Raw genomic sequence first — 56,046 nt, forward strand, 5'->3', positions numbered from 1 at the left:
CAACCTGAAGTTCGACGTCGAACTGATCGCCCCGATCGCCATGGAAGAAAAACTGCGCTTCGCCATCCGCGAAGGCGGACGCACCGTCGGTTCCGGCGTCGTCTCCAAAATCCACGAGTAATTCTTACCGATACTCAAAAGAAAGGCCGCTCGATTGAGCGGCCTTTTTTGCGTTCAGTGTTTGTAACTGTCCGGGATTAGATAGGCCCTGACACGCTGACGCGCTTCCCCTTCACCATCGCTGCTGCTGATCAATTGCAAGATGACCAGTTTCTGCTGAACAGACAGTTGAGAAACGTCAACAGAGTCAGAAACGTATCTTTGAATGCGTTTGGTGCTGGATGGCGTATCCACGGGTGAAGCCGCAGCAATACTGCCGATGGCAATCAACAGAGCAGAACTTGTGGCAATAGCTTTCTTCATGTCTCACCTGTCCGGCATGAAAAAGGGGGCCGAGGCCCCCTGATCCCTTCTGCGTTATTTTTCGTCGTTGACGGTGCCGGTGTATTCACCACCAACATTAACGCCGGCATCCAGATAGGCAGCGACGCGGCCTTTCACGCCATTGTCATCACCATGGATGATGCTCAACAAGGTGCTGATCTGGCCATCGCTCAGGCTGTGCACGTCAACACCGGGGGCGACACGTTCGATCTTGGTGGTGTTAACACTGTTGTCCAGGGTCATGGCAGAAGCAGCGCCAGAGAAAGCTGCCAGGGAAATTGCGGTCAATGCGATAAAGCGTTTCATAATATTTATCCTTTCAGAGAGAGATTGAGGAAATGGCAGGGGGACGTGTCCCCCTTGTTGCCTTATTTTTCGTCGTTGACGGTGCCGGTGTATTCACCACCAACATTAACGCCGGCATCCAGATAGGCAGCGACGCGGCCTTTCACGCCATTGTCATCGCCGTGGATGATGTTCAGCAGCGTGTTGATTTGGCCATCGCTCAGGCTGTGCACGTCAACACCGGGGGCGACACGTTCGATCTTGGCTGTGTTCACGGCTGTGTCTTGTGTCATGGCCGATGCGGCACCTGTCAAGGCTGCCAGGGAAATTGCGGTCAGTGCGATAAAGCGTTTCATAATGTTTGTCCTTTCGGTTCGCGTTTGCGTTTGTTGCGTTTGCGCCAGGGAGAGTGGCGCTGTCTTGCTGACACCAAACCAATTGGGGACGATCTGTTCGGGTTTAAATTCACAAATTTGCACACCCGTTTTCACATGGATTTGCCCTTGACGTGAGCAAATCGCACCCTACCCGTCGCGTCGTTCACACGATCGTTGGTTATCTCATTGATTTAGCTTTACTAAAACTTCCCCGCGGTTGTTACATCAGCCTCATTCAGGCGTGAGAATTGTCGGATTTTTCCCGTAGTAAGAGCCCGTTACGCCCCCAACACGAATTTGTGTCGTCACGCCCCTGTGAAGATAAAACCTTGAATGTAACAAACCCGCCCACACACCGGGCAATCGGGCGCGCAAAATCCGCACCCCAATCGCAAAACCGCACTTGAATTCGCCTCGCAGGTGGCGTAATCGGACACCCGGCCTTAGGGGTATAGCTCAGCTGGTAGAGCGACGGTCTCCAAAACCGTAGGTCGCGGGTTCGAACCCTGCTGCCCCTGCCATTTTCCACCACTGCCGGCCCATGGGACTTTCCCACAATTCCTTTTGGCAAAAATACTCCCGCCGGAGGCCACCAGAGGAGGCGCCCGGCAGGGCAACGACGAGATCAGGGAAATGCGCCGCAGGCGCTCCGCCAGGAAACAGCGCGGCTCAAAACCACTGACCCGGCTCCATCAGACCTAAATCCAGCAATTGCCGGGAATGCCATTCAAAGGGCACCGAATTGTGCCATCTGAATGTATCGATCTCAAACCGCGACTCGGGGTTGGACCTAAGCGCCTTGGCGGCGCGAAAGGAACAGATCGTGGCGGTCAGATTGTGATGCCATGGGCAGGCATAGGTATTGTATTCCTCATCCGAAAACCGGTGATCAGGTAACAACGTCAAATCCGGCTTGGCCCGGAACAGCGCCACCCGGTCGATCCGGCGCTTGGCCTGAGGCACATGTTCCTCAAACCGCCAGCGCAGCCCGCCAAAGAAATCCAGCTGCCGATCCTTGGGGTGGTTGTGCCTATCCGGGTCCGGGCGCGCCAGCGCATAATACCCCGCCCGATCCAGATGTGCGGTGTCGCGCGACACGGCATTGGGGTGATCGGTCAGATCGCTGGCATAGAGGTCAACAATATAAGTCAGCATCGCCTCGCGCCGTTCCTCCGTATGAAAAGCCAGCAACTCTCCCACTGTCCGGCTCTCCATAAACGGATAGAACAGGTATTCGGCGTTATAGCAGTAGAAACACCACTGCCCGCCCACCATGGCACCAATTCGGTTCACCGCGTCCACGACAGCATTGTCAGCAAAGACATCGTAGTGGATCGGGATCACCTGCTGTGGCCAGTCAGGATCAAAACGGAACCCCTTTGGCGCCAACACCAGCACCGCGTCAAATCCCAGATCGCAATGATGGCGAATGGTACTGTCGACCTCGACCCGGTCCTCGACAAAGATCATCGCCACCGGCCCCTCGGGCAAGGTGGCCACACCCTTTGCCAAAAACTGATCCAGACTGTCGTACACTGCCCGCCCCTCAAGCCATTTCCCGCAAACTCGGCTAAATCCCGACCCATTGCAAGCGTTGCAGATCGGGCTCAAACCCTGTAGGACGCCGCCTTGAACTGATCAACCGGAACCGCGCGCCATGACCGACCCCAAAAAGCTTTATATCAAGACATATGGCTGTCAGATGAACGTCTACGATTCTGAACGGATGGCAGAGGCGTTGGGCGGTGAGGGTTACGTGCAGACGGAAACCCCCGATGACGCGGATATGATCCTGCTCAATACCTGCCACATCCGCGAAAAGGCGGCAGAGAAGATCTATTCCGAACTGGGCCGGTATAAAGGGCTGAAATCCGACAATCCCGACTTGAAGATCGGCGTTGCAGGCTGCGTGGCACAGGCAGAGGGCGAGGAGATCATGCGCCGCCAGCCGATGGTCGATCTGGTCGTCGGCCCGCAAACTTATCATCGCCTGCCCGATCTGATGGCCAAGGTGAAATTGGGTGAAAAGGCGCTCGATACCGATTTCCCTGAGGAAGACAAATTCGACCACCTGAAATCGCGGCCAAAGGCCAAGCGCGGCCCAACGGCATTTCTGACGGTGCAGGAAGGTTGCGATAAATTCTGCGCCTTCTGCGTCGTGCCCTATACTCGGGGGGCAGAGGTATCCCGCCCTGTCGATCGTATCCTGACCGAGGCCCGCGATCTGGTCGAACGTGGCGTGCGCGAAATCACTCTGTTGGGTCAGAACGTCAACGCCTATCACGGTGCCGGGCCGGATGGCGACTGGTCACTGGCCCGCCTGATCTGGGGGCTGAATGAGATTGACGGGCTTGCGCGCATCCGCTTCACCACCTCTCACCCCAATGACATGAGCGATGATCTGATCGCCGCCCATGGCGAATGCGAAAAACTGATGCCCTACCTGCACCTGCCGGTGCAATCCGGGTCGGACAAGATCCTGAAACGGATGAACCGCAGCCACACGGCAGAAAGCTACATCCGCATTATCGAACGCATCCGCGCGGCACGGCCCGATATCCTGATCTCTGGCGATTTCATCGTCGGCTTCCCGGAAGAAACAGAAGAGGACTTTCAGGACACGATGAACCTGATCCGCGAGGTCCGCTATGGTCAGGCCTTCAGCTTCAAATACTCCACCCGCCCCGGCACCCCGGCGGCAGAACGCCCACTGGTCGATGAGGCAGAGGCGTCAGATCGGCTCTACCGCCTGCAAGCCCTGATCACCCAGCAACAGCGCGAGATTCAGGACGAAATGGTCGGTCGAGAACTGCCCGTGCTGTTTGAAAAACCCGGCCGTGATCCGGGCCAGATGTCCGGCAAATCCGGCTACCTGCACGCCGTGCATGTTTCAGATGCCGACGTGGCCGTGGGGGATATCCGGCAGGTGCGGGTGACCGAGAGCCTGGCGAATTCGCTGATGGGGGTTTTGGTTTAGGGGCTTAGCGGCTGGTGACTACTTAGAACTCATTGCACATCAATGAGAGTGTTTGTTTTACTATTTCAACGCGCGAATCCGATAATCAGATAGTACGCCCTTATGTTCTGCCGTCCACTGTGGTGAGATATATTCACCAGAAGCCGCCAGAGTTAAAATCCGCAAACGTTGCCTATAGCCAAACCGCATCTCGCCGCTAGAAATTTCATAAGCACTATCAAATTCATGGTTTCGACCGCAAATCGAAAGCATCCCAGAACCACTATCGATTCTAAACTCTTCTATAGTTTGAAAAGTATCTGAGCTTCCTGCGGGGCGTTTCTCCCAAAAACCTCGAATATCTCCTGCACATGCCGTGGCAGTGCTGGCAGACCCGATCGCCAACAATATAGTTAAAAGCAGCTTTCCCTTAAATTTTAACATATCGAAACTCCGCAAACATGCGTTGACGATTGCCTTAGATTCACATGATTCCGAGGCTAAAGAATTCGCAATTGGTTACTCTCTGAGTGCCACCAGACGATAGGAAAATCCACGGGATGTATCCACCCACTCTTTGATGTTATATTTGGTCAACCGATACTTGACCCACCACCCCTCTGAAGTGCTGAGATATGTGAAGATATTCCCTCTGCGCGTCAATTCAGTTGTAATCATCCGCTGCCCTTGCCCCTCGTTGATTACATCGAATTCGCAAGAACCAATCACTCGCTCACAGCGGTATGGATCAAAATGCCTCGTTGGCGTGTTGTCTAGGTAGTTTCGCCGTGTCAGAAGGCCTTGGCTGTTATGAAATTCGGTCCAAGCCTTTTCTGCCTTTCCGTCGACAACATTCCAGCGTTCCCACACATGTTCAGTCCCTCTTGAGCCACGGTACACGTAGATGAACGATGACCCGTCGTTTGCGCGGTACTGCGCTTGAAGGCCGATGGGCATTTGATCGAAGCGTTTACCGACTGTTTCTGACAAGGCCGCACTGGATTGAAGGTACAATATGGCAATAGCAATACAGGATATCTTTGACAGTTTTGAATTCATGTCTAACCTCTACAAAAATCTAACAAATTGCCATCCCCGTTTTTTTATCGGAGCCGGGTGAGCACAGATCGTATCTCCACCCCTCGTTCTGATGTTACCTCTTCATACACAGTCAATCCCAAGTCAGGAGACCAGAAACTTACACTTTCACCATCATACTTGTGCCCGTTGATCCCATCCACTTTGGAATAGATCACGATCACCTCCAATTCACCAAACTGCGTGTTCATCCGAGCTTTTCCACGCACCGTCATTCTGTGACGCCAATGGGCAGAGCCATCAGCCCGCCGACGATTGAACGTCACCTGGTTTCCAGAACGAAGTGGAAACATGCGATTGTACTTAGCTTCTTCTATCGGGTGAGTGGTGCGATTGCAGTGAGAAAGACATCCCGGAAAGATTGTCCGGGTGTCGTTTGAAAGTACAATTTCATCGCCGCGCACACGTCCTTGCCAAGTCGAAACATTACCTTCGAAAAATTCACGCTGATATGAGATGCGCTTGCCCTCAGATGGCCCGGCAGTTGCTACTCCTGCAGAGGTAACACAAAGCGAAATCGCAACTACTACCCCCAAATTTAAAAACTTCTTTTTCAATCTAGCCTCCAAAATATTATCTTGGGTCATTCTTTTTCACTTGTCCAATCGTAGCGCCATGAACAGTGAATTGTATAGAAAGAGCATAGTGTGCCAAACGGACAATCACATTATGCCCTCTCCGCTTGCACCGAATTCATTCATATAATTCTAGCCAACACTTAAAAGCACACCGAGCAAATCCAGCCCTTCCCCACCCCATCTAGTCACAAAATCCGCTCATCCCACAAAGTCTGCTTGCGCCCGGCCCATTCCCTTGGCACCATCACCCTACACCTGATTGTTGGAGTCATTTTTGGGTAACAACGCATCGACCCCCGTATTGCAACCGGATGAATTGCCGGAAACGCATCTTGAATTTCCTGACAACCGCCTTCTGATCGACCTCTGTGGGGAGTTCGACAAGAACCTCGCCCATATCGAATCGACCCTTGGCGTGCAGATCATCCGGCGCGGCAATCAGCTCGCCGTGATTGGCGAGGATGGCGCGCGGGATAAGGCCGCCGATGTGTTACAGGCGCTCTACACCCGTCTGGAATCGGGCCGTCAGATAGAGGCCGGCGATATTGACGGCGAAATTCGCATGGGCGCATCCGCAACTGACACCGGCACCCGCGCCGGCGATCAGCTGGAAATGTTCCAGGGCGGCCGGGTCGAGGTCCGCACCCGCAAGAAAACCGTCGAACCCCGAACAGAGGCGCAGAAAGCCTATGTGCGGTCCCTGATGAACCACGAACTGGCCTTTGGCATCGGCCCCGCAGGCACCGGCAAGACCTATCTGGCCGTGGCCGTCGGCGTCAGCATGTTTATCGAGGGCCACGTGGACAAGATCATCCTGTCGCGCCCAGCGGTGGAGGCGGGCGAACGTTTGGGGTTCCTGCCCGGGGATATGAAGGACAAGGTCGATCCCTATATGCAGCCCTTGTATGACGCGCTCAGCGATTTTCTGCCCGGTAAGCAGGTCGCAAAACTGATCGAAGAAAAACGGATCGAGATCGCGCCCTTGGCCTTCATGCGCGGGCGCACGCTGGCCAATGCCTTTGTGGTGCTGGATGAGGCCCAAAACGCCACAACCATGCAGATGAAAATGTTCCTGACCCGTCTGGGCGAGGGATCGCGGATGGTGATCACCGGCGACCGAACCCAGGTCGACCTGCCCCGTGGCGTCCAATCCGGCCTGCGCGACGCTGAACGCCTGCTGGCCCATATCGACAATATCTCGTTCAACTATTTCACGTCCAAAGATGTCGTCCGGCATCCGCTGGTGGCGAAGATTATCGAGGCCTATGACGCAGACAGCGAAAAGGCGCAGGCGGAGAGGTAGCTGGGCCGGGCACTTCCACCCCGATGGGCGGGGCAGCCCGGGCAGTCTCCTTCTTTCCCTTGTGGCGCCCCCCTGCTAAACCCGCGCCATGACAGTTGACACACTCATCGAAGACCCCCGCTGGGACGATCTTGACCTCGACACCCTTGCGGATCGGGCAGCGCAGGCGGCTTTGGCCGAATTGGGCCTAAACCCCGAGGTGTTCGAACTGTGCCTGATGGGCTGTTATGACGCGCGGATTGCTGAACTAAACGCCGATTTCCGGGGCAAACCGCAGCCCACAAATGTGCTGTCGTGGCCGTCAGAGGAACGCGCAGCGGAAACGCCGGGACAAACCCCGCCCCTGCCAGAGCCAGACTCAACCGGTCTGCCCGTAGAACTCGGTGATATTGCCATTGCCTATGAAACCTGCGCCCGTGAGGCCAAGGAAGCCGGCAAGCCCATGGCCGATCACGTGACCCATCTGATCGTCCACGGCACCCTGCATTTACTGGGTTATGATCACATAGAGGACACAGATGCCGCCTTAATGGAGGGGTTAGAGGTAAAAATACTTGGCAAACTGGGCATTTCGGACCCATATGGAGGATGATCGGCGGTAGCCCTGCCGATTTATTTGATTTGGAAAGGACCAATGGGCGACACAACCGACGGATCGTCTGGCGCAGCGCAACGCGCGCAGGAAGACGACGACAGTTTTGAACAGGGATTTTTCAGCCGGATTTTTGGTGCCCTGACTTCAAATGATACTGGCAGCTCTGATGAAGAGGCGGACACCGCCCCCTCCCCCCGGAAAATTCAGGCCCATGGCATTCTGAACCTGCGCCGTATGCGCGTGGGCGACGTGGCCGTGCCGAATGTTGAAATCGTCTCGGTTGCCGATGACATCGACCGCGATGAACTGGTGCGGGTTTTCCGCGACAGCGGCCTGACGCGGCTGCCGGTCTATACGGGAACACTCGATGACCCGATCGGGCTGATCCACCTAAAGGATTTTGCCCTGAAACACGGGTTCAACGGAAACGGCAATGGCGGGTTTTCTGTGGCCGATATGATTCGCCCTCTGCTCTACGCCCCCCCATCAATGCAGGTCGGCGTTCTGCTGCAAAAAATGCAGAGCGAACGCATCCATATGGCCCTCGTCATTGATGAATATGGCGGGGTAGAGGGCCTGGTGACGCTCGAAGATCTGATCGAAACCGTGATCGGAGAGATCGAGGACGAACACGATCTGGACGAGGGTCAGTATTGGACACTGGAAAAGACCGGCAGCTATCTGGCAGAAGCCAAAACCCCGCTGGAGGATTTCGAGGAAGAAACCGGCCTGAACCTGTCAGAGGATCTGGATGATGACGAGATCGACACCTTGGGCGGTCTGGTCTTTGTTCTGGTCGGACGGGTCCCCGCCCGTGGCGAAATGATCCGACACCCTTCGGGCGCTGATTTCGAGGTTGTCGATGCCGATGCCCGCCGGATCAAACGCCTGCGGGTGTATCTGGGCGCCTAGCAGATGGGTCAGGCCCGGGCCTATCTGACCGCGCTTGGCGTTCGGGCGCAGATACTTTTTGCGTTGATGTTGGGGGTCCTTTGTGCATTTGGTCAGGCCCCGTTTTCACTGTGGTGGCTGACCGTGATCGCATTGGTCGCGCTGGCTACGCTTTTGGACACCGCCCAATCAATCCGACGCGCCGCATTGATCGGCTGGGCAGCTGGCGTTGGCTATTTCGGCCTGACACTGCATTGGATTGTCGAACCCTTCATGGTCGATGCCGCACGCCACGGCTGGATGGCGCCCTTTGCCCTGATGGCGATTTCTGGGGGGCTCGCGTTGTTTTGGGCGTTGGGTTTCGGTCTGGCACGCTGGTTGGGCGGGGCACGCTGGTCGGCACTGGCGCTGGTCGTGACACTGACCTTCGCCGAGCTGCTGCGCAGCACCATCCTGACAGGCTTTCCCTGGGGTTTGATCGCCTATGTTTGGACGGATACCGCGCCAATGCAGATTGCCAGCCTGATCGGCCCGCACGGGCTGGGCGCGCTGACGCTGCTGCTGACCAGTGGTGTTTACGGGGTCACGGCCCTACCGCGCCCCCGCTCTATCGTCGCTGCCGGGGCAATCGTTGCCCTAATTACGGGCCTGACACTGATCACTCGTCCCGGCGAAGTTACCATGGGTGCCGAACCCGGGCCCGTGATCCGTGTCGTCCAACCCAACGCGCCCCAGCTCCAGAAATGGGATCCCGACTGGATGCCCGTCTTTTTTGGTCGCGCGCTGCAGGCCACTGCCGCCCCCGGCGCACCCGATCTGATCATCTGGCCCGAAACCTCTATCCCTGCCGTCCTGCGCAATGCCGAGTTTCGACTGGCAGAAATGGCAAATGCCGCCCAAGGCACCCCGATCATCGCGGGGATCCAACGTTGGGGGAGCGCAGGATATCACAACAGTCTGGTCCTGATCGGCGAAGACGGCACCGTGGATCAGACCTATGACAAACATCATCTGGTGCCTTTTGGCGAATATATCCCCTTTGGCAACCTGGCCGCGCGTCTGGGTATATCGGCCTTTGCCGCGCAAGAGGGGTTTGGCTATGCCTCGGGTCCCGGGCCACAGCTGCTGACCTTACCCGGTGCTTTGGGCCGGGCCCTGCCCCTGATCTGTTACGAGGCGATCTTTCCACAGGATGTGGCCGCCACACCCGCACGCCCCAATTGGCTCCTGCAGATCACCAATGACGCCTGGTTCGGCGAATTTGCCGGGCCGCAACAGCATCTGGCGCAGGCACAGTTTCGCGCGGTCGAACAGGGGCTGCCCCTGATCCGTGCTGCCAATACCGGCATATCCGCCGTGATTGATCCCATCGGCCGCATTCGGGCCAGCCTGCCGATGGGACAGGCCGGACATATCGACGCAATGCTGCCCCCGGCCCTGCCCCCGACGCTTTACAGTCGCACCAATGATGCGCCAATTTGGGTGTTGCTGATCCTCTGCATGGGGGGAATGGCCGCATTGCGGACCCGATTTAGCGATTGACGCAACCCGCGCGTGCAAGTAACCCGGGCCTGCAGACCTGGCACAACGGCTTCCTGGCGTGGCAGGGTTAATCTTAATGGAGCACCCCCATGGCGCGACAGCACTACACATTTACCTCTGAATCGGTCTCAGAGGGCCACCCTGACAAGGTTTGTGACCGCATTTCCGATGCCGTTCTTGATGCGTTGTTGACAGAAGAGCCCAACGCCCGCGTCGCCTGTGAAACCTTTGCCACAACAAATCGCGTGGTTATCGGGGGGGAGGTCGGCCTGAGCGATCAGGACAAGCTGCACGATTACATGGGCCGGATCGACGACATCGTCCGCGATTGCGTCCGCGACATTGGTTACGAGCAAGACAAGTTCCACTGGCAAACGCTTGAGGTGTTGAACTATCTGCACGAACAATCCGCCCATATCGCCCAGGGCGTAACGAGCGAGGGCAACCGGGACGAGGGTGCCGGCGATCAGGGCATCATGTTTGGCTATGCGGTGAATGAAACCCCCGAATTGATGCCTGCCCCGATCCTGTATTCCCACGCCATCCTGCGCCGCCTGGCAGAGGTACGCAAATCCGGCCAGGAACCGGCGCTGGGCCCGGATGCGAAATCGCAGCTGTCGGTGGACTACGCCAATGGTAAACCCGTAGGCGTCAGTTCGATCGTGCTGTCGACCCAGCACCTGGATGAAAGCCTGACATCCGATGACGTGCGCGCCATTGTTGAACCTTACATCCGCGAAACCCTGCCCGATGGCTGGCTGTCCGCGGCAACCGAATGGCACGTCAACCCCACCGGCAAATTCGTCATCGGTGGGCCCGATGGCGACGCGGGCCTGACCGGACGCAAAATCATCGTGGATACCTATGGCGGGGCTGCCCCCCATGGCGGCGGTGCCTTTTCCGGCAAAGACCCCAGCAAGGTCGACCGGTCAGCCGCCTATGCCGCGCGCTATCTGGCGAAAAACATCGTCGCTGCCGGGCTGGCAGAGCGTTGCACATTGCAATTGTCCTACGCCATCGGCGTGGCGCACCCGCTGTCCATCTATGTCGATACCCACGGCACCGGACAGGTGCACGAAGCCGCGATAGAGGCCGCCGTCGCCACCTGCATGGATCTGACCCCCCGCGGCATCCGCGAACATCTGAGCCTGAACCGACCCGTCTATCAACGCACCGCCGCCTACGGCCATTTCGGCCGTGCACCAGAGGCAGATGGCGGCTTCAGTTGGGAGCGCACGGATCTGGCAGAGGCGTTGAAGCAAGCGGTGTGACGGAAACCTCTGGCACCCGTGTCCTGATTGCCACGGCGCTGGTTTGCGCCGTTCTTGGCTCCATCCACGCGTTTTCAGTGTTCCTTGTCCCGCTAGAAACGGCGTTGGGGCAAAGCCGCGCAGCGATCAGCCTGACCTATTCCTTTGCGCTTGTATCCATAACCCTGATGGTCCTGTTTGGGCCTAAGCTCTATGCGGCCATGCAGCCGGGTCGAATTCTTGTTCTGGCCGGGGTCTTCGGTGCAGCCGGGACCGTAATCGCAGGGTTTGCCGACGGAATGTTCGGTATTTGGTTCGGCTACAGCATCTGTTTCGGTCTGGCTAACGGATTGGGATATGGGTTTTCCCTGCAATATGCGGCCCATGCCAATCCCACCCGCCCTGGGGCTGCCATGGGGGTGGTGACTGCGGCCTACGCCTCGGGTGCTGCTGTGGCCCCTGCCATATTCACCCGCGCATTAGATCATTCCGGTTTTCTTGCCGCCATGGTCATTTTGGCAATCGCATTGCTGGTGGCAACACTTGTGGCTGGATGGATCATCGCGCGCGCTGGCGTTGCGTATGCCAAATCCTCAGCCACCGGCACATCGAAATTTTTATCCACCGCATCAATCGCCAAAATCTGGGTCGCCTATGGGGCGGGCGTAGCTGCGGGGTTGATGGCCATCGGCCACGCGGCGGGCATCGCCAATGCCGCGCTGATCACCCCCTGGCACGCCCCGGCGGTTTTGGCGATCTGCAATCTGTTCGGAAGCCTGGCCAGCGGACACATGGTGGACCGTCATTCACACCGGGCGATCCTGACCACGCTTCCCCTGCTCTCCGTTGTCGGGCTCGTGGCACTTGCACTGGCGCCGCCACTGACCCTGCCAGCCCTTGGTCTGATCGGGTTTGCCTATGGCGGCACCATCGCTGCCTATCCGGCGGTAATCAGCAACTGGTTTCCCGGAGCGACCGGCGCGCTGATCTATGGCCGCGTCTTTACCGCTTGGGGCAGTGCTGGGCTGATCGCGCCATGGCTGGCCGGGTATCTCTATGACCAATCGCAAAGCTACGCCGCTGCCTTGTGGATCGCAACGGCCCTTGCTGCCGGATCAGCGGGACTAGCGGTGCGAGTATTGCGGTTCACGGGTGACTGACCTGTCTGCAGCGCACGACCTGACATCGCCAATTTGGTCTCCGGTTCGGATCACCTAAAATAGTTTTGCCGACCAAGAGCACATAATCTCTTAACCTATCCACCCCTGCAATACAGTCGCAATACCGACGTAATACCGACAGTGATTTTTACCCTTCCCGGTTGCCCTGATCGCCCCCCTTCGATAAATGCGCGCCATGACTGACAGTAAGCATCCCTCTGGCGCCCCGTGGCGCAATTTCTATGGCCGGTTCAAGGGCAAGGGCCTGCGCGACAGCCAGCAGGTCTATCTGGATCAGGATCTCGCCGCCCTGTCCCCGGGGGCGGTGGATTGGGATGCGAACCCGGATCGCAATCCAATTGATCTGAAAACTTTTTTTGAAAACAAAGAGGTGTGGCTGGAGATCGGCTTTGGCGGTGGGGAACATATGGTCCATCAGGCCGCCCAGAACCCGGATATCGGGATTATTGGATGCGAGCCCTATATCAACGGCGTCGCCATGCTGTTGGGCAAGATCCGGCAGGCCGAGGTCGATAACATTCGCATCCATCCAGGCGACGTGCGCGATATGTTCGATGTTCTGCCTGATGAATCGATTTCAAGGGCCTTCCTCCTCTACCCCGATCCCTGGCCCAAGAAACGCCACCACCGCCGCAGATTCGTCACGCCCGAACATCTGGAGCCCTTGCATAAAGCCTTGAAACCGGGCGCTATTTTCCGGGTCGCGACGGATATACCGGACTATGTGCGCCAAACCATGGAGGAAGTCCCGCGTCACGGATTTGAATGGCTGGCCAACGGCCCGGCAGACTGGCGCCAACCTTGGGGTGATTGGATTTCCACCCGTTACGAAGAAAAGGCCCTGCGCGAAGGCCGCACGCCGCATTACCTGACCTTTCGCAAGGTCTAGGGGCGCCGCCCCTCGCGATCCTTTCGGATCGCTCAACCCGAGGTATTTTTGGCGAATGGGAGAGGCGGTTTTTCGCGAGGATACGGACGGGTGAAAAACCCGGCCACAAGAGATGGACGCGGCCCGTGTCTTGCGCTAACAGCGTTCCCGAGACCACCGAAGGATAGATATATGTCCGGCCACGGCACCCCAATTCCCATGACCTCCCGCAAATGCGGCCCCCTGTCCGGCGAGGCAGAGGTGCCGGGCGACAAATCGATCAGCCACCGGTCCCTGATCCTGGGCGCGATGGCGATAGGGGAAACCAAAATCACCGGATTGCTGGAAGGCGAGGACGTACTCGACACCGCCAAGGCGATGCGTGCCTTTGGTGCCGAGGTTACCCAGCATGGGCCGGGCGCATGGTCGGTGCATGGCGTGGGTGTTGGTGGCTTTGCCGAGCCTGACACCGTCATCGATTGCGGCAATTCCGGCACCGGCGTGCGCCTGATCATGGGGGCCATGGCCACCTGCCCGATCTCGGTCACGTTCACTGGCGACGCCAGCCTGAACAAACGGCCCATGGGCCGCGTGACGGATCCGATCGCACTTTTCGGGGCGCGGTCGGTGGGGCGCTCTGGCGGACGCTTGCCAATGACAATTGTAGGGGCAGAGGCCCCGGTTCCAGTGACCTACACCGTACCGATGCCATCGGCGCAGGTGAAATCGGCGGTGTTGTTGGCCGGGTTGAATGCGCCCGGACAAACCGTGGTGATCGAAAAGGAACCAACCCGCGATCACACCGAACGGATGCTGGCCGGATTTGGCGCCGAGATTATCACAGAGAATACCGATGAGGGCCTGGTTATCACCCTGACCGGACAGCCGGAGCTGACCCCGCAGACCATCGCCGTGCCTCGTGATCCCAGCTCTGCCGCCTTTCCCGTTTGTGCGGCGGCGATTGTCGAGGGGTCCGAGATCACCGTTCCCGGTGTCAGCCTGAACCCAACCCGCAATGGGCTCTACACCACGCTGATCGACATGGGCGCGGATATCACCTTTGAAAACCAGCGCGAAGAAGGCGGCGAGCCAGTCGCAGACCTTCGGGTGCGCCACGCAGCGCTGCACGGGATCGAGGTCCCGCCAGAGCGCGCTGCAAGCATGATTGATGAATACCCGATCCTGTCCGTCGTTGCGGCCTATGCAAATGGCACCACCGTGATGCGCGGGGTCAAGGAATTGCGGGTCAAGGAATCCGACCGGATCGACGCCATGGCCCGGGGGCTGGAGGCGTGCGGTGTCACCATCGAAGAGGACGAGGACACGCTGATCGTCCATGGGATGGGCCCCGGCGGCGTGCCTGGTGGCGGCACCTGTGCCAGCCACCTGGATCACCGGATCGCCATGTCATTCATGGTGCTGGGCATGGCCGCGAAAAACCCGGTATCGGTTGACGACGGATCACCAATCGCCACATCTTTCCCGATTTTTGAGGGGCTGATGGGTGGGCTGGGTGCACATATCAGCCGCGATAATCGGTAGCCGCAAACCGTTCGCGCAGCCATTCGGTGAATACCGTAACCTCTGGCCGCGTTTCGGCCTGCGTGGGCCGACGCACCAGGTAATGCGATTGCGAAAACGGCAGGGCCCGACCCACCCGTTTGATCCTGCGACCTGCGGCAATGGCCCCGTCGGCATAACGCGCGATCACAGTGGCCACGCCGCCGCCGCTTTCGACCATTTCAAACGCTGCCGCGCTCATGTCGACTGAAATTCCGAAATGATGCGGCTCAAGCTCTACACCATGGTCGGCGAAATAAAGCGCCCACATGTCATCGAAACCCAAAATATGGATCAGTGGATGGTTTAACAGATCACGCGGCGTTCGGATCTGATCGGCAATTTCAGTCGAACAAATCGGAACGATATGTTCATCTGACAGCTTTTCTGCGGCGGTGCCGGGCCAGTTGCCATGGCCCAAGCGCAAATCCACATCCACATCCTGCGTGGGTTCGGAATCACCCCAGTTAATCGAAATCAGGCGAATAGGGATATTTGGGTAGAGGCTGCGAAAGTCTGAAATTTGCGCAGCAAGCCACAGGATGGTTGTGGAAACCGGCACGCGCACAGTTACGGCGCGGGTCATTTCGGGGCCGAACAGGCCCAGCGTGGCATAGTTCAGATCATCCAGCGCTGTGCGCACCGGCAAAAGATAGGCGCGCCCCAGATCGGTCATTTGTAGATTGCGCGGCTTGCGAATGAAAAGCGCTGCCCCCAAACGGGTTTCCAACGCCTTGATATGCTGGCTGACCGCGGTTTGCGTCAGCCCCAGCTCAGACGCGGCCGTGGTGAAGTTTAGATGCCGGGCAGCCGCCTCAAACGTACGAAGCCAGATCAAATTGGGAAGCCGTTGAACCATCCCAGAATCCCCAAATAATTTTGGTCATTAAGGCCAAATTATATTATTTTTCTTTTTGCTCGCAATAGCCGATCATCCGCATATCACCAATACGGGGCCAACTGTTTTTTAGTCCGAACAGCGGGAGGAACTGATGAAAGATGCCACAACCCACGCGCTGAGCGATGACCAGATCAATACCTTCAACCAAACTGGCTTTCTGGCCATTCCAGAGCTTATTGATCCTGCCGATCTGAAAGAGATCGAAGATGAATACGCGGCCCTATTGGATGATCTGGCGGATCGGCTTTATGCCGACGGGAAAATTGCCGACCCGCTAAAGGGTACGCCATTTGGTCAGCGCTACTCTCGTCTGATCGCCGAATATTCTGATCTGCACCGATTCTTCAACGTCTCGCTGCCCTTGCTAAACGACGGGATCGATCCTGACACCTTTCATATGCATGCAGGGCCTGCGGTGTTTCACCTGATGCGCCATCCCAAAATTCTGGATGTGGTGGAATCCATCCTCGGGCCAGAGATCTATTCAAACCCGGTGCAACAGATGCGGATGAAGCCACCGGAACGGCAGGTGCACGGGGATTTGAAAGATCATTCCAATGTCGGGGCCACGACCTGGCATCAGGATATCGTTGCTTTGTTGCCAGAGGCAGATGACACCCAGGTTCTGACGGTTTGGGTCGCGATCACTGAGGCGACAGAGGAAAACGGCTGCCTGACATCTGTACCCGCCTCCCATAGCGAGGGGCCAAAGGTCCATTGCTCAAACCTCGCCCTGGCATCAGAACCACAGGCGCCACACAAGATCATGGCGGATCGCGCCGCTGTTGCCTTGCCCGTCCGGAAGGGCGGCGTGGTGCTGTTTCACAAGATGAATGTGCACCGCGCCCTGCCCAACTTGTCAGACGATCTGCGCTGGAGCGTTGATCTGCGCTACAACCCCACTGGTCAGCCCACCGGGCGCCCGGCCTTTCCGGGTTTTGTCGCCCGCAGCCGCGCCAATCCTGCATCTGAACTGCGCGATGCAGGCCAATGGGCCGCAAACTGGGCGCAGGCCCGAGAAGACATTTTATCCGGTCACTATCAGGGCCGGATTTTCGAAGACACACGGTGGAATGACGCCGCCGTTTGCTAACTTGACCAAAACACCCGGCACACAGCCGGATTATCAGGAGAATACACGTCAATGAAAGTTGGATTTATCGGCCTCGGCAATGTCGGGGGCAAACTGTCAGGATCGCTCTTGCGCAATGGGATCGACCTGACGGTTCATGATCTGAATGCCGATCTGGTTGCAAATTTCGTCGCCCGCGGCGCCAAGGCTGCCGAAAGCCCTGCACAGCTGATGCGCGATTGCGATGCGGTCATCACCTGCCTGCCCTCACCCGCTGCATCAGATGCAGTCATGCAGGAAATGCTGCCAGAAGTGCGCGACGGCAAAATCTGGATGGAAATGTCCACGACCGATGAGGCAGAGGTCAAGCGCCTGGGCGCCATGGTCATCGAACGGGGCGGAGCCGCCGTGGATTGCCCGGTTTCGGGCGGTTGTCACCGCGCTGACACTGGCAATATCGCCATTTTTGCTGGCTGTGATCGGGCGACCTTTGAACGGATTTTGCCATTCTTGAAAACCATGGGCCGGCGCATTCTACACACCGGCGAACTGGGCAGCGCCTCGATCCTGAAAGTCGCAACCAACTATTTGGCAACAGCCAACCTGATTACCTGCTGCGAGGCCCTCGTGACCATGAAAGCCGCAGGCATGGATCTGAACACCACCTATGAGGCGTTCAAGATCAGCTCGGGCACCTCGTTCGTACACGAAACCGAAAGTCAGGTGATCCTGAACGGGTCGCGCGATATCTCTTTCACCATGGATCTGGTGAAAAAAGATATCGGCCTCTTCCAGGAGGTTGCCGATCGCGCTGGCGTGCCCGTGGAAATGAACCCACTGATGATCAAGATCTTTGAAGACGGGATCGCACGTTACGGCGAACGCGAACTGTCACCCAACATCATTCGCAGGCTGGAGGACACAACCGGGCTCAGCATCACCGCCCCCGGCTTCCCCCCGGAAATGGTTGATGATGAACCGGAAGAGCCCGGTTATGAGGTTATCCCGCAGGGACGGGGATAATTTCGCTGCGCCATCTTTGCGCTTTCGAAGCATTTGACATTTCTTGCCCTCCTGCCTAGCGATGATCGCAGGCAGGAGGCAGTATTTTGGCATTCACCATCGCGATTGACGGCCCGGCAGCAGCGGGCAAAGGCACGATATCAAAAGCCGTTGCCGCCCATTTCGGTTATGCCCATCTGGATACCGGGCTTTTGTACCGCGCCGTGGGTCGCAAGGTATTGGATGGCGTCGACCCGGTCGCGGCTGCAAAATCCCTGACGGCCGAGGATCTGGACGCAGGCGACCTACGCACACCTGCCGTTGCCCAGGCAGCCTCCAAAGTTGCAGTGATCTCGGATGTTCGCACGGCACTGGTGGATTTTCAGCGCGCCTTTGCCCGTCGTAACGGTGGCGCAGTGCTGGATGGGCGCGATATTGGCACCGTGATCTGCCCGGAGGCCGAGGCTAAGCTTTTCATCACCGCCAGCGCCGAAGTGCGCGCCGAACGGCGTTACCTGGAACTGTCAGACAAGGGGATGACCATTACCCGTGCAGAGGTCCAGGCCGATGTACGCGAACGCGACGCGCGCGACATGAATCGGGCAGAGGCCCCTTTGAGACCCGCACAGGATGCAACTGTGATTGATACGTCCGATATGTCGACCGGGGCAGCCATTCGGGCGGCAATTCAGGCCGTGAATGCCCAGAAATAGGCCGACCCAACGTGGATTAAATCTCGTGTCCCGGGGCCCGCTTGGATGGCGCGATATAGGGCCGTGTCACATCCTTTAGCGTGACATTCAGGCATTCAACATCCACACCGATCGCCCCGTCACCCGCCAAGGTAAGGATCAGGCGGCCTGTGCCATCTTCGCCCGCCTCAAATTCCAGCGACAGCAGGGACAAAACCGTGTCAGGATCACCCTTTTCAACGCCTTGCGATTGAACCCGCAGCGCATCGTCAAGCACCAACACGGACTGCACCCGCTCATAGGGTCGGCCACGGCGTTCGGCGGCGGTCTGATCTTCCCAACGGAACCGGTTCAGCAGAATGGCAAACCGACGCGCCCCGCGCTGCCATGTCATTTCCGATGCTGGGAACACCGCGTCCTGGATCAGGGTCGAAATGACCGACAAATCCACGACATCCTCGGCTTTCAGCCGCAGCGGGGCGTCACCGCCATCCTCAAAAGTTGCATCTACCATGATCAGTCCTTTACCCGCTCAATATCAGCACCAATCCCGCGCAACTTTGCAACGACATGTTCGTAACCACGATCCAGATGATAGACCCGGCTGACGGTGGTTTCCCCCTCTGCCGCCAGCCCAGCCAATATCAACGATACGGAAGCCCGCAAGTCTGTCGCCATCACCGGCGCGCCTTTGAGTTTCTTCACACCGGTCACTTGGGCGGTGCCGCCATGCACCTCAATCTCGGCCCCCATGCGCACCAGTTCCGGGGCGTGCATGAACCGGTTCTCGAAAATGGTTTCGTGCAGGGTGCTTGTCCCCTCTGCCGTGCACATCAATGCCATGAACTGCGCCTGCAAATCGGTGGGGAAGCCCGGGAAGGGGTCGGTGGTCACATCCACCGCCTTGATCGGCCCGGACATGCGCGACACTTTCAGGCCAGCTTTGGTTTCTTCGATCTCGACACCGGCGGCCTCGACCTTTTGGCAGAAAGTTTCCAACAGATCGCGCCGTCCGCCTATCAATTCGACTTCACCACCCGCGATCGCCGGGGCCAGCATATAAGTGCCCAGTTCGATCCGGTCGGTGACCACCTGATGCGTGGCCCCATGCAGACGATCAACGCCCTGAATCGTTATTGTCGGGGTGCCGTCGCCCTCGATCTGTGCACCCATCGCCCGCAGGCAATCGGCCAGATCAACGATCTCCGGCTCGCGCGCGGCGTTTTTCAAAACCGTTGTGCCCTTGGCGAGCGTTGCCGCCATCAGGATGTTTTCCGTGGCCCCGACAGAGGCAAAAGCCATTTCATAGGTGGCGCCTTTCAGGCCAGAGGCGGCCTTTGCGTGCAGATAGCCATCTTTCAGCTCGATCTTTGCACCCATCGCTTCCAGCCCATGAATATGCAAATCCATCGGTCGCGCCCCGATCGCACAACCACCGGGCAAGGACACAACCGCATGGCCATGGCGGGCCAGCATCGGCCCCAGCACCAGGTTGGACGCCCGCATCTTGCGCACGATATCGTAATCGGCAACGTGATTGTCAGCATTATGGCTGGACAGCGCCAGAACCTTACCATCCTGAAGCGACGACACCTCCGCCCCCAACGATTGCAAGAGCGTCGTCATGGTTTTGATGTCCGACAGGCGCGGTGCGTTTGTCAGGGTCAGGGGCTCCTCGCTCAAAAGCGTTGCAGGCATCAATGTCAGGCAGGCGTTCTTCGCCCCGGCAATCGGCATCTGCCCTGAAAGCGGCCCATTGCCCCGTACACGAATCGAATCCATCAGTTGTCCTGTTCCCGGCTGTCCTCAGCCGCTGCCTGTTGCCGTGCGCGCGACTGTGCCTTGCGCTTGGCCATGTTTGCCTTCAACGCCGCTTTCAACCGGTCTTCGCGGCTTGCGGCGGTCTTCCCGGTCTTTTGGTTTGCGGATTTGTCTTTCATCCGGCCTGTGTAGCGCAGGCCGCAAAAAGGGTCCAGATTGCGCTTGCGTCATCTGAAATTTAAAGCTAATGACCCGCCACGCGACGGGGCCTGCCCCAGACGCACCTGGCCGCAGTAGCTCAGTGGTAGAGCGCACCCTTGGTAAGGGTGAGGTCGGGAGTTCAATCCTCCCCTGCGGCACCATCCCCCCAGATTCGGCGCTAGAGTTGTGAAAACTTCACAGCCAGTTTTTGTCAACTTTGTGGCAGGGTTTCCAACTTGGGAAACAGTTTCGTATTTTGCACCACGACTGTTCCGTGCCATTCGGGCAGGAATGTGATCATTTCAGGCCCGGCATAGGTCAGGTTGATGGCAAACTTGTTTTAACATTTTGATTTTATTTACTAAATTTTGATTAACATCTCCCCTCACCTTCAGGACATGGCGAAAAGGACAAGTCACCACCCAATGCGTGTCGGGGGCATAAAGTTTGCAATTCAAGTTTATTAACGAGTGAGAAAGTTATGAAAATCAAGCTGACATCATCTCGGGGGCATAAATCTAAATTCGGTCGTCTTGGCACCGGTTCCGCACACGTCATTGGTGCGGGCCTCGTTGCGGTTCTTATTGGCGTCGTTGCACCGTCGTCGGCGCAAGCGGCGCAAACCTTCACACTCTTTTCAGGGCCAAATGACCTATGTGGTGTGGGCACGCCCAGCCGTGGATTGGCGGCAAAACTGCGCAACCACTCAAAATTCGCAGCAATTGTGGGTTACACGCAGGCAGAATGCCCCGAACTGGCGGCCCTTTTGACTGATATCCCCGTCAACGACGCCTCTAATAATACGCGCAGGGCTGAACGCGACGGTCGGGGTTCAAGCAACCTTGCCCAGGCATCAAACGGTTCCAGAAACGCCCAGCGCTCTGACGAGGGTCAATCCGGCGGGTCTGATTCCCAGTCCGAAAACAACCAGGGTTCATCGCAAGGTGGTGATCAATCTGGCCAATCCGGCACATCCGGCGGCACCAGCAATACTGGTGACAATGGAAACACCGGCAGCGGCTCGGGTGGATCAGGCACGTCAAACAATAACGGCTCTAATGGCAACAACGGCAATAACAGCTCCAACGGTTCCAACGGTTCCAACGGTTCCAACGGTTCCAACGGTTCCAACGGTTCCAACGGGAACAATGGCTCTAATGGGAACAATGGCAATAGCGGCAACAATGGTTCGAATGGAAATAACGGGAATAATGGTTCCAATGGCAACAACGGGAGCAACACCGGCGGCTCCAACGGCAATAATGGCAGCAACGGCACCGATCGCGGAAATAACGGCGGCGGCGACGGCAGCGAAGGAGGCAACAGCCCGGCGCAAAGCGGCAATGCCAACAACGATGAGTAATGAAATTACGGCGAGCCAGACTCTCCGGGCCGCCCCAAGACATTGATATGTGATATTTAAGAACCAAACCATTGGATAAAACCGGCCTCTCCGTCTCAAAATATTGAAACGGAGGGGCCATTTCCCTAGCGGCAACCGCAGCATCTAGGTGGTTGATCAAATTGAACAACCAATCCTTGAGTGGTGTTGCGAGTTATCCACAAAAAAGATCATAGTGGCTGGCTTGATTGTTGCAAAAATCCGCCGGTTGCTTCATCTTTCATTAAAAATGGCGGACAATTGCTACATCTTAACGTGATCACAGAGAGGCAGGGTCACATGTTATATAAAAACGTATTCAAGGCAGCCCTTTTAGGACTAGCCGTAATTTTTGCGTCACCTCCCCAGGTGAATGCAGAAACGCTTCAGGTGATGCGGGGCGAGCCCTCTTCATCGTTGAAGGTTTCTATGAATCGCGCGGTTGTCGTTGAAAGCGACACGCCCTTTGGTGAACTTTCGATCGCCAACCCGGGTATCGCTGATATTTCAACCCTTTCCGACCGGACTATATATGTTCTGGGCAAAACCCCGGGGCGTACGACATTGACACTTTTGACGCCCGAGGGGCGCCTGATCACCAATGTCGACGTGCAGGTCACGCCCGATGTTGCAGAATTCAAAGAACGCCTGCAGCAAATCCTCCCCGGTGAACGCATAGAAGTGCGCACCGCGAATGACGGGATCGTTCTGTCCGGTATCGTTTCCAGCCTGGTCCGCCTGGACCGCGCCCTGGATCTGGCCGAACGCTACGCCCCCGGTCGTGTGTCCAACCTGATGAATGTCGGTGGCAACCACCAGGTGATGCTGGAGGTTAAGTTTGCTGAGGTGAGCCGCAGAGTTTCAAAGAATTTGGGAATGAATTTCTCTCTCACAGATAGTGGACAACCGAACCTTGAAGCATCTTCCAACTTTGTTGGCGAAAATGCCGAAGGGGGAATTCTATCCGGCATCTTAAGTATCGGCAGCCTCGAACTGGATCTTCTCCTGAATGCTTTGGAAGACAAAGGGCTATCCAGAACATTGGCTGAGCCGAATCTCACTGCATTGTCTGGACAAACGGCTAGCTTCCTCGCAGGTGACGAATTCCCTGTCCCCGTTGTTGAGGATGACGGGATTACGATTGAATTCAAGCCAGTCGGTGTTGGATTGAGCTTTATCCCCGTTGTCGTAGGCGGCGATCAGATCAATCTCGAGATCAGTGCTGAGGTCAGTTCCCCAAGCGATCAATCATTTTCAATTAGCGGATCGACATTCTTCGCGTTCAACACGAACCGCGTGGAAACCACAGTTGAACTGAGAGATGGCGAAAGCTTTGCTGTGGCGGGCCTGTTGCGGGATAACTTCTCTGATGGCATTACTCAAGTTCCTTGGTTAGGCGACATACCAATATTGGGCGCCTTGTTCCGCAGCACCAGCTATCAGCGCGAACAGTCCGAACTGGTGATTATCATCACGGCACATCTTGTGACACCAACACGCGGCGAAGCGTTGGCATTGCCAACTGACCGAGTGCGCCCACCGTCGGAAGCTGAATTGTTCCTGTTTGGTAAAGCTGCGAGCAGAGGTGCACCAAGTGGTGCAGCAGGTGAAGTCGCAAGACAAGACTTCTCCGGTTCTTATGGCTACGTAATGGAGTGATGGATATGAAAACGACACTCAAAACCTTCGTGGTCATTCTCGGCTCCACCGCCTTACTGACCGCATGCGCCCCACATACAATCGGTAAGTTCTACACCGAGGCGGGTAGCGAAATCGACAGCGGCCACTTCGGCAATTCGACGCTGAACAACAAACTGATCCAAACCGGGCAGTTGCAATATGCAATCGCTCTAGCCGAACGATTTGCAGCCGAAGTCCCAGACACGATCAATTTTGATTTTGACAGCTCTGTTCTGGATGCCGAAGCAAAGCGCGCCTTGGATCAACAGGCCAACTGGATCGCCCAATTCCCAGAAGTCCGCTTCCGCGTCTTCGGGCACACTGATCTTGTCGGCTCTAACGCTTATAACCAGTCGCTGGGTCTGCGCCGTGCACAGTCCGCCGTGAACTATTTGGTTAGCCGCGGCATCAACCGTGGCCGGCTTGAAGCTCTCAGTTCCTTGGGTGAAACACAGCCTCTCATCCAAACCCAGGATCGCGAGCGTCGCAATCGCCGTACAATGACTGAAGTGTCTGGATTTGTGCAGAACAATCCGATCATTCTGAACGGAAAATATGCTCAAGTCATCCATCGCGAATGGGTTGTCAGTGCGACTGCATCACGGACGGTTGAATCAGCCGATTCAGGTGGTGATGAATAATAGCCTCAAATTGAAATAACGATTGTTTCGGGCGCGGGACGGTGTGAAAAACTCATACCGTCCCGCGCCCGAAACCTTTAAGGCACTGTTTTATAACGGCCTTTCATCACACCCCTCCCCTACACACAATTGTCTCAAATGAACGAATAATTACGTTTTTTTGGCCCTAATGTTGCCAAACTTGCGGTTCATTTTTTCCACTTGGGAGCAGTGCGTGAAGGATTCGCGCATGGGCGACGGCATGATGGACCCGTGAAACAGGCAATACGGATCATCCTCCACACAGGCTGCCGCCCTTCATGAGAAGGACGTAAGGGAATGACCAGCAATGCAGCGCTACAGGCCGAGCCAGCACCGATCGTGGCATGTACGGTTTCACGGGATGTACAGAATTTTGATCTGTTGATCGATGACATGGAAAGCGAACTTGGCGAAAGCTGGGGCGATTTGGGATTTGAGGATGCGAAAGCCTTTCTGTCTCAGCCAGAGGCCGAGCAACTGGAATTCATCGCCATTGCCATCGACAGCCAGGACGAAGAACACATTTCCGAAATCGGTGATCTGATCTCCGCCGCCAATGGCAAAAACATCGCCGTGGTTCTGATTGCCGAAGAGGTCAGCCCAATATCCCTGCACCAGTTATTGCGCATGGGCGCTGCGGAATTTGTCCCCTATCCGCTGCCCGAAGGCGAATTGCACAATGCCATCGACCGGATGCGCAACAAGGCGCAGATGGCAGCCGATATGCAACAACACGTCGCCAATACCGCTCATCCCGGTGGCGGAAACAAACATGGTGTCACTCTTCCGGTACACGGTCTTGCAGGTGGAACCGGCGCCTCGACGCTGGCCGTCAATCTAGCCTGGGAGCTGGCAAATCTGACCAAAGAGGACGCCCCTACCGTTTGCCTGCTGGATCTCGATCTGCAATTCGGTACTGCATCGACCTATCTGGATCTGCCCCGCAAAGAGATCGTTTATGAGATCCTGACGGATTTGCAATCTCTGGATGGGGAAAGCTTCACCCAGGCTATGCAGCTCTTCAACGAAAAACTGCATGTCTTCACCGCGCCCTCAGAAATCCTGCCGCTGGACATCATCACACCTGAAGATGTGGAAAGACTCCTGGATGTGGCAAGCTCTCATTTTGACTATGTGGTTGTGGATATGCCCTCCACGCTGGTCGCCTGGACGGAAGTTGTTCTGCACCGGGCCCATGTCTATCTGGCCACGATGGAACTGGATATGCGGTCGGCCCAGAACACCTTGCGCATGATCCGCGCGCTCAAGGCCGAAGAGCTGCCCGTTGCCAAGCTGCGCTACATTTTGAACCGCGCACCGAAATTCACCGACCTGTCGGGGAAAAGCCGCGTGAAACGCTTGTCAGAAAGCCTGGACATTCACGTTGAAATCCAGATGCCCGATGGCGGCAAAGCCGTGTCAGAGTCCGGCGATCACGGGCTTCCTCTGGCGGAAAACGCTGCCAAAAACCCCCTTCGCAAAGAAATCCAGAAACTGGCCGCCTCGGTTCATGAGGTCAGCCAAGCCGCCGAAACAGCCGGCCAGTAACAGGTAACTCATCATGTTTTCCAGATACAAGAAATCCGACCCAGCAGCCGCCAAACAAACGGCCGCACCGCAATCCAGCAATGTCACCCAGATGCCCAAGGCCGCACCGGAGCCCGCAAAACAGCAAGCGGTTGCAAAGAAAGCCCCGGCAAAGGCGGCCCCAATGGACAAGGAAACAAAGCGCAAACAGCGGCTCAGCGAGGTCAAAGTCGAACTGCACCGCTACCTTCTGGACAATTTGAACCTGTCCGCATTGGAAGCCGCGACAGAAAAGGATCTCCGGGCAGAAATCGTTGATCTGGCCTCCGAAGCGCTGGAAGATATGGGCGTTGTTCTGAACCGCGAGGAACGCACCCAATTGAACCAGGAACTTTATGACGAGGTTACCGGTCTGGGCCCGCTAGAGCCACTTTTGAAAGACCCCACCATCAACGATATTCTGGTCAATGGCCCGCAACAAATCTTTGTTGAGCGGGACGGCAAACTGGAAGTCAGCGAGATCACGTTCAAGGATGAAAAACACCTGTTGCGTATCATCGACAAGATCGTGTCGGCCGTGGGCCGCCGGGTTGACGAATCCAACCCCTATGTCGACGCACGCTTGTCCGATGGGTCACGTTTCAACGCCATGGTTCCGCCGATTGCGGTTGACGGATCGCTGGTTTCTATTCGTAAGTTTAAGGACGACAAGCTGGGCATTGATGATCTGGTCCGCTTTGGTGCCTTTACCGAAGAAATGGCCGCCTATCTTCAGGCCGCCGTCGCTTGCCGCCTGAACGTGATTGTATCGGGTGGTACTGGTTCTGGTAAAACCACAACGCTGAACGCGCTTTCCAGTTTTATCGACGATAGCGAACGCATCCTGACCATCGAGGATACAGCAGAACTTCAGCTGCAACAGACCCATGTCGGCCGGATGGAAAGCCGCCCAGCCAACGTCGAAGGCAAAGGTGCCGTCAGCCAACGTGACTGTCTGCGAAATGCCCTGCGGATGCGTCCAGACCGGATCATCGTGGGGGAGACCCGCGGCGAAGAAGTGATCGACATGCTGCAGGCCATGAACACCGGCCACGACGGGTCGATGACGACGATCCACGCCAACTCTGCCCGCGATGGTGTGTCGCGTCTGGAAAACATGATCGCCATGGCCGGGATCGAGATGCCGATTAAGGCTGTGCGCGCCCAGATCGCATCAGCTGTGAACCTGATCGTCCAGGCCAGCCGCCTGCAGGACGGGTCGCGCCGCATGGTGTCCATCACCGAAGTCACAGGGATGGAGGGTGAAGTGATCTCCATGCAGGAAATTTTCCGTTTCCAGCGCGTCGGCCTGACATCTGACAACAAGATCCTCGGCCACTTCACCGCCACCGGTGTGCGCAGCCACTATTCAGAACGCTTCCGGATGTGGGGCTACGATCTGCCTGCCTCCATCTTTGAGCCCATTGCAGCGGAGTAAATCATGTCTATTGATCCGGAAATCATAATCTACGGGCTTATCTTTGTCGGCGTGATCGCATTGGTCGAAGGTGTCTACCTGACCATGTTCGGCAAATCGATCAGTCTGAACAATAAAATCAACCGCCGTATCGACATGCTGGAAAAGGGCATGGGCCGCGAGCAGGTGCTGGAACAACTCCGCAAGGAGATGAGTCAACACATGAAATCCCGGTCGATCCCGATCTATTCGCTTCTGGCTGATAAGGCACAGAAGGCCGGGATCGTCTTTACCCCCACCCAGCTGATCATGATGATGGTGCTTTTGTCGGCTTTCGCCTTTGTTGGCCTGACAGCCGGCACAGAGGCGTCATTGGTTGTGCGCGCGGGCGTATCCGTGGTGATGGGCATCGGTGGCGTCTATGTCTGGGTCAATGGCAAGGCAAAAAAACGCACCAGCATGATCGAAGAACAACTGCCCGATGCGGTTGAGTTGATGGTACGCTCCCTGCGTGTTGGCCACCCCTTCTCTGCTTCTCTGGGCATTGTGTCGACGGAAATTCCGGACCCGCTGGCCACAGAAATGGGCATGATATCGGACGAGGCAGCCTATGGCCGCGACGTCGGCGAAGCCTTGAAAGATCTGGCCGTGCGTCTAGACAACCAAGATATGCGCTTTCTGGCCGTCGCGGTCACAATCCAACAGGTGTCAGGCGGTAACCTCGCCGAAATCCTGGATGGGCTGGCCAAGGTGATCCGGTCGCGTTTCCGCCTGTTCCGCCGGGTCAAGGCGATCACGGCAGAGGCGAAATGGTCTGGCAACTTCCTGTCTGGCTTCCCGCTACTGGCGATCATGCTGATCAATATTATCAAGCCAGACTATTATGATGACGTGAAAGAAACGGAATACTTCATCCCCGCTTGTCTGGTTGTGGCAGCATTTCTCATCGTCAACATGATCGTGATGCGCACGCTTGTGAACATAAAGGTTTAGGAAAAGATCATGGATTTCATCAACACAATCAATGAGATGCTGATCGCCAAACTGGGGCCGCTGGGCCCACTTATGGCCGTTGGTATCCTGGGCATGTTCCTGATCCTTTTGACACTGCCGATCCTCTTGAAGAAGCGCAAGGATCCGCTTGATAAGCTGAAAGAACAGTCAAACGCTCGGGCACCTGTAAAAACTCAACAGCGTCTGCGCGCGTCTAACAAAAACGATAAGCTGCAGAAATACTCCAATTTCCTCGAGCCGAAGAATGAGGAAGAATATTCTGCCATTCGCCTGAAACTGATGCAGGCTGGGTATCGCAGCAAGCAATCCGTCCGCACCTACCACTTCCTGCAATTCGCGATGGGGCTTGGTTTGCTTGCGATCGGCGCGTTGGTCACGTTGCTCCGTTCGACCGGCGAAGAGGAGCTGACGATCCAATCGATGATGATGACCGGCCTTTTTCCCGGCCTCGTCGGCTATATGTTGCCGAAATATTGGGTCGATAAACGCGGTGAACGGCGCAAAGAAGAAATCACCAATGGTTTCCCCGATGCTCTGGACATGATGCTGGTCTGTGTTGAGGCGGGTCAGTCACTGGATCAGTCGATCATCCGGGTGTCCAAGGAACTCCAGTCGGGCTACCCCGCCCTTGCCGAAGAATTTGAACTGATCGCCCATGAAATGAAGGCCGGTAAGGACAAGACGTTGGTTCTGAAAGACATGGCCGAACGCGCCGATGTGCAGGATGTGTCGAGCTTTGTGACCGTGCTGGTTCAATCCGCCACCTTCGGGACATCCATCGCCGAAGCCTTGCGGGTTTATGCAGGCGAGATGCGCGATAAACGCGTCATGCGGGCCGAAGAAAAGGCCAATAAGCTACCAACAAAGATGACTTTGGCCTCAATGATGCTGACGGTTCCACCACTTCTCTTGATCCTGATCGGTCCCTCGGTCTATGACATAGCTGTAAAGTTGAGTGAACACACCTTCTGAGGCAATATGATCAGCCAGTTTTGGCGTCTCATCGGAATAATTGCGCTTCTGGCCGCCTGTGAACCCACGGGCGGCCGACCCTTTGGGGATGATCCCTTTGCCCCGGCTGGATTTGGCGATCTTGACGACAGCGTTGATGGGTTGATTGTCGGGCATCGTTTGATGGCGGCAGGCGAATATCAACTGGCCTTGCGCGCCTATCACCGCGCGGCGGGTGATCATGGGTTGAATGCCGACACGCTGTCCGCCATTGGCTCAGCCCAGCTTCGTCTGGGCAGATTGGGCCAGGCAGAGGATACGTTGCGTCGGGCCACCGCTGAACACGACTCCTTCCCTGCCGCCTGGAACAATCTTGGCGTTATCCTGATGGAAACCGGACAGACAGGGGAGGCTGAACAGGTTTTCCGCCGCGCCTATGCGCTCGACAGTGGCCAAAGTGACTCGATCCGCGACAACCTGCGACTGGCTATCGCCAAGAACGACAATCAGGGGTATGATGCCCCTCAAAACAACTATAATTTTGAATTGGTGAGACGGGGCAGGAGCGAATTTCTCTTACTCCAGACACCTGAGAGGCAAGAGTAGAAGGACGCAGAAAATGCGCCACATTACACGTATTTCATTGTGCTTGGCAGGCGCATTTATCCTGTCTGCCTGCGAACCCTCACCAGAGGAAGAGGTCGAACGCGCTCTGGCAGAAGTCAATGCCATCGATGACACCAATCTCAGCCATCTGATGCTGAACGCTGCAGACCCGGAAGAGGCGGTTTCGTATTTTTCCAGAACTTTGGCCCAAAATCCCGATCGCATCGATCTGATGCGGGGGTTGGGCCGGTCATTGGTACGCTCTGGCCGCGCTACAGAGGCTGTTTCGATCTGGCGCAAAGCCGTGGAACACCCGGAGTCAAATGAGAATGACAAGGTCGAACTGGCCGATGCGCTGATCCGGTCGAATAACTGGGCAGAGGCGGAAACCGTGCTGGATACCATCCCCCCGACCCACGAAACCTTTAAACGCTACCGTCTGGAAGCCATGATCGCCGACAGCAATCAGGAATGGCACAAGGCGGACAGTTTTTATGAAGTCGCCTCTGGGCTGACGACCACACCGGCGGGTGTCCTGAACAACTGGGGATATTCGAAACTGACCCGTGGCCAATATCGTCAGGCGGAAGAGCTGTTCAATCGCGCCCTGCGCAATGACCGCAACCTGTTCACCGCCAAAAACAACCTGGTTCTGGCCCGCGCCGCACAGCGCAACTACGACCTGCCGGTTGTCGAAATGACCCAAGTTGAACGGGCACATCTGCTTTATTCTATGGCACTCGCTGCGATCAAACAGGGCGATGTCACAATCGGCAAAGGCCTGCTGCAAAATGCCATCGATACCCACCCACAGCATTTCGAGGCCGCGGTCAGATCGCTGCGCGCCCTGGAAGATAACGTAGTAAACGGCTGAAACTCATGACACTCACAAGTTCCGAGGCGCTTTGGTTTTTACCCTTCGCCACCCCAATCGTTCTTTGGGCTGCTTATACAGACCTGAAATATATGAAGATTTTGAATGTCACCGCGGGTGCATTGGCCTTGGTCTTTCTGATTGTCGGATTGATCGCCCTGCCCTTTGACACTTATCTGTGGCGGCTCTTGCATCTGGTTGTGGTGTTGGTGATTGGATTTTTGTTGAACCTCGTGCGCCTGATTGGCGGGGGTGATGCCAAACTGATGGCTGCGATTGCCCCCTTTGTCGCCCTGCCTGATTCGTTGCGGTTTATCTTCATGCTGGCCGGAATTCTGATCGTTGCCTTCATCCTGCACCGTATTGGCAGCCGGATCGGTTTTGTCCGTCGCGCCACGCCAGATTGGAAAAGCTGGGATCATCTTGCCTTTCCCATGGGCACGGCCTTGGCTGGCGCACTAATCACTTATCTGACGACGGCCATCATGTCCGGCATCTGATTTCGGGGTTGGAAACAATACCTTGAAATCGCCACATATTGGCCCCGTCAATGCCCGCTCCACCCACGACATTTACGGTGGTGCGGGATACTCCGCGCCCGTGACAGGTGTGCGGGTTTGCCTATCACCTGTATCACGTTGAAATTACAGGCTGAACGGCAGAGGTTCCTACCGCCATGAATATGCAAGTGTCGAATGTCGTCGCGCCCCCGGCCCCACGCCGGATGCACGAGATGCAGCTTCCCGTCGTGATGATGCGGGATATTCTTCTGAAAACGATTTTCCGCAAGAATGCTGAACAAGTCTCTGAAATCGCCAAGGCCATCTGCCTGCCAATCCCGGTGACACAGGAACTGGTCGACATGGCCCGCGAACAGAAGCTGCTGGAGGCCACAGGCACCCTGCACGCCAACGCCGGCAATGAAATGGGCTATCAGCTGACCGACGCTGGCAAAGCCCGCGCCATGGATGCGCTGGCGCAGTCCGAATATTACGGCGCCATGCCGGTGCCGCTGGATGTCTACCGCGAACAGGTTGAACGCCAGTCGATCCGCAACATCCAGATCACCCGCGAACAGCTGACCGGCGCTATGGGTCACCTGATCCTGCCCGATAGCCTGTTGGATCATCTGGGACCCGCTGTGGGCTCTGGCCGTTCGATCCTGATGTATGGCCCGCCGGGTAATGGTAAATCCTCCATCTCCAACGGCATCCGCGATGCGCTGGGGGATAAGATCTATGTGCCCCGTGCCATCGAATATGCGGGTCAGGTGATCACGGTTTACGACCCGATCGTCCATTCCAAGGCCGAAGAGCAGGCAGAGGACCCCAACGCCCTGCGTCGTACCGCCAACCGCTTTGATACGCGCTATGTGCGCTGTGAACGCCCCACGGTGATCACCGGTGGTGAATTGTCCCTGTCGATGCTGGATTTGGTCTATAACCCGACCGCACGCACCTATCAGGCCCCCCTGCAACTGAAATCCACCGGCGGCGTCTTTATCGTCGACGACCTTGGCCGTCAGGCCGAACCGCCACAGGCGCTGATCAACCGCTGGATCGTCCCGCTGGAAGAATCCAAGGATATCCTGGCCCTGCAATCAGGTGAAAAGTTCGAGGTGCCATTTGACACGCTGGTAATCTTTTCAACCAACTTCCACCCGAACGAGATCTTCGATAAGGCGGCCCTGCGCCGGATTTTCTACAAGATCAAAATCGACGGCCCCGATCAGGCGGATTATCTGAAAATTTTCGCGATGGTCGCACGCAAACGCCAATTGCCGCTGGATGAGCCAACATTGGTCTATCTGATGAAAGAGATTTATCCAACCATCAACAATGTCTACGCGAACTATCAGCCGATCTTCCTGATCGACCAGATGATTTCGATATGCGAATTCGAAGGCATCCCCTATCAGATGTCACCAGACCTGATCGACCGCGCCTGGGCCAACATGTTCGTCCGCGAAGAACATATTGAGCACTGAAACATCACGTAGATTTTCAAAACAAAGCCCCGGTCATTCCGGGGCTTAGTTTCTTACACATCAAACGTCGCGAAAACAGGCGCGTGGTCGGAGGGTTTTTCCCAACCGCGGGCGGCGCGCAAGACGCGGCTGGAATGGCCAGAGGCTGCGATATCAGAGGTTGCCCAGACATGATCCAGCCGCCGGCCCTTATCCGCTGCGTCCCAGTCGCGCGCGCGGTAGGACCACCAGCTGTAAAGTTGCCCCTCGGGGATGTCCTGCCGGGTGATGTCCTGCCAGCGTCCGGCCTCCATCACATCAGTCAGATGCTCTACCTCAGTTGGTGTATGGCTGACAATTTTCAAAAGCTGCTTGTGTGACCAGACATCATCCTCGCGCGGGGCGATGTTCAGATCACCGACCAGGATCGCCTTTTCAGGCCGCTCTGCGTGAAAGTGATCCCGCATTTCGGTCAGGTAATCCAGTTTCTGACCAAACTTCTCGTTCACCTCCCGATCCGGCACATCACCCCCGGCGGGGACATAGAAATTGTGAATGATCACCCCATTTTCCAACTGCCCAGCGATGTGCCGCGCGTGGTTCAAATTTGCAAAGTCGTGGCTGACGACCTCTGTTATCGGCAGGCGGCTCAGGATCATCACCCCGTTATAGCCTTTCTGCCCGCGCGCAATCATGTGGCGATAGCCCAAGGCCTCGAAATTTTCTGTCGGGATCTTTTCGACCGGGGATTTGCATTCCTGCAGGCACAACACATCCGGCGCCTCGTCTTGCAACAGTTTCAGGACAATCGGCTCCCGCAGGCGGACCGAATTGATGTTCCAAGTGGCAAGGGTAAATGGCATGGGATCCTCGGTACAAAATATCTCTGATCCTGATATATCCATCTCTGCACCCAAACACACCCGATAGATGCGGGTTAGGGCCATTTCCTGTCACCAGCCTTCAATTTCGGCCAATCCAGACAAAAAAGACCCGGGCAGAGCCCGGGCCAGTTCAACAGGGAGGATCGTGCCATAACCCGGGCACGGCGGGGTTCTCTATTACTTAGCTATTTAAACGATACCCACCAGATTCGGTCACAAGAAGGCGCGCATTTGCCGGATCTGGTTCTATTTTTTGACGAAGACGATAGATATGTGTTTCCAACGTATGTGTCGTGACACCGGCATTATAGCCCCAAACCTCGTGCAAGAGGATATCCCGCGCGACCACGTTCTCCGTGGAACGATACAGGAATTTCAATATGTTAGTCTCTTTTTCGGTCAGCCTGATCTTGCGATCATCATCGTCCACCAGCATCTTCATGGCAGGTTTGAACGTATATGGTCCCAGCTGAAATACGGCATCTTCCGACTGCTCATGTTGCCTTAATTGGGCGCGCACGCGCGCCAAAAGGACGGGAAACTTGAATGGCTTGGTCACATAGTCATTGGCCCCGGCATCCAGGCCCAAAATCGTATCCGCATCGCTGTCATGGCCGGTCAGCATCAAAACCGGGCATTTCACCCCCTGTTTGCGCATCAGGCGGCACAACTCACGCCCATCTGTGTCCGGCAGGCCGACGTCCAGAATAACCAGATCGTAAATTGCCTGCTTGATCTTTTCCAATGCCTCAGACCCATTCGCGGCGTCAAAGACGTCGAAGTCCTCTGTGGTTAGCAGTTGATCCGACAATGCCTCGCGCAGGTCATCATCGTCATCAACCAGCAGGATCTTTTTCAGGTTGCTCATGCGTCTATCCTCCGTAACCTTGTCCGAGAATTGATCATTCCATACGCCCACGACAAGGTGCCTGACACGAATTTCACGCGCTCGTGTCAATTCGACAGAAAATGTTTCATATTCTTACAAAGCACTTTAAACCTGCCGGACACGAGTTTGATACCACCCATGGTCAATAAATGAGCCTTCTGCCCACCATCGCTGAACGTCTAAGCCGCGCCCGCGCTGATTTGCGCATGGGGGGGGCGGTTGTCGTGCATGATGGGGATCGGGCACTGATCATTTTATCTGCCGAAACCATGACAGAGGATCGGTTGAACAGTCTGCGCGCGCTTGGCCGTGCTCCGGTTCTGACACTGACCAGCCGCCGCGCCGAAACGTTAAAGGCGCGCTGCTATGACGGGGATATCGCGCGGGTCAAAATCCCCGCCGATGTCGGACTTAGTTGGATCCGCGCATTGGCCGATCCGGCCGATGACCTGATGCACCCGATGAAGGGGCCCCTGGCCACAGAGCGTGAGGGCGACGGCGCATTGCACCGCGCTGCCATTCAACTGGTCAAGGGCGCACAGGTCCTGCCCGCCGCGGTCTGCGCCCCGGTGGAGGGCCCGCAATCCTTCGCCCAGGAAAATGATTTAACCTTGATCGACACCCGTCAGGCCGCCCCCTATCTGGCGCAAAGCACGCCCATGCAGCCGGTCGTTCACGCCCGCCTGCCGATGCAGGCGGCGCAGGCCGGGCGCTTGCATATCTTTCGCCCCGGCGATGGCAGCACCGAACATTACGCTATCGAAATTGGCCGCCCGCAGCGTTGCGATCCAGTGCTTGCACGGCTCCATTCCGCCTGTTTCACCGGTGATGTGTTGGGCAGCCTGAAATGCGATTGCGGCCCGCAACTGAACACAGCGCTCGCGCAAATGGGGGCCGAAGGTTCGGGCGTGTTGCTCTATCTCAATCAAGAAGGCCGCGGCATCGGTCTGGCCAACAAAATGCGCGCCTATTCCCTGCAGGATCAGGGCTTTGACACGGTCGAGGCCAATCACCGGCTGGGGTTTGAGGATGACGAACGCGATTTCCGCATCGGGGCCGAAATCCTGAAAAAACTTGGCTTTTCCTCTGTGCGGCTGATGACCAATAATCCTGCCAAGATCGACCGGATGCGCGAGATGGGCATCGAGGTGACAGACCGCGTGCCCCTCAAGGTCGGCCGCACCGATCAAAACACCGCCTATCTGGACACCAAGGCGCGCAAATCCGGGCATCTGTTTTGACCCCTGCCGATCTGGTTCTAACGCCACGCGGTGTGCGGTTCATGGGGCGCACGATCCCCTGTGCCATCGGGGGTGGTGGGATTTCCACGAACAAGCGCGAAGGCGACGGTGCCACACCTGCAGGCACCCACCGGATCATGGGGATGTATTATCGCCCGGACCGCATGGCGCGCCCCAATGATTGGGCCTGGCCCATTGGCCCCCGGGATCTTTGGTCAGACGCATCAGGTGAGGCCGCCTATAACCTGCATGTCCGCGCGCCCTATCCGCATAGCCACGAGGTGCTGCGCCGATCCGATCCGCTTTATGACATGGTGCTGATCACCGATTGGAACTGGCCCGTCGCAACCCCCGACAAGGGGTCTGCCATTTTTCTGCATATCTGGCGGCGACCCCGATTTCCCACCGAGGGCTGCATCGCATTTTCTGAACCAAATCTGCGTTGGATCATCAGCCGGATCGCGCCGGGAACCCGATTGCTCGTGCCACATCTTCGGTAATGGCTCAGGCGATTTGTTCAAATCTGCTCTGGTCACACAGCGGATATCCGGCAACAAAATCTGCAATTGCGGATCTCATCGCCTCAAAGCTATCCCCGTAAAAATACAACCCGGTTTCCTTTGATCCCTGCCAATGGCCGCGATAAACGCCGCCGCCGTTCATCAACTCTTCGCACCGCTCAATCACATGATTGACGTCACAGCTCTCATATACGCTGTCATCCAGATCGGTGCCGTTCAAAAACAGCGCCAAACCTTCTGTCGTGCCAAAATGCGCGACCACATCACCGCTGTCATTTATCAAGCTCGACCCTTTTGGCGCGCCTAGCTCCTCTAACTTTGTGGTGATGAAGGTGACGCGCGCTTCGTCCACTTCCGGCACGCAAATTTCCAGATCGCAAAACTCGATCCCATGCGGCTCATCCGCCAATTGGGTGCCGCCACCTGTGACCTGACCCAACCCAGCTTCGGTTAAGGCGTCATCCAATGGATCCTCATAGTAATCACCACGATCGATCGGCTGGACCTTCGCATTCAGTCGCGCCGTCAGGTAAATGCCTGTCTCTGGGGCTTGTTCCGTCTTCTTCTTAAATGGCCACATTTGAAATCCTCCGCCGGGCTATCGTGTGACACTCCGGACCCGATTTCAATAATCCCGCGCCCCGAAAATCGCTGATCCCACCCGCACATGGGTCGCACCTTGGGCAATTGCGCGTTCGAAATCGCCGCTCATCCCCATCGATAGCTGGTCCAACCCATTTCGATCCGCGATCTTTTTCAACAGCGCGAAATGCAGGCTGGGTTCCTCCTCCACCGGCGGGATGCACATCAACCCGATGATCGGCAGGCCCAGTGCGCGACAGTCCGCAATAAAGGCATCGGCATCGGCGGGCATCACCCCTGCCTTCTGCTCCTCCTCGCCGGTATTGACCTGAATGAACAGATCCGGACATTGGCCCGTTTCGTCACGCAAACGGGCCAGCGTTTTGGCAAGCTTTGGCCGATCCAGCGAATGGATACATTCAAACAAGTCCATCGCCTGCCGCGCCTTGTTGGTCTGCAAAGGGCCCAGCAGATGCACCTCTACCCCGGGAAACTCCTCGCGAAACGCGGGCCATTTCCCTGCGGCCTCCTGCACGGTGTTTTCGCCGAACAAACGGTGCCCTTCTTCCAGCACCGCGCGGGTGCGATCATCGGGCTGACGCTTGGACACGGCGATCAGCTGAACAGTGCCCGGATCACGCCCGACCCGCGCCATCTCTTTTGCAATCTGGTCCTGAATATCCCGCAACGCCATCTGATTCCCCGCTTTTGCCTGCCCCCACAAAAACACCACCTCGCGCCAAAAGAAAAGGGCAGGTCCGAAGACCTGCCCTAATGCCGTTAGGCTGTTCTTCTAAGATTAGAAGGACATGCCCAGACCCAGCGACCAACGCTCGTCGCTGTTGTCAACAGCATAAGTTGTCCAGCTCGGATGGGTCGAAGAACCATAACCGAACATGGCAACCGCTCCGCCGCCCAGATCGTAGTTGATACCGATACCAAAGCCATCTGCATCTACCCCTGAAGAGAAGTCGTGTTCACCGTAGTTGGCTTCTACTGTCAAAGCACCAGTGGTGTAGCCTACACCGATGCCCATGTGATCGAGATCGCCTAAAAGATCTGTTTCCAGCTGAGAATAGTTCAGGCGAACACCCAATCCACCGGCAAAGGCTGCGTCGACGGAAACACCGATGATATTCATGTCGCCAGCAACAGTAACGTCATCAGCAGCTTGGTAAGCAAGGCCGAGACCCAGATCAACGCCGCCCAGTGCCATGTCGTATGTGATACCGATGCCATAAACATCATCACCACTCACAACAGTGGAATCATTTAGTTCCAGCGATACTGCGAAGCCGAAACCACCTACGCTGTGGTCATAACGCAGAACCTGATCGTCATACAGTCCGTCTAGACCGCCGTTAAAGCTGAAGCCACCATGAGAGGTGTGGTCATCAGAAATCGATGTGCCGAAGCCAACTTCCTGCATCGCCCAGTCAAACGCACCATCGGTGTCACCCATGGTCAGCGTACCCCAGGAACCGGAGATCCATGCGGTTTCGGAATCCAGACGCAGGGCCGCGTTGGTGTTCGCGTTCACATTGGAGGTGTCGTCAATCTGACCGGTGAAGCCAAAGCTCAGACCGTTGTCAGTGGTGCCGGAACCAGCGAAGGTCACGCCCCAGTGTTGCAGGAATTGGGTTTCGCCACCGGCGTAACCACCGTCGCCGCCAACTACACCAACTTCGATGTAACCAGAAACGTCAATATCTGCCATGGCCATGCCAGAAGTGGCAACCAGAGCAGTTGTAGCAAAGAGAACTTTTTTCATTTCGTTTTCCCTTAGTTTTGTTCAAGGTGCACCTCAATCCAGGGGAATCCGAATTGAGTATGCGTTTCTCTCGCTCTTTTCAGGGTCTCAATGCAAGAAAAGCAGACATCGGAATTGCAGAGTCATCTAGGGTGGTGCAGCTTTGCCACAGTCGGGTTTTTGGCCTCACCGGCGAGAGTCTTGGTTGTATCGACAGCTGGCGAAAACCCTTGCCCGTCCCGATTGCCTTGGGTAGTAGGGGTAAACGGCACAGAATTGGGGCAAAAGGCATGAACTTTAAGCAAGTTTTAGCGCATATTACAGTTGGCGCAGCACTTTTCGCCCTCTCTGCCTGTGGCGACAGTGGATTTGGTCGTGGCAGCCTGTCATCGGGCAATATTTTTGGCGGCAACCAACCCGCGGATGAAGCCAGTGATCCAGAGGCCGATCAATTCCCGTCAGATAGAACCGCCTCTGAAGAGGCCCGCGCCCGCCGCATTTCCCGCACCAGCCGGAGCCAGTTGGAAGCCAGAGACCGCGTTCAACAGGACGGTCGCGAAACCCTCTGGGACCTGTTCACCAACAAGGACAACCCAAACACCACGCTTGAGGTCAATAAATTCATCTGGGTCGCTTCCCTCGATGTTCTTGAATTTCTACCTATCGAAGCTGCTGATCCTTTCTCTGGCATTATTGTCACCGGCTATGGCCGCCCACCCGGGGGCCGGGCTGCCTATCGCGCAACGGTTCATGTCACCGATCCTGCCTTGGATGGGCGATCGCTGAACCTGGCACTGGAACGTCAGGGTGGTGGCGCTGTGGATGCCAACACCGTGCGCGCGGTCGAGGATGCCATTCTGACCCGCGCGCGCCAGTTGCGGATTCAGCACGGCGACCTCTAGACCCCCGCCGCCAATCGGATTATCACCGCGCCGGGCCCCCATGCCCGGCGTTTTCATGTAAAAGGACTTGGCCCTATGGATCGTTACACCGCCGCAGAGATAGAGCCGAAATGGCAAGACGCCTGGAACCAGGTCGATGTCTTCAAAGCCACCCGCGATGCGGCCAAGCCGAAATACTATGTGCTGGAGATGTTTCCCTACCCCTCTGGCCGTATCCATATCGGCCATGTGCGCAACTATACGATGGGCGACGTGATTGCCCGGTACAAGATGTCCTGCGGGTTTAGCGTCCTGCACCCGATGGGCTGGGACGCGTTCGGAATGCCGGCTGAGAACGCCGCCATGGCCGAGGGCGGTCACCCCGGCACTTGGACCTACAACAATATCGCGGTGATGCGCGACCAGATGAAACCCCTGGGCCTGTCCATCGATTGGTCCCGCGAATTTGCCACCTGCGACCCCGAATATTACGGCCAGCAGCAGGCGATGTTCATCGACTTCATGGAAAAGGGGCTGGTTTACCGCAAAAACGCCGTGGTGAACTGGGATCCGGTCGACATGACGGTTCTGGCCAATGAACAAGTGATTGACGGCAAAGGCTGGCGATCCGGCGCAGAGGTCGAACGCCGCGAGCTGACCCAGTGGTTCTTTAAAATCTCTGAACATTCAGAGGAATTGCTGTCAGCCATTGATGATCTGGACGAATGGCCCGCCAAAGTGAAACTGATGCAGCAAAACTGGATCGGCAAATCCCGGGGCCTGCAGTTTAGCTTTAACACCACCGGGGCGCCCGCAGGGTTTGAAAAGATAGATGTCTACACCACGCGGCCCGATACGTATTTTGGTGCCTCTTTCGTCGGCATTTCCCCCGACCACCCACTGGCCAAGGCGCTGGAGGCTGAAAACCCCGCAATCGCAGCCTTTTGCGCCGAATGCCGCAAAGGCGGCACAACGGCAGAGGCATTGGAGAAAGCCGAAAAACTGGGCTATGACACCGGCATTCGCGCCAGCGTTTATGACGGCGACAATCTGCCCGTCTTTATCGCAAACTTCATCCTGATGGATTACGGCACCGGCGCCATTTTCGGCTGCCCGGCTCATGATCAACGCGATCACGACTTTGCCCGCAAATATGACCTGCCGATTATCGATACATTCCGCCCCTTGGGATCAGACCGGGATGACAGCTATGTCATGCCGGAAATCCTGGCAGAGCCCTTTGTGCCGGGCAAGGATGAGCTGGTGGAATATGTCCGCCCGATCAGCGGGCCGGATCAGATGACCGGACAAGACGCCATCGATCACGCCATTGCGCATTTCGAAAAGATGGGCTGGGGTACGGGCATGACCACCTATCGCCTGCGCGATTGGGGGCTTTCCCGCCAACGCTATTGGGGTTGCCCAATTCCGGTTGTGCATTGTGAAACCTGCGGCGTCGTGCCAGAGAAAAAGGAAAACCTACCGGTCGAACTGCCACAGGATGTCAGCTTTGACCAACCCGGTAATCCGCTGGACCGCCACCCAACATGGCGTGATGTGACCTGCCCGTCCTGCGGTAAGCCCGCGTGCCGTGAAACCGACACGATGGATACGTTCGTTGATTCGTCGTGGTATTTCGCCCGTTTCACCAGCCCCCGTGCCGAAACACCGACCAATCTGGCCGATGCCGAATACTGGATGAATGTCGATCAATATATCGGCGGCATCGAGCACGCTATTCTGCACCTGCTCTATTCCCGCTTCTTTGCCCGCGCGATGCATATCTGCGGCCACTTGCCGGAAAGCGCGAAGGAGCCGTTCAACGCGCTCTTTACCCAAGGCATGGTCACCCATGCGATCTATCAAACCCGCGACGCGCGTGGCCGCCCGGTCTATCACTTGCCCGAAGATGTCGACACCGACACCAACACGGTCAAAGCAACGGGCGAGGCGGTAGAGGTGATCCCGTCGGCCAAAATGTCGAAATCCAAGAAAAACGTCGTCGACCCGATGAGCATCATTGCCCAATACGGTGCCGACACCGCGCGCTGGTTCGTGATGTCTGACAGCCCACCGGAACGCGATGTGGAATGGACGGCCGCAGGCGCAGAGGCCGCACATAAACACCTGGCCCGCGTCTGGCGGATCGCAAATGACATCACAACGGCCAAAGGTGGCGACGCATCACAAGACGACGCGCTCATCCGTGAAACCCATAAAACCATCCAATCCGTGACCGAAGGTGTCGAAGGATTTGCCTTTAACACCTCGGTCGCGAAACTTTATGCTTTCACCAACACGATCGCGAAATCAAAGGCTTCTGTACAGGCTCGCCGTGACGCCATGCGCATTATGGCACAGCTGATGGGGCCCATGACCCCACATCTGGCCGAAGATATCTGGGCCATGCTGGGTGGCGAAGGGTTGGTTATCAACGCCCCGTGGCCCAAAGCCGATCCGGCCATGCTGGTCGATGACACAGTGATCATGCCGATCCAAATCAATGGCAAGCGGCGCTCTGAAATCTCTGTTCCCAAGGATATGGCGAAAGAAGAGATTGAAAAACTGGCGCTGGCGGATGAAGCTGTGCAAAGGGCGCTGAACGGGGCCGCGCCCAAGAAACTGATCGTAGTTCCCGGACGGATCGTCAATGTGGTTGCCTGATCGCCGAGCCTTCATCCTATCTGCCCTCGCCCTGGGGGCCTGCGGGTATGAGCCCGTGTATGGCCCCGGCGGCAGCGCATCGGCATTGACCGGCCAGATAGAGGCCGCCGCCCCCGACACCCGCAACGGGTTTGATCTGGTTCGTCAGTTGGAAACCCGTCTGGGCCAGCCGCAATCGCCGCGCTTTGCGCTGCGCTATACGATCGAGGTTGATCAGGATGATCTGGGCACTGCCCCGACGCAGGAAATCACCCGCTATAACCTCGTCGGGCAGGTTAAATATAGCGTCACCGACATTGCGACCGGCGTGATTGCCACATCTGGACAGGTCGATAACTTCACCGCCTATTCCGCCACCGGCACCACCTTGTCCACGCAAACCGCGCGCCGCGATGCCCACAGCCGCTTGATGCTGATTCTGGCCGATCAGATCAGTGCCCGCCTGATCGCCACATCCGGTGACTGGGCCGAATGAAGCTGAACGCCCGGCAAGCCAGCGACTATTTCGCCAAACCTGACCCAGCAAAAACGGGTCTGTTGATCTACGGGGCCGATGCCATGCGTGTGGCCCTGAAACGCCAACAGGTGATTGCCGCCCTGATCGGCCCGCAGGGGGAGGAGGAAATGCGCCTGACCCGCATTCCCGCCGCTGATCTGCGCAAGGACCCGGCGATGCTGTCTGACGCGATCAAGGCGCAAAGCTTTTTCCCCGGACCCCGCGTCGCCTTTGTCGAGGACGTGACCGACACGCTGGCCAAAACAATCACCGCCGCGTTGGAAGATTGGCAAGACGGCGATGCGCAGGTCATCGTCACCGCCAAGCAGCTGACCGCCAAGTCAGCCCTCAGAAAACTGTTCGAGGGTCATCCCAACGCCTTTGCCGTCGGCATCTATGATGATCCCCCAACACGGCAGGAAATCGAATCGGATCTGGCCAAGGCGGGGGTGAAAATTATGGATCGCGACGGTATGGCCGCGTTAGAGGCCCTGTCTCGCAGCGTCGATCCCGGGGATTTCCGTCAAGTTGTTGAAAAACTAGCCCTTTACAAGCTGAACGACGATACCCCCGCCGACGCCCAAGATGTGGAGGCCGTCGCCCCCCTGTCAACAGAGGCAGCCCTTGATGATGTCCTGAATATCGTGGCAGAGGCGCGTACCGGCGAAATTGGCCCGATCCTGTCACGTCTTGAAAGTCAGGGCGTCCAACCCGTGGGTCTGTGCATCGGTGCCACCCGGCATTTCCGGCAGCTCCACACAGCGGCCTCCGACCCCAGTGGCCCATCCTCCGGCATCGCCCGCCTGCGCCCGCCGGTTTTTGGCCCGCGCCGCGACAGGATGCAAAAACAGGCCCAAAGCTGGGGCATGCACCGACTGGAACAGGCCCTGACCATCCTGACCGACACCGACTTGCAACTCAGATCCACCAGTCGGGCGCCTGCCATGGCCCTGATGGAACGCACCCTGATCCGACTGTCCATGCTGGGGCGGCGGTAGGGAAGAATCAGACCATCAAACTCTGCCATCAACGGCGCGATAGCCGTGCCGAGACAGTGGCATCAGTCCAAGCAGCTTACCCCTGTTCCAACAACATCTCCAACCGCGCGTGCCAGTCATGTTGCGGCCCTGCCGCGCGGCCCAGCGCCTTGAAACCGAAATAAAGATGCACGATCGTGTCCGCCATTTCAGTGCGGGCGTCGGGCTGGGCGGGCACATTAAATCGCACCAACACCTGATGAACACCCTCGCGCAAACGCGCCGCCATCCGATTGGCGCGCTCTTCAACAACCGGATTGATCGGGGCCATTTCAACCATTGCATTACAGATAAAACATCCGATTTCCGGCTGCTGTGACGGCACGAATAACAGCGACAGGCACCGCGCGGCGGTGGCTTCCTTGCAGCTGTTCAGCGCCTCTAAGGTCGCTGCCACGACCTCCCGGTCATACAGGTCGAGCGATTGCAAATACACGCTCTCTTTATCCGTAAACGCCTTGTAAAAACTGCCCCGTGTCAGGCCCATCGAGGTCAACAGATCGGGCAGATTGGTGGCAAGATATCCCTGCCGCCAGAAAATTCCCATCGCCCCTTTCAGCGCCTGGTCCATATCAAATTCACGAGGCCGTCCCATGCTGTCTGTCATAGCCTGCCCATCCGGTTCGAGGAAGAAATATTCCTGTTCACAAATATTTGTTTTGTACCATTTGGTTCCTAATGACTAGATAGCAAGTGTTCAAGGCGCCATGCGTTGCGAACACTGTCCCTCGACCGGCCGGGGCAACCCGCATCTGCCCCGGCCCATTATTTGAAAGAAACGCACATGATTTCCCCAAGAAACCTTCTGACTGGGCTTGCCCTGTCCGTCACACTCGCCACCTCCGCCCTTGCTGCCGGCGTCGAGCTGAACGCGTCCTCAACTGGTCTGGCCCTGCAAGGTTACGATCCGGTCGCCTATTTCACCGAAGGTGAACCAACCAAGGGCAGCTATGCCATCACCAGCGTTTATAACGACGCCACTTACCGCTTTGCCTCGGACGAACACAAAGCCACCTTTGACGCCGATCCCGAGGCCTACCTGCCCCAATACGGTGGCTACTGCGCCTTTGGGGCGGCGATGGGGTTCAAATTTGATGGCGATCCGAACTTCTGGCGGATCGAAGATGGAGAGCTGTATCTGAACCTCGCCGCTGACATTCAGGAAAGATGGGAACAAGACATCCCAGGCTTCATCCAACAGGCCGATGCAAATTGGGTAGAGATTGCCGCCAAATCTCCAGAAGTGCTTCAGCAATAACAACCACCGCTTTGGTTGGACATCGCCGTTCATTTCCGCGGCGAGGATCAGCGACGGGCCCCCCGTCGCTGCATTCATTTCTGCACAGTCGCACCCGAGCCGCACCCCGGCCCCTCATTTCTTTTTAGCCCCAATACTCCCGTCTGAGGCCTGCCAGATCACCCGCCTCTCAGCACGTGTCACAGGCGAATTCGCCACCGTGGTAATACCGACGTAATACCGACGTATCGCAGCATACGTTCTCGCCTTGCAAATCAGGCCTGTCGCACATAGGTTCCCCCAAAGTTTCGCGGGGCAGTCCCGCCAATTAAACATAGGGGACCCCGATGGAAGGCATCGCACAAATCTTTCCGCTCGTTCTGATCTTTGCGATCATGTATTTCCTGCTGATCCGTCCGCAGCAAAAGAAGATGAAGACCCACCAGGCCATGGTATCCGCCCTGCGCCGCGGCGATCAGGTGGTGACCCAAGGTGGCCTGATCGGCAAAGTCACCAAGGTCAAAGACGGCGAAAATGAGCTGGAGGTCGAACTGGCCGATGGTGTAAAGGTTCGCGTGGTTCAATCCACCATCGCTCAGGTTCTTAGCAAAACAGAACCGGCCTCTTAACTCTTTGTAATCAGGGATTTTCCCATGCTGCAAATCGCGTCGTGGAAGCGAATCTCGATCTGGGCTGTGATCCTGATCGGGCTATTGATGGCGCTGCCCAACGGATTTTATTCGCGGGTTGAGCTACACAATGATGCCGCGCGCGAGATCGAAGCGCTGGGGAACACGCCCGACCGTCAGGCGGATCTGTCGCTTTGGCCGGGATGGATGCCGTCCTCTCTGGTCAATCTGGGGCTGGATCTGCGCGGTGGCGCCCATCTTCTGACTGAGGTTCGGGTCGAAGAGGTCTATGAGACCCGCGTTCAATCCATGTGGCCTGAAATCCGTGATCTTTTGCGGGATGAACGCGCCACCGTCGGCACCATCCGCCGTCAGGACGGTCCCGCAGATGAGCTGCACATCCGCATCTCTCAGCCCGACGGCATGGCCCGCGCACTGGAGGTCATTCGTGGTCTGCAGCAGCCCGTGGTCAGCCTGACCGGTGTCGGTGGTTCCGATATCGAGGTGTCTGGTTCAGGTGACACAATCACCGTTACGCTCTCTGATGCAGAACGCGCGGCAACGGATGAGCGGACTGTTCAACAATCGTTGGAAATCATTCGCCGGCGTGTGGATGAGGTTGGCACCCGCGAACCGACGATCCAACGCCAGGGTGCCGCGCGCATTCTGGTGCAAGTGCCCGGCCTTGGATCAGCGGATGAGCTGAAAACCCTACTGGGCAAACCCGCCAAGCTGGAATTCAAACCTGTTGTAAATCGCACAGGGAATGGTGAAGCGGCCCCCGGTGCCGGCAATGAAATTCTGCCCTCTCTGGATGAGGAAGGTGTGTTTTACATTGTCGAACGGGGTGCCGTGGTGACCGGGGAGGAACTGGTCGATGCCCAACCCTCCTTCGATCAAAACGGCCGCCCGGCGGTCAATTTCCGCTTCAACCCCTCAGGCGCCCGCAAATTTGGCGACTATACTGCCGAAAACATCGGCTACCCCTTTGCGATCGTGTTGGATAGCGAAGTCGTCTCTGCCCCTGTGATCCAAAGCCACATCCCCGGCGGATCGGGCATCATTACCGGTAATTTCACCGTCGAGGAATCAACCGAACTGGCCGTCCTGCTGCGCGCAGGCGCCCTGCCTGCCGGGCTCGATATTCTCGAAGAACGCACCATCGGCCCGGAATTGGGTCAGGATAGTATCGAGGCCGGGCGCATCGCCTGTATCGTGGCCTTTGTTGCGGTGCTGTTCTTCATGGCCGCCAGCTATGGCCTGTTTGGTGTTTTTGCCAATATCGCGCTGATCATCAATGTCGGACTGATTTTTGGCCTGTTGTCGATGATCGGGGCCACGTTGACCCTGCCGGGTATTGCCGGGATCGTGTTGACCATCGGCATGGCAGTCGATGCCAATGTGCTGGTCTTTGAACGCATCCGTGAAGAGTTGAAAACCGCCAAGGGCCCGGCCCGTGCGATCGAGCTGGGCTATGAAAAGGCGCTTTCTGCCATTCTGGACGCCAATATAACGACCTTCATCACCGCTGTGATCCTGTTCGTCATGGGCTCTGGCCCAGTGCGCGGGTTTTCGATCACGCTGGGACTGGGGATTTTAACCTCTGTCTTTACCGCGATTTTCGTTACCCGGCTGTTGATCGTCATGTGGTTTGAACGCAAACGTCCCAAAAAGATCGAGGTTTGATATGAGACTGAAGCTTGTCCCCTCGAACACAAACTGGGATTTTTTTAGCACATCCCGCATCACCCTGGGCCTGTCTGCCATTGCCATGGTGGCTTCGATCGTGATTTTTTTCATGATTGGCCTGAACTACGGGATTGATTTTAGGGGCGGCACCACGTTCCGCACCACGGCAGACAATCCGGTTGTCGTCAGCGAATACCGGGACGCGATTGCGCCACTGGGCCTCGGGGATGTGTCCATAACCGAGGTCTTTGATCCAACCAAACCTGATCAGAACGTCACCCAAATCCGAGTGGAGGCACAGGCAGGGGACGAGGCGGTCACCGCCGCCACCAGCACTGCAGTGCTTGCGGCGCTGCAAAGCATCGATCCCACACTTAGTTTTGTCAGCGTCGAATCAGTTGGCCCCAAAGTCTCTGGCGAGTTGATTCAGACTGCGGTTCTGGCCGTGGTATTGGCCATTGGCGCGGTGCTGATCTATATCTGGCTGCGCTTTGAATGGCAGTTTTCACTGGGCGCCGTGGCCGCACTGGTCCATGATGTGGTGATCACCATCGGCGTCTTCAGCCTGCTTCAGGTCAAATTCGATCTGGCGATCATCGCGGCCCTTCTGACCATCGTTGGGTATTCGCTGAACGACACGGTGGTGGTCTTTGACCGGGTACGTGAGAACCTGCGCAAATACAAAAAGCGGGATCTGAAAGAGGTTCTGAACCTGTCGATCAATGAAACGCTCAGCCGGACATTCATGACCTCTGTCACCACGTTGTTGGCCTTGATATCGCTGATCGTGCTGGGTGGTGACGTGATCCGTGGTTTTGTCTTTGCCATGATTCTGGGCGTTGTCATCGGCACCTATTCGTCGATCTTTGTGGCCTCTGCGATCCTGCTGAAACTCGGCGTCAAGCGCGACTGGTCAAAACCAGATGCAAATACCGGGAACCAGTTTGGCAACGTGGATGCCTGATCTGGCCGAACTTCTGGCGATTATCACGACAGGGGATTATGCATTTCTGGCATTTGGCGCTTTTGTCGCCGGGCTGGTTCGCGGCTTTTCCGGGTTTGGCACGGCGATGGTCTATTTGCCCGTCGCCGGTCAGATACTTTCACCATTCGAGGCCCTGACCACCCTGATCATCATGGATTTGGTCGGCCCCTTGCCCAACATGCCCCGGGCCTGGCGCGATGGCACGCCGCGCGATGTGATGCGGCTGGGGCTGGGGGCTGCGGTCGCACTGCCTATCGGCGTCTGGATTTTGACCATCGTCTCGGCAGAGCTGTTCCGATACGGGGTCTCGTCCATTACCCTGACCCTGCTGGTTCTACTGATTGCAGGTATCCGATATCACGGTGAACTTAAACGCCACATGGTCTATCTGGCCGGTGCGCTTGGTGGCTTTCTGGCTGGATGCGCGGGCCTGCCCGGGCCGCCGGTCATCATGCTTTACATGGCCAGCCAAAAGCCCGCGCAAACCATCCGGGCCAATATTACAATGTATCTGTTGGTTACCGATGTTCTGATGCTGATTGTCCTGTCGATCAGTGGCCATCTGGCGGCAAGCGCCGTTGCCATGGGCATAGGCGTTGCGGCGGTCTATCTTATTGGCAATGTGTTGGGGGCCGCGATGTTCCGCCCCGGGTATGAACGCCTGTATCGCGGCGTTGCTTATGGTATCATTGCCGTATCCGCCCTATCGGGCCTGCCATTGTGGGACTGAAACGATCATGCAGTTAAATGAAGTCAACTTTTCCGACGTAAAGCCCGTTGATGGATATGGGCCCGGCTTCTTCCGCATCGGCGGAGAGGTCTATGAAGGTGCGGTTCTCGTGCTGCCAACCGGCGTCGCCCCGTGGGGCGGATATGACGATCAGGACGCTCTTCTTGACAGTGCCGATGCATTGGACGTTTTGTTTGTTGGCACCGGGGCAGAGGTCGCCCAACTGCCCGCCCAGTTTCGGGACGCGTTGGAAAAGGCAGGGCTGGGCCTAGAACTAATGTCCAGCCCATCGGCCTGCCGGACCTATAATGTGCTCTTGTCCGAAGGGCGCCGGGTCGGGCTCGCGCTCTTCCCGGTCTGAACCAAAATCGCTTTTCCCCAACCGGCGATTGGGCTAAGCCCGATGCCATGGATTTGGTCATTGATCATCTAAGTTGCACGCGCGGCGGTGTACCGGTGTTGCAAGACGTGTCTTTCACGCTCTGCCCGGGACAGATTCTGGTGCTGCGCGGCCCGAATGGAATTGGCAAAACAACCCTGCTGCGCACCATCGCTGGCTTGCAACCGGCCCTGTCCGGCCAGATCCGCTATGATCAGGATCAGATCACCTATGGCGCCCATGCGGATGGGTTGAAGGCCACGCTCACCGTTCGGGAAAATCTGACATTCTGGGCGCGCGTTCACGGCACCGGGTCCGTCGATCTGGCCCTTGCCGCCTTTGACCTGACGGAGCTTGAGGATCGACAGGCACAGAACCTGTCCGCCGGTCAAAAGCGCAGGCTGGGCCTCGCCCGGCTCTTGGTCAGCGGTCGGGCGCTTTGGGCGTTGGATGAACCCACGGTATCGCTCGATCAAAACAGCGTTGCTCTTTTTGCCGACTGCATCCGCTCTCATTGCGCGGGTGGCGGCATGGCCATGATCGCCACTCATATCGAACTGGGATTGGGCGCCGATGTTCTAGACCTGACACCGAACCGCGCCAAACCCAATACCGCTGATCAGTTTGACGAGGCCTTTTTGTGATTGCGCTCTTGATCCGTGATCTCAGGCTGGCCACACGGGCTGGCGGTGGCTTTGGCCTGAGCCTTGCGTTTTTCCTGATTGTTGTGGTGCTGGTGCCGTTTGGCGTCGGGCCGGAGACCACTATTCTCGCCACCATCGCGCCCGGCATTCTATGGCTCGGGGCGCTCTTGTCCTGCCTGCTGACTCTGGATCGGATTTTCACGCTGGATTTTGAGGATGGATCGCTAGACCTCCTAGCCACATCCCCCATCCCGATGGAGGGCATCGTGATCACCAAGGCCTTGGCCCATTGGTTGACCACTGGGGTCCCCCTTACTCTGCTCGCCCCGGTTCTGGGGGTCTTGTTGAACCTACCGGCCTCCGCGATGGGTTGGTTGCTGCTCAGCCTGATTTTGGGCACGCCCGCCCTGTCGATGATCGGCACATTCGGGGCGGCGCTGACTCTGGGGCTCAAACGCGGCGGGCTACTGTTGTCACTGCTGGTCCTGCCGCTCTATATCCCGACGCTGATCTTTGGGGCCGAGCTTTTGCAACGTGGCATGCGGGGTCTGGACATAACCACACCGCTGGCACTGCTGGCCGGGATCACCTGCGGGACAGTTGCAATCCTACCCTTCGCAGCAGCGGCCGCTGTCCGCGTCAATCTGCGCTAACCCGACCCATTGCGCGCAAAACGAAAGGCTCTTAGGTAGGCACAATGTCGATCTGGGAATATGCAAATCCAAAAAGGTTCATGCAAACCTCACGCGTGGCTCTGCCGGTTTTCGCAGTGCTGGCCGCCCTAGCATTGCTGATCGGATTAGGCTGGGGTTTCTTCGCCACGCCCGATGACGCAAGGCAGGGATCGACGGTCAAGATCATCTTCTTGCATGTGCCATCCGCGATGATGGCGATCAATATCTGGGTGATGATGCTGGTCACATCGTTGATCTGGCTGATCCGTCGGCACCATGTCAGCGCATTGGCGGCAAAGGCCGCCGCCCCGATCGGGATCACCATGACGTTGATCGCGCTGATCACCGGCGCGGTCTGGGGGCAACCCATGTGGGGCACCTGGTGGGTCTGGGATCCGCGCCTGACCGCATTCCTGATCCTGTTTCTGTTCTATCTTGGCTATATCGCGCTGTGGGAAGCCGTTGATGACCCGGACACCGCCGCCGACCTGACAGCCGTTCTGTGCCTGGTCGGATCGGTCTTTGCCGTTCTCAGCCGCTATGCCGTCAACTTCTGGAATCAGGGCTTGCATCAGGGCGCCACCCTGTCCCTGGATAAAGAGACCAATATCGACAACGCATTTTACATCCCACTTCTGTTTTGCATCACCGGGTTTGTTGCGCTGTTCATCACTCTGGTGCTGCTGAACACCCGCACCGAAATTCGCAAACGCCGGATGCGGGCCCTGTTGATCCGCGAACAGGGGAATGCAGATGCCTGATCTGGGGAAATACGCAGCCGAGGTTGGCATCGCTTACGGGGCCAGCATCATACTGATCGTGGCCCTTATCGCGATCTGCCTGATCCGGTCGCGCCGTACATTGCGGGCCTTGCGCGCGCTGGAACAAAGGATCTCTCCTCGTGGCTAGGATAAATCCTTTGGTATTGGCCCCGCCGCTGATCTTTGCCGGGCTGGCCGCGGTGTTTTTTCTTGGGCTTGGCCGAGAGGACCCGAACGCCCCGCCAACCGGACGCGAAGGCGGGCCAGTGCCAGAGTTCACATTGACGCAGCTGGGGCCAGAGGCACCCTTTGACCGCGAAGTCCTGCAGCAACCCGGTGTAAAACTGGTGAATTTCTGGGCCAGCTGGTGCGCGCCCTGCCGGGCCGAACATCCAAATTTGGAAGCTCTGCGCCAAGAGGGCTATCCGATCTACGGCATCAATTACCGCGATGACCCGGAAAAGGCGCTGGCCTTTCTGGATGAGCTGGGAGATCCCTTTGCAGCCATAGCCGCCGATCCCAACGCCCGTGCCGCCATCGACTGGGGGGTCGCCGGTGTGCCGGAAACCTTTGTGGTGGATTCAAACGGAACTATCCTGCTGCGCTTTGCCGGGCCCGTCACGCAAAGATCACTGGCCCGTCGCATCCGGCCAGTTCTGGATCAAGCGAAGTGAACTGACCGGCCAAGGCCCCAGGTGCCTTAGCCAGCCAGTGCGAGAGCGAGCAACGCCATCAATTCAAGCCACGGGAGCGAAACCGGGCACCGAAACAGGCGTTTGTCTGGTATCGTCAAACTAATCATTACAACATTACCCCTTACAACGCTTAACAAAACATCTATGGGCCGCCCCCATAAGAACAGGTTCCGGAAACAATCTGTTTCACCGCAAAATTGCCTTATTTGCACACGTTTCGCGGGAACGGCTTAAAACACGCTGTTCAACCAATTCACCCAATCCCATGCCTTTCAAAACATTGTTGGCTCATTGCAGACAATGCCGGACCAAAGAAAAAGCCCGGCGAAACCGGGCTTTTTCAGGTGATTCCGTTAAAATCAGGCCGTGGCCAGATTTCGCAACACATAATGCAGCACGCCACCGTGTTCGATATATTCAATCTCGATCGCGGTATCGATCCGGCACTTCAGCTGGATGGTTTTCTCTGACCCATCGGCAAAGGTGATGGTGCAGGGCACCTCTTGCAGGGGCTCGATCGTGTCCAGACCGTGGATCGAAACGGTCTCATTTCCGGTCAATCCCAACGATTTGCGGCTGGCGCCCCCGGTGAATTCAAACGGGATCACGCCCATGCCAACCAGGTTGGATCGGTGGATGCGTTCAAAGCTTTCCGCGATCACGGCCTTCACGCCCAACAATGCGGTGCCTTTGGCCGCCCAGTCACGCGATGACCCGGCGCCGTATTGCTCACCACCAAAGACGACCAGCGGCGTGCCAGCCTCCTGATAGGCCATCGAGGCATCATATATCGACGTCTCAGCCCCATCCGGGCCTTTGGTATATCCACCCTCAACCCCATCCAGCATTTCATTCTTGATACGGATATTGGCAAAGGTGCCACGCATCATCACCTGATGGTTGCCACGACGGGAGCCGTAGGAATTGAACTCGCGGGGGGCAACCTGACGGTCGGTCAGATACTTACCCGCAGGCGTTGTTTCCTTGAATGATCCGGCAGGCGAAATGTGGTCAGTGGTGATCATGTCGCCCAAAACCGCCAGCACTTTCGCGCCCTCGATATTGGTTATCACGCCCGGTTCTTTGCTCATCCCTTGGAAATAGGGCGGGTGTTGCACATACGTAGAGGTCGCCGGCCAGTCATAAAGCTGGCTGTCTGTGGTTTCCACGCCTTGCCATTTCTCGTCGCCGGTAAAGACCTCGGCGTATTTCTCGACAAACGCTTCGCGCGTCACGGTCGCCTCGACCAGTTCAGCAATTTCTGCCTGAGTCGGCCAGATGTCTTTCAGATATACGTCCTGACCATCCGGGGTTTGGGCAATCGGGTCTGTCGCCAGATTGATATCCATGGTTCCGGCCAGCGCATAGGCCACCACCAGCGGCGGTGATGCCAGATAGTTCGCGCGCACATCCGGGCTGATCCGGCCCTCAAAATTGCGGTTGCCGGATAGAACAGATGTCGCCACCAGATCGCCCTCTGCAATCGCGGCAGACAGTTCTTTTTGGATCGGGCCAGAGTTACCGATACAGGTGGTGCAGCCATAACCGACAAGGTTAAAGCCGATCTTGTCAAGATCTTCCTGAAGGTTCGCGGCCTCCAGATAGGCGCTCACAACCTGCGAGCCGGGGGCCAGCGATGTCTTGACCCACGGCTTGCGATTCAGGCCTAGGGCTGCTGCCTTGCGGGCCACCAAACCGGCGCCGATCATCACATAGGGGTTTGAGGTGTTGGTGCAGGACGTGATCGAGGCGATCACAACCTTACCAGAATCCAATGTGTAATCTTCGCCCGCGACGGCCACCTGTTTGCCCATCGGGCGCTTGAAGGTTTCTTCCATTTCGCGGCGGAAAGCCTTTTGGCCGTCGGTCAGAGCCACATAATCCTGCGGGCGTTTGGGGCCGGAAATCGCGGGGACAATCGTGCCCATATCCAGATGCAGCGTGTCGGTATAGACAGGGGCGTAATCCGCATCACGCCAGAACCCGTTTTCCTTGGCATAAGCCTCGACCAGCGCGATCCGATCCTCGGACCGACCAGACGTGCGCAGATAGCGCAGGGTTTCGTCATCAATGGGGAAGAAGCCGCAAGTCGCGCCATATTCCGGGGCCATATTGGCGATGGTGGCGCGATCTGCCAGCGGCAGGCGATCCAGCCCTTCGCCGTAAAATTCGACGAACTTGCTGACCACGCCCTTGGCGCGCAGCATTTCCACGACTTTCAGCACCAGATCGGTGCCGGTTGTGCCCTCAACCATGTCGCCGGTCAGTTCAAAGCCAACGACCTCTGGGATCAGCATGGAAATCGGCTGGCCCAGCATCGCGGCCTCAGCCTCGATCCCGCCAACACCCCAGCCCAGAACCGCCAGGCCATTGACCATGGTGGTGTGGCTGTCAGTGCCGACCAGCGTGTCAGGATAGGCCACCTCGTCCCCATTCTGATCGGTGTCCGTCCAAACCGTTTGCGCCAGATATTCCAGGTTCACCTGATGGCAAATGCCGGTCCCTGGCGGCACAACGCGGAAATTGTTGAACGCCGACTGCCCCCATTTCAGGAAAGTATAGCGTTCCATGTTGCGTTCATATTCGCGGTCCACATTCATCTGAAACGCGCGCGGATTGCCGAACTCGTCAATCATCACCGAATGGTCAATGACCAGATCAACCGGGTTCAACGGGTTGATCTTTTCGGCATCTCCGCCCAGCGCCACGATCCCGTCGCGCATGGCGGCCAGATCGACCACAGCAGGTACGCCCGTGAAATCCTGCATCAACACCCGGGCCGGACGATAGGCAATCTCGCGCGGGTTCTGGCCGCCGTTAGCCCCCCATTCGGCAAAGGCCTTGATGTCGTCGACACTGACGGTCTTGCCATCCTCAAACCGCAGCATGTTTTCCAGAACCACTTTCAACGCGGCGGGCAGGCGGGAAAAATCCCCAAGTCCGGCCTCTGTCGCGGCGGCAATGGAATAGTAGGAAACGCTCTGGTTTCCGACGGTCAGGGTTTTGCGGGTGTTCGCGCTGTCATGTCCGACAGTAATAGGCATTGGCTGGCCTCCCTCGGGTGGAATACTACGTGGCTGCGCTGCTTTTGCCCGATCTCACAGAGTCGTTCAAGGTTTATTGTGCACATTTGTATACAATCACGTCAAATTCCCCAATTCACACGCCCAAACAAGAAAAATAGCGACCTCGCGTTTCCTTGATTGGTATTTCAAATCACGATCCCATAGGGTCTCAGTCCAAGATAAACAGAGCGATTGCCATGAAACTTCGTGTGATTCCCACCCTCGCTGCGCTTTGCATGGCGCTCGGACTAACCCTGGCCGAAAAATCTGCGGCCCAGACATCCCCCCCCGTCGTGGTGGAACTCTTCACCTCTCAGGGCTGTTCCTCTTGTCCGCCTGCCGATGCACTGCTGCACGAGTTTGCCAATCGCAGTGATGTGATCGCACTGGCCCTGCATGTGGATTACTGGGATTACATCGGATGGAAAGACACGTTTGCATCGCCCACCTATACCCGACGGCAACGCGGATACGCCCGGGCATCTGACCGGCGCATGGTCTATACACCACAAATGATTGTCGCTGGGGAGGGGGCCGTCAACGGGCACAAACCCTCTGCCCTGCTGGAACAATTGCGCGACGCCGCAACGGCCACACCCATGATCAGCCTGAACATCCGGCGCCATGTCGGGGTGATCCAGATCGAGGCCGAGCGCCTGGATCGTGGCCTAGGAACCCTTGACGTTCACTTGGTCAGGTACATCCCCAAGGCCCGCGTCGATATTCGCAGGGGTGAAAATGCTGGGCGCATGCTGGAATACAGTAATATCGTGCGATCCTTCACCCAGATCCGTCGATGGTCCGGCGAACGTGACTTATCCATGCAAACCAAGGCCGAAGGCGACGATCCAGTGGTGATCCTGATCCAAGAGGAAAATCACGGCCCCATCTTGGCTGCAGCGCGCCTCTTCTGACGTTCTTTCTGTCGGTCTGGTTTCC

60 protein-coding genes, 2 tRNA genes, 1 pseudogene and 1 riboswitch (1 of these 64 only partly in view) are annotated in these 56,046 nt (G+C 57.0%); of the genes and pseudogenes, 44 read left to right on the plus strand and 19 right to left on the minus strand.

The features are described 5' to 3' along the window. Positions 1-121, plus strand: a 121-nt coding sequence (locus AC2D8P_RS12510) for an EF-Tu C-terminal domain-related protein (RefSeq protein WP_484703008.1), incomplete at its 5' end; no start/stop codon positions are given. Positions 122-174: 53 nt separating this feature from the next. Here the strand turns inward: AC2D8P_RS12510 and AC2D8P_RS12515 are convergent. The 3 genes from AC2D8P_RS12515 to AC2D8P_RS12525 all read right to left on the minus strand — a co-directional run bounded on the left by AC2D8P_RS12515 (position 175) and on the right by AC2D8P_RS12525 (position 1,085). After that, complete coding sequence (locus AC2D8P_RS12515) at positions 175-423, minus strand: hypothetical protein (protein ID WP_484703107.1); 249 nt, start codon at positions 421-423, stop codon at positions 175-177. Between the two features lie 54 nt (positions 424-477). Next, positions 478-750, minus strand: coding sequence for a hypothetical protein (locus AC2D8P_RS12520; protein ID WP_484703108.1), 273 nt, complete (start codon positions 748-750; stop codon positions 478-480). Between the two features lie 62 nt (positions 751-812). Further along, positions 813-1,085 carry a hypothetical protein gene (locus tag AC2D8P_RS12525; RefSeq protein WP_484703110.1) on the minus strand — a complete coding sequence of 91 codons (273 nt, stop codon included), beginning with the start codon at positions 1,083-1,085 and terminating at the stop codon, positions 813-815. Positions 1,086-1,551: 466 nt separating this feature from the next. On the opposite strand from AC2D8P_RS12525, the gene AC2D8P_RS12530 reads away from it, so the two are divergent. Then, positions 1,552-1,627, plus strand: a tRNA-Trp gene (locus AC2D8P_RS12530). Positions 1,628-1,775: 148 nt separating this feature from the next. Here the strand turns inward: AC2D8P_RS12530 and AC2D8P_RS12535 are convergent. Continuing rightward, entirely contained in the window at positions 1,776-2,642 is an 867-nt protein-coding gene (locus tag AC2D8P_RS12535) for a hypothetical protein (protein WP_484703111.1), read from the minus strand. Positions 2,643-2,763: 121 nt separating this feature from the next. Between AC2D8P_RS12535 and miaB the strand changes: the two genes are divergently transcribed. Then, entirely contained in the window at positions 2,764-4,083 is a 1,320-nt protein-coding gene (gene miaB / locus AC2D8P_RS12540; protein ID WP_484703113.1) for a tRNA (N6-isopentenyl adenosine(37)-C2)-methylthiotransferase MiaB, read from the plus strand. Positions 4,084-4,143: 60 nt separating this feature from the next. Here the strand turns inward: miaB and AC2D8P_RS12545 are convergent, their stop codons facing one another. From AC2D8P_RS12545 to AC2D8P_RS12555, 3 genes are all read right to left on the minus strand, one after another. Continuing rightward, positions 4,144-4,506: a hypothetical protein gene (locus tag AC2D8P_RS12545; RefSeq protein ID WP_484703114.1), complete on the minus strand. Its 363-nt coding sequence runs from the start codon at positions 4,504-4,506 to the stop codon at positions 4,144-4,146. Between the two features lie 75 nt (positions 4,507-4,581). Beyond that, positions 4,582-5,121 carry a hypothetical protein gene (locus tag AC2D8P_RS12550; RefSeq protein WP_484703115.1) on the minus strand — a complete coding sequence of 180 codons (540 nt, stop codon included), beginning with the start codon at positions 5,119-5,121 and terminating at the stop codon, positions 4,582-4,584. Between the two features lie 44 nt (positions 5,122-5,165). After that, entirely contained in the window at positions 5,166-5,747 is a 582-nt protein-coding gene (locus AC2D8P_RS12555) for a hypothetical protein (RefSeq protein ID WP_484703116.1), read from the minus strand. Positions 5,748-6,012: 265 nt separating this feature from the next. Here AC2D8P_RS12555 and AC2D8P_RS12560 point away from each other — a divergent pair, with 265 nt between their 5' ends. The 8 genes from AC2D8P_RS12560 (at position 6,013) to aroA (ending at position 14,910) form a co-directional block, all read left to right on the plus strand. Further along, a complete protein-coding gene (locus AC2D8P_RS12560) occupies positions 6,013-7,041 on the plus strand; it encodes a PhoH family protein (RefSeq protein ID WP_484703117.1) in 1,029 nt (342 codons plus the stop codon). Positions 7,042-7,129: 88 nt separating this feature from the next. Next, entirely contained in the window at positions 7,130-7,633 is a 504-nt protein-coding gene (gene ybeY / locus AC2D8P_RS12565; RefSeq protein ID WP_484703118.1) for an rRNA maturation RNase YbeY, read from the plus strand. 42 nt (positions 7,634-7,675) lie between these two features. Then, a complete protein-coding gene (locus AC2D8P_RS12570; RefSeq protein WP_484703119.1) occupies positions 7,676-8,548 on the plus strand; it encodes a hemolysin family protein in 873 nt (290 codons plus the stop codon). A gap of 3 nt (positions 8,549-8,551) precedes the next feature. Continuing rightward, positions 8,552-10,069, plus strand: a complete 1,518-nt coding sequence (gene lnt, locus AC2D8P_RS12575) for an apolipoprotein N-acyltransferase (RefSeq protein WP_484703121.1) — start codon at positions 8,552-8,554, stop codon at positions 10,067-10,069. A gap of 34 nt (positions 10,070-10,103) precedes the next feature. Then, positions 10,104-10,153: riboswitch (SAM-SAH riboswitch) on the plus strand. Positions 10,154-10,158: 5 nt separating this feature from the next. Then, on the plus strand, positions 10,159-11,340 hold the full coding sequence (gene metK, locus AC2D8P_RS12580) for a methionine adenosyltransferase (RefSeq protein WP_484703123.1): 1,182 nt from the start codon (positions 10,159-10,161) through the stop codon (positions 11,338-11,340). Further along, positions 11,337-12,479 carry an MFS transporter gene (locus AC2D8P_RS12585; RefSeq protein WP_484703124.1) on the plus strand — a complete coding sequence of 381 codons (1,143 nt, stop codon included), beginning with the start codon at positions 11,337-11,339 and terminating at the stop codon, positions 12,477-12,479. The genes metK and AC2D8P_RS12585 overlap by 4 nt, the downstream gene beginning before the upstream one ends. A gap of 196 nt (positions 12,480-12,675) precedes the next feature. After that, the gene (trmB, locus tag AC2D8P_RS12590) at positions 12,676-13,389 is read left to right on the plus strand and encodes a tRNA (guanosine(46)-N7)-methyltransferase TrmB (protein WP_484703125.1); all 714 of its coding nucleotides are present in this window, start codon (positions 12,676-12,678) and stop codon (positions 13,387-13,389) included. 171 nt (positions 13,390-13,560) lie between these two features. Next, the gene (gene aroA / locus AC2D8P_RS12595) at positions 13,561-14,910 is read left to right on the plus strand and encodes a 3-phosphoshikimate 1-carboxyvinyltransferase (protein WP_484703126.1); all 1,350 of its coding nucleotides are present in this window, start codon (positions 13,561-13,563) and stop codon (positions 14,908-14,910) included. Here aroA and AC2D8P_RS12600 read toward each other — a convergent pair. Then, positions 14,891-15,787, minus strand: a complete 897-nt coding sequence (locus AC2D8P_RS12600; protein ID WP_484703127.1) for a LysR substrate-binding domain-containing protein — start codon at positions 15,785-15,787, stop codon at positions 14,891-14,893. The two genes, aroA and AC2D8P_RS12600, sit on opposite strands and share 20 nt — an antisense overlap. A 133-nt stretch (positions 15,788-15,920) precedes the next feature. Here AC2D8P_RS12600 and AC2D8P_RS12605 point away from each other — a divergent pair, with 133 nt between their 5' ends. From AC2D8P_RS12605 to AC2D8P_RS12615, 3 genes and pseudogenes are all read left to right on the plus strand, one after another. Further along, the gene (locus tag AC2D8P_RS12605; protein ID WP_484703129.1) at positions 15,921-16,922 is read left to right on the plus strand and encodes a phytanoyl-CoA dioxygenase family protein; all 1,002 of its coding nucleotides are present in this window, start codon (positions 15,921-15,923) and stop codon (positions 16,920-16,922) included. Positions 16,923-16,964: 42 nt separating this feature from the next. After that, positions 16,965-17,924, plus strand: a pseudogene (locus AC2D8P_RS12610) (NAD(P)-dependent oxidoreductase); the annotation flags it as partial. 86 nt (positions 17,925-18,010) lie between these two features. Further along, complete coding sequence (locus tag AC2D8P_RS12615; protein ID WP_484703131.1) at positions 18,011-18,616, plus strand: (d)CMP kinase; 606 nt, start codon at positions 18,011-18,013, stop codon at positions 18,614-18,616. Between the two features lie 16 nt (positions 18,617-18,632). Here the strand turns inward: AC2D8P_RS12615 and AC2D8P_RS12620 are convergent, their stop codons facing one another. Genes AC2D8P_RS12620 through AC2D8P_RS12630 form a run of 3 tightly spaced genes read right to left on the minus strand, consistent with a single transcriptional unit; the run spans position 18,633 to position 20,535 of the window. Then, positions 18,633-19,109: a DUF2948 family protein gene (locus AC2D8P_RS12620; RefSeq protein ID WP_484703132.1), complete on the minus strand. Its 477-nt coding sequence runs from the start codon at positions 19,107-19,109 to the stop codon at positions 18,633-18,635. A gap of 2 nt (positions 19,110-19,111) precedes the next feature. Continuing rightward, the gene (gene murA, locus AC2D8P_RS12625; RefSeq protein WP_484703133.1) at positions 19,112-20,377 is read right to left on the minus strand and encodes a UDP-N-acetylglucosamine 1-carboxyvinyltransferase; all 1,266 of its coding nucleotides are present in this window, start codon (positions 20,375-20,377) and stop codon (positions 19,112-19,114) included. After that, a complete protein-coding gene (locus AC2D8P_RS12630) occupies positions 20,377-20,535 on the minus strand; it encodes a hypothetical protein (RefSeq protein ID WP_484703135.1) in 159 nt (52 codons plus the stop codon). Before AC2D8P_RS12630 ends, murA begins: the two co-directional genes overlap by 1 nt. Positions 20,536-20,643: 108 nt before the next feature. On the opposite strand from AC2D8P_RS12630, the gene AC2D8P_RS12635 reads away from it, so the two are divergent. The 12 genes from AC2D8P_RS12635 to AC2D8P_RS12690 all read left to right on the plus strand — a co-directional run bounded on the left by AC2D8P_RS12635 (position 20,644) and on the right by AC2D8P_RS12690 (position 32,695). Then, a tRNA-Thr gene (locus tag AC2D8P_RS12635) sits at positions 20,644-20,718 on the plus strand. A gap of 521 nt (positions 20,719-21,239) precedes the next feature. Beyond that, positions 21,240-21,920, plus strand: coding sequence for a hypothetical protein (locus tag AC2D8P_RS12640; protein WP_484703137.1), 681 nt, complete (start codon positions 21,240-21,242; stop codon positions 21,918-21,920). A 318-nt stretch (positions 21,921-22,238) separates the two neighbouring features. Further along, on the plus strand, positions 22,239-23,597 hold the full coding sequence (locus tag AC2D8P_RS12645) for a type II and III secretion system protein family protein (RefSeq protein ID WP_484703138.1): 1,359 nt from the start codon (positions 22,239-22,241) through the stop codon (positions 23,595-23,597). 5 nt (positions 23,598-23,602) lie between these two features. Further along, positions 23,603-24,259, plus strand: coding sequence for an OmpA family protein (locus AC2D8P_RS12650; RefSeq protein ID WP_484703140.1), 657 nt, complete (start codon positions 23,603-23,605; stop codon positions 24,257-24,259). A gap of 318 nt (positions 24,260-24,577) precedes the next feature. Continuing rightward, a complete protein-coding gene (locus tag AC2D8P_RS12655) occupies positions 24,578-25,828 on the plus strand; it encodes a CpaE/TadZ family protein (protein WP_484703141.1) in 1,251 nt (416 codons plus the stop codon). A 13-nt stretch (positions 25,829-25,841) separates the two neighbouring features. Continuing rightward, complete coding sequence (locus AC2D8P_RS12660) at positions 25,842-27,284, plus strand: TadA family conjugal transfer-associated ATPase (RefSeq protein ID WP_484703143.1); 1,443 nt, start codon at positions 25,842-25,844, stop codon at positions 27,282-27,284. Positions 27,285-27,287: 3 nt separating this feature from the next. Beyond that, entirely contained in the window at positions 27,288-28,256 is a 969-nt protein-coding gene (locus AC2D8P_RS12665; protein ID WP_484703145.1) for a type II secretion system F family protein, read from the plus strand. Positions 28,257-28,265: 9 nt separating this feature from the next. After that, positions 28,266-29,249, plus strand: a complete 984-nt coding sequence (locus tag AC2D8P_RS12670) for a type II secretion system F family protein (RefSeq protein WP_484703147.1) — start codon at positions 28,266-28,268, stop codon at positions 29,247-29,249. Between the two features lie 6 nt (positions 29,250-29,255). Further along, positions 29,256-29,834 carry a tetratricopeptide repeat protein gene (locus tag AC2D8P_RS12675; RefSeq protein WP_484703149.1) on the plus strand — a complete coding sequence of 193 codons (579 nt, stop codon included), beginning with the start codon at positions 29,256-29,258 and terminating at the stop codon, positions 29,832-29,834. A 13-nt stretch (positions 29,835-29,847) separates the two neighbouring features. Continuing rightward, on the plus strand, positions 29,848-30,708 hold the full coding sequence (locus AC2D8P_RS12680) for a tetratricopeptide repeat protein (protein ID WP_484703151.1): 861 nt from the start codon (positions 29,848-29,850) through the stop codon (positions 30,706-30,708). Between the two features lie 5 nt (positions 30,709-30,713). Beyond that, a complete protein-coding gene (locus AC2D8P_RS12685) occupies positions 30,714-31,208 on the plus strand; it encodes an A24 family peptidase (protein ID WP_484703153.1) in 495 nt (164 codons plus the stop codon). A 176-nt stretch (positions 31,209-31,384) separates the two neighbouring features. Then, positions 31,385-32,695 carry a P-loop NTPase family protein gene (locus AC2D8P_RS12690; protein WP_484703154.1) on the plus strand — a complete coding sequence of 437 codons (1,311 nt, stop codon included), beginning with the start codon at positions 31,385-31,387 and terminating at the stop codon, positions 32,693-32,695. Between the two features lie 53 nt (positions 32,696-32,748). Here AC2D8P_RS12690 and xth read toward each other — a convergent pair whose 3' ends face one another. After that, complete coding sequence (xth, locus tag AC2D8P_RS12695; protein ID WP_484703195.1) at positions 32,749-33,537, minus strand: exodeoxyribonuclease III; 789 nt, start codon at positions 33,535-33,537, stop codon at positions 32,749-32,751. Between the two features lie 202 nt (positions 33,538-33,739). Beyond that, entirely contained in the window at positions 33,740-34,426 is a 687-nt protein-coding gene (locus AC2D8P_RS12700; protein ID WP_484703155.1) for a response regulator transcription factor, read from the minus strand. A 170-nt stretch (positions 34,427-34,596) separates the two neighbouring features. On the opposite strand from AC2D8P_RS12700, the gene ribA reads away from it, so the two are divergent. Together ribA and AC2D8P_RS12710 are read left to right on the plus strand one after the other, a co-directional pair. Next, positions 34,597-35,688, plus strand: coding sequence for a GTP cyclohydrolase II (gene ribA / locus AC2D8P_RS12705; RefSeq protein WP_484703156.1), 1,092 nt, complete (start codon positions 34,597-34,599; stop codon positions 35,686-35,688). Beyond that, positions 35,685-36,188, plus strand: coding sequence for a L,D-transpeptidase family protein (locus AC2D8P_RS12710; RefSeq protein ID WP_484703157.1), 504 nt, complete (start codon positions 35,685-35,687; stop codon positions 36,186-36,188). Before ribA ends, AC2D8P_RS12710 begins: the two co-directional genes overlap by 4 nt. Positions 36,189-36,192: 4 nt before the next feature. Here the strand turns inward: AC2D8P_RS12710 and AC2D8P_RS12715 are convergent, their stop codons facing one another. The 3 genes from AC2D8P_RS12715 to AC2D8P_RS12725 form a co-directional block, all read right to left on the minus strand. After that, on the minus strand, positions 36,193-36,789 hold the full coding sequence (locus tag AC2D8P_RS12715; RefSeq protein ID WP_484703158.1) for a hypothetical protein: 597 nt from the start codon (positions 36,787-36,789) through the stop codon (positions 36,193-36,195). A gap of 45 nt (positions 36,790-36,834) precedes the next feature. Then, a complete protein-coding gene (locus AC2D8P_RS12720) occupies positions 36,835-37,485 on the minus strand; it encodes a YggS family pyridoxal phosphate-dependent enzyme (protein ID WP_484703159.1) in 651 nt (216 codons plus the stop codon). A 105-nt stretch (positions 37,486-37,590) separates the two neighbouring features. Continuing rightward, positions 37,591-38,562 (minus strand): porin, encoded by a 972-nt coding sequence (locus tag AC2D8P_RS12725; protein WP_484703160.1) that lies wholly within the window; start codon positions 38,560-38,562, stop codon positions 37,591-37,593. Positions 38,563-38,831: 269 nt separating this feature from the next. On the opposite strand from AC2D8P_RS12725, the gene AC2D8P_RS12730 reads away from it, so the two are divergent. The 4 genes from AC2D8P_RS12730 to holA all read left to right on the plus strand — a co-directional run bounded on the left by AC2D8P_RS12730 (position 38,832) and on the right by holA (position 43,580). Continuing rightward, entirely contained in the window at positions 38,832-39,443 is a 612-nt protein-coding gene (locus tag AC2D8P_RS12730; RefSeq protein WP_484703162.1) for a DUF3576 domain-containing protein, read from the plus strand. A gap of 75 nt (positions 39,444-39,518) precedes the next feature. Next, positions 39,519-42,086 carry a leucine--tRNA ligase gene (gene leuS, locus AC2D8P_RS12735; protein WP_484703163.1) on the plus strand — a complete coding sequence of 856 codons (2,568 nt, stop codon included), beginning with the start codon at positions 39,519-39,521 and terminating at the stop codon, positions 42,084-42,086. Beyond that, positions 42,073-42,561: an LPS assembly lipoprotein LptE gene (lptE, locus tag AC2D8P_RS12740; protein WP_484703165.1), complete on the plus strand. Its 489-nt coding sequence runs from the start codon at positions 42,073-42,075 to the stop codon at positions 42,559-42,561. Before leuS ends, lptE begins: the two co-directional genes overlap by 14 nt. Further along, on the plus strand, positions 42,558-43,580 hold the full coding sequence (holA, locus tag AC2D8P_RS12745) for a DNA polymerase III subunit delta (RefSeq protein ID WP_484703166.1): 1,023 nt from the start codon (positions 42,558-42,560) through the stop codon (positions 43,578-43,580). Before lptE ends, holA begins: the two co-directional genes overlap by 4 nt. Before the next feature lie 76 nt (positions 43,581-43,656). Here the strand turns inward: holA and AC2D8P_RS12750 are convergent, their stop codons facing one another. Further along, on the minus strand, positions 43,657-44,226 hold the full coding sequence (locus AC2D8P_RS12750; RefSeq protein WP_484703167.1) for a TetR/AcrR family transcriptional regulator: 570 nt from the start codon (positions 44,224-44,226) through the stop codon (positions 43,657-43,659). A gap of 177 nt (positions 44,227-44,403) precedes the next feature. Between AC2D8P_RS12750 and AC2D8P_RS12755 the strand changes: the two genes are divergently transcribed. The 11 genes from AC2D8P_RS12755 (at position 44,404) to AC2D8P_RS12805 (ending at position 52,021) form a co-directional block, all read left to right on the plus strand. Next, positions 44,404-44,877, plus strand: a complete 474-nt coding sequence (locus AC2D8P_RS12755; RefSeq protein WP_484703168.1) for a YHS domain-containing (seleno)protein — start codon at positions 44,404-44,406, stop codon at positions 44,875-44,877. Between the two features lie 326 nt (positions 44,878-45,203). Further along, on the plus strand, positions 45,204-45,485 hold the full coding sequence (gene yajC, locus AC2D8P_RS12760) for a preprotein translocase subunit YajC (RefSeq protein ID WP_484703169.1): 282 nt from the start codon (positions 45,204-45,206) through the stop codon (positions 45,483-45,485). A 24-nt stretch (positions 45,486-45,509) separates the two neighbouring features. After that, positions 45,510-47,171, plus strand: coding sequence for a protein translocase subunit SecD (gene secD / locus AC2D8P_RS12765; protein ID WP_484703170.1), 1,662 nt, complete (start codon positions 45,510-45,512; stop codon positions 47,169-47,171). A gap of 1 nt (position 47,172) precedes the next feature. After that, on the plus strand, positions 47,173-48,138 hold the full coding sequence (secF, locus tag AC2D8P_RS12770; protein WP_484703171.1) for a protein translocase subunit SecF: 966 nt from the start codon (positions 47,173-47,175) through the stop codon (positions 48,136-48,138). Beyond that, the gene (locus AC2D8P_RS12775; protein WP_484703172.1) at positions 48,131-48,889 is read left to right on the plus strand and encodes a TSUP family transporter; all 759 of its coding nucleotides are present in this window, start codon (positions 48,131-48,133) and stop codon (positions 48,887-48,889) included. The genes secF and AC2D8P_RS12775 overlap by 8 nt, the downstream gene beginning before the upstream one ends. 7 nt (positions 48,890-48,896) lie before the next feature. Next, entirely contained in the window at positions 48,897-49,250 is a 354-nt protein-coding gene (locus AC2D8P_RS12780) for an Mth938-like domain-containing protein (RefSeq protein WP_484703173.1), read from the plus strand. 47 nt (positions 49,251-49,297) lie between these two features. Further along, entirely contained in the window at positions 49,298-49,912 is a 615-nt protein-coding gene (ccmA, locus tag AC2D8P_RS12785; RefSeq protein ID WP_484703174.1) for a heme ABC exporter ATP-binding protein CcmA, read from the plus strand. Beyond that, positions 49,909-50,565, plus strand: coding sequence for a heme exporter protein CcmB (gene ccmB / locus AC2D8P_RS12790; protein ID WP_484703175.1), 657 nt, complete (start codon positions 49,909-49,911; stop codon positions 50,563-50,565). The genes ccmA and ccmB overlap by 4 nt, the downstream gene beginning before the upstream one ends. Positions 50,566-50,609: 44 nt before the next feature. Beyond that, a complete protein-coding gene (locus AC2D8P_RS12795; protein WP_484703176.1) occupies positions 50,610-51,347 on the plus strand; it encodes a heme ABC transporter permease in 738 nt (245 codons plus the stop codon). Beyond that, entirely contained in the window at positions 51,340-51,495 is a 156-nt protein-coding gene (ccmD, locus tag AC2D8P_RS12800) for a heme exporter protein CcmD (RefSeq protein ID WP_484703177.1), read from the plus strand. The genes AC2D8P_RS12795 and ccmD overlap by 8 nt, the downstream gene beginning before the upstream one ends. Beyond that, entirely contained in the window at positions 51,488-52,021 is a 534-nt protein-coding gene (locus tag AC2D8P_RS12805; RefSeq protein ID WP_484703178.1) for a DsbE family thiol:disulfide interchange protein, read from the plus strand. The genes ccmD and AC2D8P_RS12805 overlap by 8 nt, the downstream gene beginning before the upstream one ends. A 380-nt stretch (positions 52,022-52,401) precedes the next feature. Here the strand turns inward: AC2D8P_RS12805 and acnA are convergent, their stop codons facing one another. After that, positions 52,402-55,086, minus strand: a complete 2,685-nt coding sequence (acnA, locus tag AC2D8P_RS12810; RefSeq protein WP_484703179.1) for an aconitate hydratase AcnA — start codon at positions 55,084-55,086, stop codon at positions 52,402-52,404. 218 nt (positions 55,087-55,304) lie between these two features. Between acnA and AC2D8P_RS12815 the strand changes: the two genes are divergently transcribed. Next, on the plus strand, positions 55,305-56,021 hold the full coding sequence (locus AC2D8P_RS12815) for a DUF1223 domain-containing protein (protein ID WP_484703180.1): 717 nt from the start codon (positions 55,305-55,307) through the stop codon (positions 56,019-56,021). Here AC2D8P_RS12815 and AC2D8P_RS12820 read toward each other — a convergent pair. Continuing rightward, positions 55,985-56,046: the final stretch of a lysophospholipid acyltransferase family protein gene (locus AC2D8P_RS12820; RefSeq protein ID WP_484703181.1), read on the minus strand. The gene runs 856 nt beyond the window's last position; 62 of the gene's 918 nt are visible here — the last part of the coding sequence; the start codon falls outside the window, past its right edge — the gene reads right to left on this strand; it ends in the stop codon at positions 55,985-55,987. The two genes, AC2D8P_RS12815 and AC2D8P_RS12820, sit on opposite strands and share 37 nt — an antisense overlap.

Source organism: Roseovarius sp. YIN77, assembly GCF_057219155.1.

Bases quoted from the DNA above. Each gene is read 5' to 3' on its own strand.
- AC2D8P_RS12515 (WP_484703107.1), bottom strand. From the start codon at position 423: ATGAAGAAAGCTATTGCCACAAGTTCTGCTCTGTTGATTGCCATCGGC.
- AC2D8P_RS12520 (WP_484703108.1), bottom strand. From the start codon at position 750: ATGAAACGCTTTATCGCATTGACCGCAATTTCCCTGGCAGCTTTCTCT.
- AC2D8P_RS12525 (WP_484703110.1), bottom strand. From the start codon at position 1,085: ATGAAACGCTTTATCGCACTGACCGCAATTTCCCTGGCAGCCTTGACA.
- miaB (WP_484703113.1), top strand. From the start codon at position 2,764: ATGACCGACCCCAAAAAGCTTTATATCAAGACATATGGCTGTCAGATG.
- AC2D8P_RS12545 (WP_484703114.1), bottom strand. From the start codon at position 4,506: ATGTTAAAATTTAAGGGAAAGCTGCTTTTAACTATATTGTTGGCGATC.
- AC2D8P_RS12550 (WP_484703115.1), bottom strand. From the start codon at position 5,121: ATGAATTCAAAACTGTCAAAGATATCCTGTATTGCTATTGCCATATTG.
- AC2D8P_RS12555 (WP_484703116.1), bottom strand. From the start codon at position 5,747: ATGACCCAAGATAATATTTTGGAGGCTAGATTGAAAAAGAAGTTTTTA.
- ybeY (WP_484703118.1), top strand. From the start codon at position 7,130: ATGACAGTTGACACACTCATCGAAGACCCCCGCTGGGACGATCTTGAC.
- AC2D8P_RS12570 (WP_484703119.1), top strand. From the start codon at position 7,676: ATGGGCGACACAACCGACGGATCGTCTGGCGCAGCGCAACGCGCGCAG.
- lnt (WP_484703121.1), top strand. From the start codon at position 8,552: ATGGGTCAGGCCCGGGCCTATCTGACCGCGCTTGGCGTTCGGGCGCAG.
- metK (WP_484703123.1), top strand. From the start codon at position 10,159: ATGGCGCGACAGCACTACACATTTACCTCTGAATCGGTCTCAGAGGGC.
- trmB (WP_484703125.1), top strand. From the start codon at position 12,676: ATGACTGACAGTAAGCATCCCTCTGGCGCCCCGTGGCGCAATTTCTAT.
- aroA (WP_484703126.1), top strand. From the start codon at position 13,561: ATGTCCGGCCACGGCACCCCAATTCCCATGACCTCCCGCAAATGCGGC.
- AC2D8P_RS12600 (WP_484703127.1), bottom strand. From the start codon at position 15,787: ATGGTTCAACGGCTTCCCAATTTGATCTGGCTTCGTACGTTTGAGGCG.
- AC2D8P_RS12605 (WP_484703129.1), top strand. From the start codon at position 15,921: ATGAAAGATGCCACAACCCACGCGCTGAGCGATGACCAGATCAATACC.
- AC2D8P_RS12620 (WP_484703132.1), bottom strand. From the start codon at position 19,109: ATGGTAGATGCAACTTTTGAGGATGGCGGTGACGCCCCGCTGCGGCTG.
- murA (WP_484703133.1), bottom strand. From the start codon at position 20,377: ATGGATTCGATTCGTGTACGGGGCAATGGGCCGCTTTCAGGGCAGATG.
- AC2D8P_RS12630 (WP_484703135.1), bottom strand. From the start codon at position 20,535: ATGAAAGACAAATCCGCAAACCAAAAGACCGGGAAGACCGCCGCAAGC.
- AC2D8P_RS12645 (WP_484703138.1), top strand. From the start codon at position 22,239: ATGTTATATAAAAACGTATTCAAGGCAGCCCTTTTAGGACTAGCCGTA.
- AC2D8P_RS12650 (WP_484703140.1), top strand. From the start codon at position 23,603: ATGAAAACGACACTCAAAACCTTCGTGGTCATTCTCGGCTCCACCGCC.
- AC2D8P_RS12655 (WP_484703141.1), top strand. From the start codon at position 24,578: ATGACCAGCAATGCAGCGCTACAGGCCGAGCCAGCACCGATCGTGGCA.
- AC2D8P_RS12660 (WP_484703143.1), top strand. From the start codon at position 25,842: ATGTTTTCCAGATACAAGAAATCCGACCCAGCAGCCGCCAAACAAACG.
- AC2D8P_RS12665 (WP_484703145.1), top strand. From the start codon at position 27,288: ATGTCTATTGATCCGGAAATCATAATCTACGGGCTTATCTTTGTCGGC.
- AC2D8P_RS12670 (WP_484703147.1), top strand. From the start codon at position 28,266: ATGGATTTCATCAACACAATCAATGAGATGCTGATCGCCAAACTGGGG.
- AC2D8P_RS12675 (WP_484703149.1), top strand. From the start codon at position 29,256: ATGATCAGCCAGTTTTGGCGTCTCATCGGAATAATTGCGCTTCTGGCC.
- AC2D8P_RS12680 (WP_484703151.1), top strand. From the start codon at position 29,848: ATGCGCCACATTACACGTATTTCATTGTGCTTGGCAGGCGCATTTATC.
- AC2D8P_RS12685 (WP_484703153.1), top strand. From the start codon at position 30,714: ATGACACTCACAAGTTCCGAGGCGCTTTGGTTTTTACCCTTCGCCACC.
- AC2D8P_RS12690 (WP_484703154.1), top strand. From the start codon at position 31,385: ATGAATATGCAAGTGTCGAATGTCGTCGCGCCCCCGGCCCCACGCCGG.
- xth (WP_484703195.1), bottom strand. From the start codon at position 33,537: ATGCCATTTACCCTTGCCACTTGGAACATCAATTCGGTCCGCCTGCGG.
- AC2D8P_RS12700 (WP_484703155.1), bottom strand. From the start codon at position 34,426: ATGAGCAACCTGAAAAAGATCCTGCTGGTTGATGACGATGATGACCTG.
- ribA (WP_484703156.1), top strand. From the start codon at position 34,597: ATGAGCCTTCTGCCCACCATCGCTGAACGTCTAAGCCGCGCCCGCGCT.
- AC2D8P_RS12715 (WP_484703158.1), bottom strand. From the start codon at position 36,789: ATGTGGCCATTTAAGAAGAAGACGGAACAAGCCCCAGAGACAGGCATT.
- AC2D8P_RS12720 (WP_484703159.1), bottom strand. From the start codon at position 37,485: ATGGCGTTGCGGGATATTCAGGACCAGATTGCAAAAGAGATGGCGCGG.
- AC2D8P_RS12725 (WP_484703160.1), bottom strand. From the start codon at position 38,562: ATGAAAAAAGTTCTCTTTGCTACAACTGCTCTGGTTGCCACTTCTGGC.
- AC2D8P_RS12730 (WP_484703162.1), top strand. From the start codon at position 38,832: ATGAACTTTAAGCAAGTTTTAGCGCATATTACAGTTGGCGCAGCACTT.
- leuS (WP_484703163.1), top strand. From the start codon at position 39,519: ATGGATCGTTACACCGCCGCAGAGATAGAGCCGAAATGGCAAGACGCC.
- lptE (WP_484703165.1), top strand. From the start codon at position 42,073: ATGTGGTTGCCTGATCGCCGAGCCTTCATCCTATCTGCCCTCGCCCTG.
- holA (WP_484703166.1), top strand. From the start codon at position 42,558: ATGAAGCTGAACGCCCGGCAAGCCAGCGACTATTTCGCCAAACCTGAC.
- AC2D8P_RS12750 (WP_484703167.1), bottom strand. From the start codon at position 44,226: ATGACAGACAGCATGGGACGGCCTCGTGAATTTGATATGGACCAGGCG.
- AC2D8P_RS12755 (WP_484703168.1), top strand. From the start codon at position 44,404: ATGATTTCCCCAAGAAACCTTCTGACTGGGCTTGCCCTGTCCGTCACA.
- yajC (WP_484703169.1), top strand. From the start codon at position 45,204: ATGGAAGGCATCGCACAAATCTTTCCGCTCGTTCTGATCTTTGCGATC.
- secD (WP_484703170.1), top strand. From the start codon at position 45,510: ATGCTGCAAATCGCGTCGTGGAAGCGAATCTCGATCTGGGCTGTGATC.
- secF (WP_484703171.1), top strand. From the start codon at position 47,173: ATGAGACTGAAGCTTGTCCCCTCGAACACAAACTGGGATTTTTTTAGC.
- AC2D8P_RS12775 (WP_484703172.1), top strand. From the start codon at position 48,131: ATGCCTGATCTGGCCGAACTTCTGGCGATTATCACGACAGGGGATTAT.
- AC2D8P_RS12780 (WP_484703173.1), top strand. From the start codon at position 48,897: ATGCAGTTAAATGAAGTCAACTTTTCCGACGTAAAGCCCGTTGATGGA.
- ccmA (WP_484703174.1), top strand. From the start codon at position 49,298: ATGGATTTGGTCATTGATCATCTAAGTTGCACGCGCGGCGGTGTACCG.
- AC2D8P_RS12795 (WP_484703176.1), top strand. From the start codon at position 50,610: ATGTCGATCTGGGAATATGCAAATCCAAAAAGGTTCATGCAAACCTCA.
- ccmD (WP_484703177.1), top strand. From the start codon at position 51,340: ATGCCTGATCTGGGGAAATACGCAGCCGAGGTTGGCATCGCTTACGGG.
- acnA (WP_484703179.1), bottom strand. From the start codon at position 55,086: ATGCCTATTACTGTCGGACATGACAGCGCGAACACCCGCAAAACCCTG.
- AC2D8P_RS12815 (WP_484703180.1), top strand. From the start codon at position 55,305: ATGAAACTTCGTGTGATTCCCACCCTCGCTGCGCTTTGCATGGCGCTC.